The following is a 56,294-nucleotide window of genomic DNA, read 5'->3' as shown; positions in this document are numbered from 1 at the left end:
ACCGGCGGCTTGACGACGCCGCTGGCGAGCATCGGCTCGAGCGCCTTCCACTGCTGCTGCATGTAGCCGGGCCGGGTCATCGCGAACGCGCCCCAGCCGACGCCGCGCACGTCGACGTTGTTGAGCAGCAGCCGGTTGACCTTGACCTCGGGGATGCCCTGGCCCGCGGCGAAGCCGACGACCAGGAGGCGGCCCTGGGGCGCCAGCAGCCGCAGGGAGTCGGTGAAGGCGTCACCGCCGACCACGTCGAGCACCACGTCGACTCCGCGACCCCCGGTCAGCTCGGTCACTGCCGCGCGGAACCCGTCGAGCAGCACCGCGTCGTCCGCACCGGCCGCCAGCGCGACCTTGGACTTCTCGTCGGTGGAGACCACGGCGATCACCCGGGCGCCCATGCCCTTGGCGACCTGCACGGTGGCGGTGCCCACCCCTCCGGCGGCGCCGTGCACCAGCACGGTCTCGCCGGCCTGGAGGCCCGCGCGCTCGTCGAGGGCGAACTGGGCCGTCAGGTAGTTCATCGGCAGCGCCGCGCCCTCGTCGTACGACGTCTCCTCGGGCAGCGGGAAGACGAAGTCGGCCGGCACCACGGCCAGCTCGGCGGCCCCGCCGTGCGGCAGCACGCCGGCGACCCGCTGGCCCACGGCCAGCCCCTCGACGCCCTCACCGAGCGCGGCGACGGTGCCCGCCAGGTCGACGCCCAGGGTGAACGGCGGCTCCGGCTTGAGCTGGTACTCCCCCTTGGAGAGCAGCAGGTCGGGGAAGGAGACGCCCACGCTGTGCACCTCGACGAGGACCTGTCCGGGGCCGGCGGTGGGCTCGGCCACCTCCCGCACCTCGACGTCGGCGGGACCGGTGGGCGTGATGACCTGGAGTGCGCGCATGGACGTCACCCTAGGCGCGGGGAGCGCGGCGTGGGGACGGGCGACGCGCCACGGCACAATGTGCACAGCGCCCAGATCGGCCGCCCCGCAGCATCCCGCAGGAGAACCTCCGCACCGTGTCCGACCCCTTCATCGACCAGGTCCTCGACACCGTCGGCGACCAGGCGACCGGTCGGAGCCTGCCCCGGGCGCTGACGCCCTTCCGCACCCCCGCCTACCGGTGGCTCGCCGCGTCGGTCGCCTTCGGTGCCTTCGCCCAGGGCGTCTGGGTGATCGGCCTGGTCTGGGAGGTCTTCCGGCTGGGCGGCGGCGCGACCCAGCTGTCCCTGGTCACCGGGGCCAGCGCGGTCGGGGTGATGGTTCCGGCGCTGCTGGCCGGGGTGGTCGCCGACCGGCTGCCGCAGAAGCGGATCCTGCTCACGGTGGCCGGCGTCGAGGCGCTCGGCATGGCGCTGGTCGCCGGGCTCGCCTGGGCGGACGCCACCGGCGTCGTCCTGCTCAGCGTCGTCACCTTCGTGGTCGGGATGGCGATGGCGTTCTACTACCCGGCGTACTCGGCGATGCTCCCCTCGCTGGTCCCCGAGCAGGACCTGATGGCGGTCAACGGCTTCGAGGGCATGGTGCGCCCCACCATCGGCCAGGCGCTCGGTCCGGCCGTGGCCGGCGCGGTGATCGGGTGGATCGCCCCGTCGGCCGCCTTCACCGTGGCCGCGCTGGCGATGGTCGGCTCGCTGCTCGCATTGTCCCGGGTGCCCAGGGTCCCGGTGCGGCACGCCCTGGACGCCGAGCACGCCGGTCACCCCGTACGCAGCGCGCTCGCCGACATGGGCGAGGGGCTGCGCTACATGGTGCGCACCCCGTGGCTGCTCGCCTCGCTGCTCTTCGCCTCGCTGCTGATCCTCTCGGTGATGGGGCCGCTGGAGGTGCTGCTGCCGTTCGTGATCAAGTCCGAGCTGGGCGGGGACGCGGGCGACCACTCGCTGGTGCTCGCCTCCTTCGGGATCGGCGGCGCGGCCGGCTCGCTGGTGATGGCCTCGCGACGGATGCCCCGGCGCTACCTGACCGTGATGACCGCGCTGTGGGGGATGGCCGGGCTGCCGTTCCTGGTGGTCGCGCACGCCGACGCGGTCTGGCAGATGGTGGCGGCCGGCTTCGTGATGGGGATCTTCTTCTCCGCCCCGATGGTGATCTGGGGGACGCTGCTCCAGCGCCGGGTGCCGCCGCACCTGCTCGGCCGGGTCTCCTCGCTCGACTTCTTCGTCAGCATCTCGCTGATGCCCGTCTCGATGGCACTGGCCGGGCCCCTGGCCGAGGCGATCGGCACTCGCGCCACCTTCTACGCCGCGGCACTGAGCCCGGTGCTGATCGCGGTGGTCACGGTGCTGTGGGCGCGGCTGCCCGCCGACGAGGTGGCGCACCCGCTCGACTGAGTGCGTGCGGATCGGGTTCGTCGACGAAGAGATCGGGCACGTCGACAACAAAAGCGGGACCCTGCGCGTCACACCGGTGACAAGCCAGCAAAGCCGCGAGAGGAAACCCATGAACCCGTCACGCCCCCGCCCTGGCCCGCCCACCCGACTCGGGGTCGCACGTGCCCTGACTGCCACGACCGCGTTCGCGGCAGCCCTCTCGACCGCCGTGCTGGCCGGCCCGGCGCTCGCCGCACCCGCCGCCGGGAACGACCCCGCCTGGGAGTCCGCCTGGCCAGGCGGGGAGGTCGCCGGGGGCTCGACCTGGCTACGGGGCTCGGTGATCGACCCGGCCACCGGTGACGTGCTCACCCTCGGTCACCACAGCGTCCTGCCCGGTGAGAACCGCCTGCGCCGGGTCTCCGGGGCGACCGGCGCCACCCTCTGGGAGGTGGGGCTTCCGGGGGGCCCCGGTGAAGCGGCACTGGCCCAGGACCCGGCCGCCGGACGCACCGTCGTGGCGGGCCGGGATGCGTCCAGTGAGGCGGTGGTGGTGCACTCGGTGGCCTCCGACGGGACCCTCTCCTGGACGCGGGAGGTGGTGGGCAAGGGCTACCCGCTCGAGCTGGTCGTCGACCCGCGGACCGGCACCTCGTGCCTCTCCTCGAGGTACTGGACGGAGGGGCGGACCGCCACCTGGCACCTCACCTGCCTGGACCGATCCGGCACGACCACCCTGTCCGAGTCGTACACGCACCGTGGCCCGGGCACGCTGCCCGTGCTGGCGGTCGACCCCGACCGCCAGCGCTGGTACGTCGCGGGGATGCACCACACGAAGGGCGGTGAGCGCCTGGTCCTGCTCGCCTACGACGCGGCCGGGGGACGCGAGTGGAAGCGAGTACGCGACCGTCGCGGCGCCTACGAGTCACGTGTCTCGGCAATCACCGTCGACCCTCGGAGCCACCGGGTGCACGTCGGTGCGGCGGTGTTCCGTCCCAACCAGGGCACGAAGAACCAGGCGAAGAAGAACCTGGGCACCCTGACCACCTGGAACGCCGCCGGCAGGCTGGCGTCCGACCGCCGCTGGAGCTCCAGGCACAGCCAGGGCGTCCTGGACCTCGAGGTCGATCCGGGGAGCCACCGTCTCTTCGCCGCCACGGCCACCGCCCGCCTCGGAACCAGCCTGCGGTTGATGTCGAGCGACGGCCGGTTGAAGAAGGTGGTCCGGCACGACCGCGTCCCCGGGATTGGCACCGCCCGGCTGGCGGTCGACGCCGAACGCCGGCAGGTGCTGGTCGGGGCGCAGTCGGTGGGCGCCTACACGTGGGGAGGCAAGCGGGTCTGGCGTGACACCAGCCAGAACCGCCAGGTGAGCGACGTCGACCACGACGTCGACCGCGGTCGTCTGGTCGTCGGCTGGAAGAGCATGGACGACCTAGGCAGCCAGCGCGCGTGGGTCACGGCCTGGGAGTCCTGAGCACGGTCGGGCCTGGTGGAAGAGGTGCGCTGAGCCCGGCTCAGCGCACCTCGACCAGCCGGTCCAGCTCGAAGTGCATCGGATCGGTCCAGGACCACAGGCCGCCCCAGGCGAAGCCCCACTTCTGGAAGATCGCCACCACCCGCCGGTCGATCTTCCCGACCGTGCCCCGCTGGTTGTCCGGGACGTTGAGGTCGATCGCGATCCCGAAGGCGTGCAGCGACAGGCTCCCGGTGTCGGCGATGAACCGCGGCTGGTAGCAGCCGCCGTACTGCTCGGGGCGGATCTCGGCGGCCAACCCGCTGCGCTCGATCTCGGTCAGCGCCGCCCTCAGCTGGGGCAGCACCACCTCGTGGCAGGTGACCTCGCCCAGGATCGGCACCTCCTCGGTGCGCACGTGCTGCAGCACCCAGTCGGGGTCGGGCTCGATCGCTCCCCCCTTCAGGACCCGGTAGGTGAACGAGCCGACCGCCGCGGCCACCGAGCCGCCGGTCAGCAGCGCGGTCTGCACCCCGCTGAGGTCGGGATCGGGGCCCAGCACCGAGATGCCCACGTCGGTCGTCCCCGAGCCGGACGTGGACCCACCCAGGACCCCGGCGATCCGGGGCCGCACCACCCGGGGGGCGACCGACCCGGTGGAGACGACCAGGGCGTTGCGCTGGGGCAGCCCCAGCTCGTCGGCCCACACGTGGTCGACCACCACGTCGACCTGCGGCACCTGGTCGACGACCGCGACCACGGGCAGCTCGGTGGCGTCGGCGTCGTTGCCCAGCTGCAGCGTCGACCGGTCCGCGACCAGGTCGCGCAGGCTCCGGTCCACCGCGAGGCCGCCGTCGAAGACCGCCCGCCACACGCGGGCGTCGTACGCCGTGGTGCGCGGGGTCAGCCGGCGGTAGGAGGCGGGGTCGACCGCGGCCACGGTCAGCACCCTGTTCTCCACGCTCACCTGGGCCAGTCGCATCGGCTCGACGTGCTCGACTCCGGGCAGCGCCCGGACCGCGCGCAGCTGCTCGCGGGTGAGTGGCCGGGTGCGCTGCACCAGCAGGTCGGCGGGGAGCAGCGGGGCGGTCAGCGGCCCCGGTGCCCGGCCGTGCCCGGTTGCCGTGGCGGTCGGGGTGGCGGTCGGCTGCGGGGACGGCGCCAGGCTCGCGGTGGGCAGGGTGGACGGCTCGTCGGCCGACGTCGTCGGGGACGGTGCCGGGTCCTCGCCCCCGACCGGGGAGGCGACGGAGCAGCCGGCGGCCACCAGCACGAGCGCGACCAGCACCGGGACCAGCCACGCAGGAAGCTCCGCCCACGCCCCGGGCTCGCGGCCTCCGGCGCCCCGTCGGGGAGAGGGGGCGTCGACGTCGGAGACCGGGCTGCGGCGCACCCTTGGCACGGTACCGCCGTCCGAGCGGACTCGCTCCTCTCGCGTTAGCATCAGCTGTAACCCACATCACCTCGGGAGGGCAGATGGCAGCGGAGCCACAGCAGGTCGTCGGCGCGGAGGCCAAGCGGGGAGCCTTCTCCTCGCGCAAGGTCTTCATCCTCGCCGCCATCGGATCGGCCGTCGGACTCGGCAACATCTGGCGCTTCCCCTACGTCGCCTACGAGAACGGCGGCGGCGCGTTCGTCATCCCCTACCTGATCGCGCTGCTCACCGCGGGCATCCCGTTCCTCTTCCTCGACTACGCGATCGGGCACCGCTACCGCGGCTCCGCCCCGCTCTCCTTCGCGCGCCTGCGCCGGGGTGCGGAGGGCCTCGGCTGGTGGCAGGTCGGCATCTGCTTCATGATCGCCGTCTACTACGCCGCGGTGATCGCCTGGGCGCTGCGCTACACGGTCTTCTCGGTCGACGAGGCCTGGGGCAGCGACCCCGAGGGCTTCTTCCTGGGCGACTTCCTCCAGGTCAGCGAGCCCGGCGTGACCCTGGAGATCGTGCCCGGCGTGCTGGTGCCGATGCTGCTGGTCTGGCTGGCGGTGATCGCGATCATGGTCGCCGGCGTGCAGAAGGGGATCGGCGCCACCTCGGTGGTCTTCATCCCGGTGCTCGTGCTCGCCTTCATCGCGCTCGTCGCCCGGGCGCTCTTCCTGCCCGGTGCCACCGAGGGCCTCAACGCCTTCTTCACCCCGGACTGGGGCGCGCTCACGGAGCCGTCGGTGTGGGGCGCGGCCTTCGGCCAGATCTTCTTCTCGCTCTCCATCGGCTTCGGCATCATGATCACCTACGCCTCCTACGTGCACCGCGACACCGACATGACCGGTTCCGGCCTGGTGGTCGGCTTCGCCAACTCCAGCTTCGAGCTGCTCGCCGGCATCGGCGTCTTCGCCGCGCTCGGCTTCATGGCCCAGGCCCAGGGGGTCGAGGTCGGCGAGGTCGCGGGCGGCGGGATCGGACTCGCGTTCATCGGCTTCCCGGCGATCATCAGCGAGGCGCCGTGGGGGGCGTTCATCGGCGTCTGCTTCTTCGGCTCCCTGGTGCTGGCCGGGCTCACCTCGCTGGTCTCGGTGATCGAGGTGGTGATCTCCGCGGTCCGCGACAAGTTCGAGATGGGCCGGGTGACCGCCGCCGCGGTCGTGAGCATCCCGTGCGCCGCGCTCAGCATCGCCCTGTTCTCCAGCACCAGCGGCCTGCACGTGCTCGACATCCTCGACCACTTCATCAACCAGTTCGGGATCCTGCTGGTCGCGGTGGTCTCCATGCTGGTGGTGGCCTGGGCGCTCCGGGCGCTGCCGCTGCTGCAGAACCACCTCAACCGCAACGGCTCGTTCAAGCTCGGCACCACCTGGCGGGTGCTGATCTCGGTGGTCACCCCGATCGCTCTGGCCTACGTGCTGATCGACGGCCTGGTCACCGACATCGAGACGCCGTACGGCGGGTTCCCCGGCTGGATGCTCGGAGTCTTCGGCTGGGGGGCCGCGGGCCTGGTGCTGGTGTTCGGGTTCGTGGCCACCCTGCTGCCCTGGCGCAAGGACACGCCGATGGACGTGACGGCCGACGAGGAGGTCCAGGAGTGAACGGCGACGCGATCGTGATGATGGTGGTGGCCATGCTGATCCTGTGGGGAGGGCTGCTGGTGGCGATCATCCGCCTCACCCGGAGCCCGGACGTCCCCCGGACCGACGAGCTGCACCGGGACCTCTGACCGGCCGGACGGCCAGCCAGGAGACCGCGCCGCCGGCGACCAGCAGGCCCGCGCAGATCCAGAGCGCCTCGACGTACGCGGTGTCGAACGCGACCGGGTCGGCGTACTGGTCGCCGTGCAGCCCGACCGCGAGGGGCAGCGCGGCGACCGCGAGCAGGGAGCCGGCGCGGGCCACCGCGTTGTTGATCCCGCTGGCCACGCCGGCCTTGTCGTCGGAAGCCGCAGCGAGCACGGTGGCGGTCAGCGGGGCCACCATCAGCGCCAGCCCGAGGCCGAAGACGGTGAGGCCGGGCAGCACGTCGCGCCACCACCTGCCCTCGCCCGCACTACCGAGCATCAGGGTGCCGACGGCCATGACCAGCGGCCCGACGGTCATCGGGATCCGCGGGCCGATCCGGGCAGCCAGCGCGCCGCCCCGCGCGGCCAGCAGCAGCATGCAGACCGTGACCGGGAGGGTCGCGGCCCCGGCGGCCAGCGCGGAGTAGCCGCCGACCGTCTGCAGCTGGATCACCAGGAAGAACAGGACCGCCCCCAGGGCGGCGTACACCAGCAGCGTCATCGCGTTGGCGGCGCTGAAGTCGCGGTCGGCGAAGAGCCGCAGCGGCACCATCGGCTGCCGGGCGCGGTGCTCGAGCGCGAGGAACGCCACGCCGGTGAGCACCCCGATCCCGGAGGCCCACACCGCGTCCGCGCCGCCCACTCGATGAGCGCGTAGGTCAGGCCGCCCAGCGCCACCGAGGCGAGCACGGCGCCGGCCACGTCGAACCGCCCCGAGGCGTCCGGGTCCCGGGTCTCGGGCACCCAGCGCTGCGCCGCGAGCACGGTGAGCACAGCGAGCGGCAGGTTGACCAGGAAGATCCACCGCCAGGAGAGCTGGTCGACCAGCACCCCGCCCAGCAGCGGACCGACCGCGGTGGCGACCCCGCCGAGCCCGGACCAGGCGCCGATCGCCCGGGCCCGGTCCTCGGCGACGAACGCCCCCTGGATCATCGCCAGACTGCCGGGGGTCAGCAGCGCGCCGCCCACCCCCTGGAGCAGCCGGGCGGCGATCAGCACCTCGATCGAGGGGGCGGCCCCGCAGAGCAGCGAGGCGGCGGCGAACCAGACGGTGCCGACCACGAAGACGCGTCGCCGGCCGAACCGGTCCCCCAGCGAGCCGCCGAGCAGGACCAGCCCGGCCAGGGTGAGCAGGTAGCCGTTGGTCACCCACTGCAGCTGGGCCAGGCTGGCCCCCAGGTCGCGGCCGATGGCCGGCAGCGCCACGTTGACCACGGTGCCGTCGAGCAGGGTCAGCCCCGAGCCCAGGACCGCGGCCGCGAGCACGCCGCGTCCGCCGGGGGTCGCCTAGCGGACGGCGGCGGCCTCGGGCACGAGCCCCTCAGGCGTTCTCGCGCCGGAAGGTCGCGGTGCCCCACCACATGGCCAGCGCGCAGAGCACGACCGACCAGCCGACACCCCAGGCCAGGCCCGAGGAGGCGAGGTCCCCGGCGAAGGTGTCCCGCACCCCGGTGACGACCCACTTGAACGGCATGAAGTCGCTCAGTCGCTGGAGCCAGGCGGCGCCGAGGGTCATCGGCAGCAGGATCCCGCTGAGCAGCAGCACCGGCATCATCACCATGTTGATCAGCGGGGCCATCACGTCCTCGCTCTTGGTGGCCAGCGCCAGCGCGTTGGACGCCGCCGCGCAGGCGGCCCCGATCATCAGGGTCAGCGCGATGCCGAGCACCACGCCGCCGACCGGCGCGCGCATCCCCATGGCGTAGCCCAGCCCGACCAGGATCAGCGCCTGGACCAGGAACTGCAGCAGGTCGCGCATCAGCCGTCCGACCAGCAGCGCCGACCGGTTGGCCGGGGTGACCCGCTCGGCCTCGATCACCCCTTCCCGCCACTCCGCGATCAGGCCGAAGCCGGCGAAGAACGCCCCGAACATCCCCAGCTGCACGAGCAGGCCGGGCACCAGGAAGGTGTACGCGTTGTCCGGGGCGCCGGGGAACTGCCCGACGATCGGCTTGAGCAGCGGCCCGAAGAGCACCAGGTAGAGGATCGGCTGCATCACCCCGATCACCACCCAGGCCGGGTTGCGCAGGTTCATCCGCAGCTGGCGGCGGAAGACGATGGTGGAGTCGCGGAAGAAGGAGGTCATCGGTCTGCTCCCTGCAGGCTGGTGGCGGCCCCCACGACCGGGGCGGTCTCGAGCGGCTCCGGCTCCCCGACGCCGTCCGGCTCCTGCGGACGGGCCTCGGCGTCGCGCAGCGAACGCCCGGTGAGGCTGAGGAAGACGTCGTCCAGCGTCGGCCGCTGCACCTCGATCGAGTCCAGCAGGACGCCGGCTCCGTCCAGGTCGCGCAGCAGCCCGGGGACCGCACGCCCCGCGCGGCCCACCCGGCCGCTCACCCGGCGACCGTCCACCTGGACCGACGCGGCGACCGAGGCGAGCTTGTCGCGCGCGACGGCCACGTGCTCGTCGGCGGCCAGCTCGAGGTCGACCAGGTCGCCCGCGACCTGGGCCTTGAGGTTGTCGGCGGTGTCGCTGGCCACGATCCGCCCCTGGTCGATGATCACGATCCGGTCCGAGAGGGCGTCCGCCTCGTCCAGGTAGTGGGTGGTGAGGAAGACCGTCGCCCCGCGCCGCTCGCGCAGGCCGGCGATGTGCTCCCACAGGTTGGCCCGGGCCTGCGGGTCGAGCCCGGTGGTGGGCTCGTCCAGGAAGACCAGGGTCGGGTCGTGGACCAGCCCCATGGCGATGTCGAGCCGGCGCTTCTGCCCGCCGGACATGTTCCGCGGCCGGCGCTTCCACAGGCCGGGCAGGTCGAGCTGCTCGAAGAGCTCCTGGCCCCGGGCGGTCGCGTCCCGGCGCGACATCCCGTAGAGCATCCCGTGGTCGACCACCTCGTCGCCGGCCTGCGCGCCGGAGAAGGTGGAGCCGACCTGGGAGACGTAGCCGATACTGCGGCGCACCTGCTCGGACTGGGTGACCACGTCGTACCCCGCCACCCGGGCCGAGCCGGCCGTGGGTCGCAGCAGCGTGGTGAGCATCCGCAGCGTGGTGGTCTTGCCGGCGCCGTTGGGGCCGAGGAACCCGACCACCTCGCCCTCGGCGACGTCCAGGTCGACGCCGTCGACTGCGCGCACCTCGGTCTTCTTCTTCCCCTGTCCGGTGTGAAAAGTCTGCACGAGTCCCCGGGCCTCGATCATCTGTCCTCCCTCGTCCCTGTCTGTTCAAACTTGAACAGACGATCTATCGTCCTCCTCGGCCCACCGCCCGTCAACCGGTTTCCGCAGGAGTCGGCTAGCCCCAGGTGACGGCGGCCGGCGCCCAGGACCAGTCGGCCGGGTCCGGCTGCGCCTCGGTGCCGCGGTTCCACAGGGTGAGGTAGACCGCCACCGCCGACCCGCGCACCCGGACGTCGGCACCGGCGACCTCGGCGGACCCCGCCGGCACCCGGGTGGTGACCGGCTGCCCGGGCCCCAGCTCGACCAGCCAGGCGCCGGGAAGGTCGAGCGACTCCACCCCCACGGTCACCGGCTCGGCCGGCCGCAGCCCGGTCCGGGGCCGCGGGAGGTAGCCGGCGAGCATCTCGTCGATCCCGTCGAGCGCCACTGCCGGCTCGATCCACGTCTCGGCCGCGGTGGGCGCGCGACCCAGGCAGGCCGCCAGCGCGTCGACCGCGTGGATGGTGGTCTCGTGGCACTGCCGGCGGGCCCAGAAGTCGCGGGGCCGGCCGGCGTCGGCGAGGAAGATCCGGGCCCGCGCCGCCTCGTCGTCGCGCTCCCCTGCAGCGGCGACCGCGGCGGCCACCTCGATCGCGCCGTCGCGCAGCCACTCCAGCGGGTCCGGGGCGTCGATGCCCTCCTGCTCCCAGCGGGCCACCTCGTCGCCGTCGTCGTCCGGAGCACCCCCCGGCGGCCGGGTCAGCTGGGCCGAGGCCCACCGGTGCACCATCCCCTGGTGGGCCACCAGTCGGCGCACCGTCCAGTCGGGAGCGGTGGGCACCGGGGCACGCATCCCGGCGCGGTCGCCGTACCGGACGAACGCGAGCATCGCCTGCCGCAGCCCCTCGAGGTGGTCCCGCCAGTCCAGGACCTCCCGGGCGCCCTCGTGAGTGCTCATGGCGCCCACGATGGCAGGTCAGCGGCCCAGGAGCGCGCGATATTTCTCCCGGTCGGCCTGCATCTGCCAGCCCTCATCGTCCGCGGGCGGAGCCCAGTCCCACTGGTCCGGCGCGATCCGCAGGGCACCCGACTCCAGGTCTGCGAGCACGCCGCGCAGCCACAGCAGCTCGGCGATCGCCAGCTCGCGCCACAGCACCAGCCCGCGGCGCGCGTGCGGCGGCCCGGCGTACGGGGAGTGCTGGTCGCCCGCGAGCGCCTCGACCTGGCCCTCCAGCCCGGCCGCCCGGGTACGCAGGGCCCCGACCGCCGTGGCGGTGCCGAGGTTGGAGAGCATCCCGAAGGCCGCCTGGAAAGCCACCCGGTCGTGCAGGTCGACCCGCTCCAGCGCCTCGACCTGGAGCCGTTGCAGCTCGGCGCGACCCGCGTCGGTGATCTCGTAGACGGCGACCTCGCGGGCCCCGTCGAGCAGGTCGGTGCGGACCAGCAGCTCCTGGCGGGTCAGCGTGGCGAGGCCGTGGTAGATCGAGCCGGGGTTGACGTGGGCCCACTCGTCCACGTGCCAGGAGAGCAGCTCGCGGCGGATCTGGTAGCCGTTGACTGGCGCGAACATCGAGACCGCTCCCAGGAGCAGCATCCGCGTCTCGTGCCCGGCCATGGCGTCATCGTAGGTGCGGGGTGGCGCGCTGTGGTGTCATGGCTCGCATGGACCACCCCCTCGGCATCGACTTCGGCGGCACCGGCATCAAGGGCGCGCCCGTGGACCTGGCGGCGGGCGACTTCGCCCAGAAGAAGGTGAAGATCGACACCCCGCGCCCGGCCACCCCGACCGCGGTGGCCGGGGTCTTCCGCGAGCTCGTGGCCGACTTCCCGCGCTCCGCGGCGGCGGTCGGGATCACCGTGCCTGGCGTGATGAAGCGCGGGGTGGTGCACTCCGCGCCCAACATCGACCCGGCGTGGATCGGCACCGACGCCGACGCGCTCTTCACCGAGGCGCTCGGTCGCGAGGTGCACCTGATCAACGACGCGGACGCCGCCGGCCTGGCCGAGGTGGAGTACGGGGCCGCCCGCGGCCGCCGCGGCCTGGTCATCGTCACCACCCTGGGCACCGGCATCGGGTCGGCCCTGGTGCACGACGGCGTGCTGGTGCCCAACTCCGAGCTGGGCCACGTGCAGATCGACGGCCGGGTCGCCGAGCAGCACGCGGCCAACAGCATCCGCGAGCGCGACGACCTCTCCTGGCCGGAGTGGGCCGAGCGGCTGACCGTCTACTACCGGACCCTGGAGCGGCTCTTCACCCCCGAGCTGTTCGTGGTGGGCGGCGGGGTCAGCCAGCAGAGCGAGGAGTTCCTGCCGCTGATCGAGATCGAGACCGAGATCGTGCCGGCGACCCTGCGCAACCGCGCCGGGATCATCGGCGCGGCGCTGGCGGCCAGCCGGGCCGCCTCCTAGCCAGTGGGCACCTCAGCGGGCGCCTCCGTGGCGGCGAGGTCTCGCTTCCAGACCCGGAACTCCTCCTCGGAGCCGCCGCGTCGCCAGTAGCCGGAGATCGACACCTGGTCGCGGGTCAGGCCGCGCTCGCCGAGCAGCCACGGGCGCAGGCCGCGCATCACCGTCTCGGCCTCCCCGTGCACGAACGCCTGGACCCGGCCGGGCAGCCACTCCAGCCGACGTACGGCGTCCAGCAACGAGCCGTCGCCACGGTGGACGAAGCTCACCTGCGTCCCGGCCGTCCCGCGCAGGGCCGGCTCGCCGTCCGGGCCGTCGACCTCCAGCAGCACCCGCACGACCGCGTCCGGCGACCGCTCGGCGAGGTCGGCCAGCGCGGCGGTGATCGCCGGCAGCGCCGACTCGTCGCCGACCAGCAGGTGCCAGTCGGCCGTCGGGTCGGGGCGGTACCCGCCGCCCGGGCCACGCGCCTCCAGCTCGTCGCCCGGCTGCGCCGCCGCGGCCCACGGACCGGCGACGCCCTGGTCGCCGTGCAGGACGAAGTCGATGGCCAGCGTCCCGGCCTCGACGTCGGGGAAGAGCGCGGTGTAGGTGCGCACGCTCTCGCCCAGCACGAGCTTGACGTAGCGGTCGGTGTGGTCGCTGCCGAGGAACGCCGACAGGTCGTCGCTGCGGAACCAGACCCGGCGCACGGTCGGGGTGAGGTCCTCGGTCCCGGTGACCAGCAGCCGGGTCGCGGCGGGCCGGTCCCGGGTCGGTCGCGCTCTGCCGGGTCGGTCGGGGGCGGCAGAGGTGGGTCCAGGCGGCACGGTGCTCCTTCGACGGGCGATCGGGGACCCCCGGTGTGACCCGGGACTCGGGCAAATATTAACTTAGCCTTACCTAACTCAATCTCTCGGAACGAACGGAACCACCACACCATGCTGCTGAACCACCGCCGCCTCGCCACCCTCGCGACCCTCCCGCTGCTGGGGCTGGCCCTCACCGCCTGCGGGGACGACGCGGAGGCGGACGACGCCGCCGCCGCGGGCGAGACCATCACCGTGACCGACGCGCTGGGCGAGGAGGAGGTGCCGCTGAACCCCGAGAGCGTCGTGGTCTTCGACATGGGCGTCCTCGACACCCTCGACACCCTGGGCGTCGACGCCGTCACCGGCGTGGCCAAGGGCGGCGCGATCCCGTCGTACCTGACGAAGTACGAGAGCGACGAGTACGTCACGGTCGGCGACCTGTTCGAGCCCGACCTCGAGGCGATCCCGCAGACCGAGCCCGACCTGATCATCGTCGGCGGCCGCTCGGCCCCCATGCACGACACGCTCGAGGACACCTTCGACGGCGTCCCGGTGCTCGACCTCTCCGTCGACTCCGGCGACTACCTGGACAGCACCCGGGAGAACGTCGAGACCCTGGCCAGCATCTTCGAGAAGACCGACGAGGCCGCCGACATCCTCGCGGGGTACGACGAGCGGATCGCCGCGGTGGCCGAGCAGGCCGACGGGGCCGGCAAGGCGCTGGTCCTGCTGACCAGCGGCGGCGAGGTCACCGCCTACAGCGTGAACTCGCGCTTCGGGTTCCTGCACGACGTCTTCGGCGTCGAGGCCGCCACCGGCGAGCTCGGCGACGAGGAGTCGCGTCACGGCGAGGCGGTCTCCTTCGAGTTCGTCCGCGAGGCGAACCCCGACCTGCTCTACGTGGTCGACCGCGACGCCGCGATCGGCGAGGAGGGCAAGTCGGCCGAGGAGATCCTCGACAACCAGCTGGTCCGCGCCACGTCGGCCTGGAAGAACGACAAGGTCACCTACGTCGACGCCGAGGCCTGGTACATCGTCACCGGCGGCCTGACCTCGCTCGGCACCCTGATCGACGACGTCGAGGCCGGCCTCTCCTGAGCGGGACCGCCACCTCGACGCGCGCGGAGCGCACGCGTCGCCCCACCCCGCCGGCCGCCCTGGCCGGCGGGGTGGTCGTGCTCCTGCTGCTCGCCGCGGTGAGCATGTCGGTGGGCGTCGCCGACGCCTCCTGGGAGGTCGTCCTGGTCTCCCGGCTGCCGCGGACCGTCTCCCTGGTGCTGGCCGGGGCCGCGCTCGCGGTCTGCGGGCTGCTCATGCAGCTGCTGGTGCGCAACCGGTTCGTCGAGCCCTCCACGGTCGGCACCACCGAGGCCGCCGGCCTGGGTCTGGTGGCGATCACGCTGCTGGCGCCGGGAGCCCCGCTGATGGCCAAGATGGGCACGGCCGCGCTCTTCGCGCTGGTCGGCACCTGGCTCTTCCTGCGGGTGGTGCGGCTGATGCCGGTGCGCGAGACGATCCTGGTGCCGCTGATCGGGCTGATGCTCGGCGGCGTGATCGGGGCGTTCACCACCTTCCTGGCCTTCCACAACGACCTGCTCCAGACCCTCAACAGCTGGATGACCGGCGACTTCTCCGGGGTGCTCCGGGGCCGCTACGAGCTCCTCTGGCTGGTCGCGGCGCTCGTCGTGGTCGCCTTCCTGGCCGCCGACCGGTTCACCGTCGCCGGGATGGGCGAGACCTTCTCCACCAACGCCGGGATCAACCACCGCGCCGTCCTGGCGATCGGGCTGAGCATCGTCTCCCTGGTCAGCGCAGTCGTCGTGGTCACGGTCGGGGTGATCCCCTTCCTCGGCCTGGTGGTGCCCAACGTGGTGAGCGCGATGGTCGGCGACAACGCCCGCCGCGGGCTGCCCTGGGTCGCCGTCCTGGGCTCCGGGCTGGTGCTCGCCTGCGACATCCTGGGCCGGCTGATCCGCTACCCCTACGAGATCCCGGTCGGGACCGTGATGGGCGTGCTGGGCGCCGCGTTCTTCCTGTTCCTGCTGCTGCGGAAGGCCCCTCGTGTCGACTGACGTCCAGCCCCTGCCCGGCGCGCCGGTCGCCCGCCCTCGGCGCGCCCTCCCCCCGTGGACCCGGGTCGGTCTGGCCGCCGTGGTCGCGGTAGCGGTCGTCGCCGGCTTCCTGCTCGCCGACACCGGTGGGTACGCCGAGATCGTGGTGCCGCTGCGGATCCGGCGGCTGGTCGCGCTGGTCCTGGTCGGCTGGGCGATCGCCCTGTCCACCGTGCTCTTCCAGACCGTCACCGGCAACCGCATCCTCACCCCGGCGCTGATGGGCTTCGACGCGCTCTACGTGCTGGTGCAGACCGTGGTGGTCTTCTTCTTCTCCGCCCAGCTCTTCCGCGACACCGATCCGCGCCTGCAGTTCGCGCTGGAGACGCTGCTGATGCTCGTCTTCGCGCTGACGCTCTTCCGCTGGCTCTTCACCTCGGGCCGCTACCCGCTGCACGTGCTGATCCTGGTCGGGATGGTCTTCGCCACCCTGTTCCGCAGCATCGCGGGCTTCCTGCAGCGGCTGATCGACCCCAGCGAGTTCCAGGTCCTGCAGAACCTGATGTTCGCCTCGTTCACCACCGTCGACGAGGACCTGGTGTGGGTGACCGCGGCGGTGGTCGCGGTGGCGACCCTGATCGTCGTCCGCCGGCTGCGGGTCTACGACGTGCTGGCCCTGGGCGCCCCAACCGCCACCAGCCTCGGGGTCGACCACCGCCGGGAGACCACCCGGGTGCTCGCCCTGGTCGCCGTCCTGGTCTCGGTCTCCACCGCCCTGGTCGGGCCGATCACCTTCTTCGGGCTGCTGGTCGCCCACCTCGCCTACCTGCTCGCCGGCACCCACCGGCACGCCGTCGTGCTCCCGCTGGCTGGCCTCTCCGCGGTCATCTGCCTGGTCGGCGGGCAGTTCGTGCTGGAGCGGCTGCTCGACGTCACCACCACCCTGTCGGTCGTCATCGAGCTCGTCGGCGGCCTCACCTTCATCGCCCTGCTGATCCACCGCGCCCGGAGGAACCTCGCATGACCACCACCCACCCGGCCACCGGCACCCACGACCCCGCCGGCAGCGGCATCGGCACGGACGCCTGCACCGGCCTGCCCCGCCCCGGGATCCGGGCCGAGGGCGTGACCAAGCGCTACGGCCGCCAGGTGGTCGTCGACGACGTCGAGCTCGACCTCCCGCTGGGTGGTGTCACCGCACTGATCGGCCCGAACGGCGCCGGCAAGTCGACCCTGCTCTCCATCGCCGGGCGACTGCAGAGCGCGGACGCCGGCCGGGTCACCGTCACCGGTCTCGACGTGGCCACCGCGCCCGGCGAGGAGCTGGCCCGGCGGATGGCGGTGCTGCGCCAGGAGAACCACCTCGACATCCGGCTGACCGTGCGCGACCTGGTCACCTTCGGGCGCTACCCGCACTCCAAGGGGCGGCCCGGCCCCGACGACCTGGCCCACGTCGAGAAGGCGCTGGAGTACCTCGACCTCACCCAGTACGCCGACCGGTTCCTCGACCAGCTCTCCGGCGGCCAGCGGCAGCGGGCGTTCGTGGCGATGGTGCTGTGCCAGGACACCGACGTGGTGCTGCTCGACGAGCCGCTCAACAACCTCGACCTGCGGCACGCGGTGGCGATGATGGGCCGGCTGCGCGACGCCGCCCGCGAGCTGGACCGGACGATCGTGGTCGTCGTCCACGACCTCAACGTCGCCTCCTGCTACGCCGACACCATCGTGGCGATGCGCGACGGCAAGGTGGTGGCCTGCGGCCCGCCGGCCGAGATCATGCGGCCCGACTTGCTGGAGGAGATCTACGGGCTGCCGGTCGCGGTGCACGAGATCGACGGCCAGCTGATCGCGACGTACTACCGCTAGACACCGCTAGACAGCACCAGAGACCGCCAGGCCCGGCCGCTCCCGGCCGGAGAGGCCGAGCTACCGGAGGTCGCCCTCCGCGGCGGCGGTGTCCGGCTCCGGCTCCTGCTCGATCACGGCGTCGAGCGCGGCGAGCACGCCGCGCAGGTAGCGCTCGACCACCTCGCGCTCCTGCGCGGAGAAGCCCCGGTCCAGCTCGTCCAGGGCGGTGAACATCGGCCGCAGGTGGCCGGAGGCCTCCCGACGCCCCGACTCGGTGACGTGCACCTCGGTGCGCCGGCGGTCCCCGGCGTGGGGCCGCCGCTCCGCGTGACCGCGGGCGACCAGCCGGTCCACGATCCCGGTGGAGGCGGCGGTGGAGACGTCGAGACGGCGGGCCACCTCGGCGGGCCCCAGGGGCTCGCGGCTCAGGTGCGCCATCGCCTCCAGCTCGCGGTCGCTCAGGCCCGCGCGGTTGGCCACGGCGTGGTGCAGTCGCAGGGTCCGGTCCAGGACTGCGCGCAGGGCCAGCAGGCTGCCGGTCTGGTCCCACCCGGGAGCGCGTTCCGATGCTCTCGTGTCGCTGGCGTCGCTCACCAAGAACCTCCCTCCACCTTCCCCGGCCGAGCCTCGGGCGGCCCGGTTTGTCCCCCGGTCATGCTGGGTATTGCAGCATTGCTAACCTAGTTAGCAATACACTTCTCTAGCCATCTTACCCGCTTCTGGAGCCTCTCATGTCCTCGTCACAGTCCGCCGGTGCCAGCCGGATCGCGACGTTCCTCACCGGCAAGAAGGTCGCCTGGCTGGTGGCCCTCCTGCCCCTGCTGATGGCCGGGGCGGTGCTCGGTCTCGTCGGCGAGGGCGAGCGCACCACCGGCCCGACCGAGGGCCTGCCCGTCGGCTACGACAGCACCGAGGCGGTCGCACTCCAGGCCGAGCTGCCCGAGGACGAGGCGTCGGTGGCGATCGTCCTCTGGACCGCCGAGGACGGCAAGCTGAGCGAGCAGCAGCTCGGGACGATCCGCGGGCAGATCGGCCCGCTGATCGCGGAGATGACGGGGGCCGAGGGCCAGGGCTCCGGCCAGGGCTCCGGCCAGGGCTCCGGCCAGCCGGGCGGTGGCCGGCCTGGTCCGGACGAAGGCCCGTCGGGCGGTCCGGGCGGCGAGGAGTCGGGCCTCCAGGTCGCCGAGGACGGGACGGCGGCGTACGCCATCGTCCCGGTCGTCGCCGACACCTCCTCGGAGAACGCCGACCGGGTCGGCGAGCTGCGTGACCAGCTGGCCGAGGAGGTCCCCGACGGGGTCGAGGTCCAGGTGACCGGTCCGGCCGGCATCCAGGCCGACGTCGCCGCGGTCTTCGAGGGCGCCAACCTCCGGCTGCTGCTCGCCACCGCCGGGGTCGTGGCCCTGCTGCTGATCATCACCTACCGCAGCCCGGTGCTCTGGCTGATCCCGCTCACCGTGGTCGCTCTGGCCGACCGGTTCGCCGCGATCGTGGCGACCCAGGTGATGGAACGGATCAGCTACCTCACCTGGGACGAGTCGACGGTGGGCATCCTCAGCGTGCTGGTCTTCGGCGCCGGCACCAACTACGCCCTCCTGCTGATCTCCCGCTACCGCGAGGAGCTCAAGCGGCACGAGTCCCGGCACGCCGCCATGGCCCGCGCGCTGACCCGCACCGCGGAGCCGGTCTTCGCCAGCGCCACCACGGTCGTCCTGGGTCTGCTCACCCTGCTGCTCTCGGTCTTTCCCGCCACCCGCGGCCTGGGCGTTGCCTGCGCGATCGGCATCCTGATCGCGATGACCTTCGTGCTCCTGGTGCTGCCGGCCGCCCTGGTGGTCTTCGGCCGGTGGATCTTCTGGCCCAAGGTGCCGCACGTGGGCGACCGGGCCCTGGTCGACACCAAGTCGGTGTGGCGCCGGGTCGGCAACACCGTGGCCAAGCGCCCGCCGGCGTTCGTGGCCGGCACCCTGGTCGCGCTGGGCCTGATGATGGTCGGGCTCTTCCAGATCGACACGGGGCTGCGCCCGGCCGACCAGTTCCTCGACACCCCGGAGGCGATCACCGCCTCCGAGCGGCTGGGCGAGTCCTTCGCCGCCGGCCTCACCGACCCGGTCCAGGTGATCACCCGCGCCGACCCCGACGAGGTGGTGTCGACCGTCGAGGACGTCGACGGCATCACCTCGGCCCGGGTCACCACCCAGGCCGACGGGATCGCCCAGGTCGACGCCGTCCTGGACGCAGCGCCGGGCAGCGACGAGGCCCGGGAGACCGTGGGCGCTGTGCGGGAGGCGGTCGCGGACCTCGAGACGACGTACGTCGGCGGCGGCGACGCGGAGTCGGTGGACGAGAACGACGCGTCCGTGCGTGACCGGGTCCTGATCCTGCCGCTGATCCTGCTGCTGGTGCTCGGTGCGCTGATCATCCTGCTCCGCTCGCTGGTCGCGCCGGTGCTGCTGGTGCTCGCCGTGGTCGCGACCTACTCGGCGGCGATGGGCGCCTCGTGGTGGATCTTCACCGGCGTCTTCGGGTTCGACACGATGGACGTCGGGGTGCCGCTGCTGGCGTTCCTGTTCCTGGTGGCGCTCGGCGTCGACTACAGCATCTTCCTGGTCACCCGGGCCAAGGAGGAGGCGCGCGAGCACGGCACCGGCGAGGGGATGCTCCGGGCGCTGGCGGCCACCGGCGGCGTCATCACCAGCGCGGGCATCCTGCTGGCGGCGGTCTTCGCGGTGCTCGGGGTGCTGCCCCTGGTGGTGCTCGCCCAGCTCGGCGCGATCATCTGCCTCGGCGTCCTGCTCGACACCCTGGTGGTGCGGACCGTGCTGGTGCCGTCGCTCGCGCTCACCCTGGGTGACACGTTCTGGTGGCCGCGCAAGGTGCGCGACCCGCAGTCCCCGGTCGACGCCCAGCCGAAGGCTACGGTCAAGGCATGAGCGAGGAGACGCAGCAGGCCCAGGTCCGCGACAACCCCGACGAGAGCCGGTACGAGGTGCACCTCGACGGCGAGCTGGCGGGCTTCGCGGAGTACGAGTTCGACGACAAGCTGGTCGACTTCACCCACACCGAGGTCTTCGAGCAGTTCAGCGGCAAGGGGCTGGCCCAGCAGCTGGCCGCCGAGTCCCTGGACGACGTCCGCAGCCGCGGGCTGCAGGCGCTGCCGCACTGCGCGTTCTACGCCAAGTACCTGGCCAAGAACCCGGAGTACGTCGACCTGGTGCCGGCCGACCGCCGGGCCGAGTTCGACCTGGCCTGAGCGTGGGGGACGGCAGGCTCAGGCGTTCCTGAGCTTGCCGTCCAGCCAGATCCTGGCCGAGCCGACGAACCCCGCGGCCTCGTGCACCAGACGACCCAGGGCGTCCTGGCTGCGGCGGAAGGTCTCGCTGTAGCTGGCGGCGGCCGCCTTGGCGGCGTCGCTGACCTTGGCCTGGTCGTCCTCGCTGCGCAGCGGGAACCGGCCCGCGAGGATCTCGGTGTAGGCCCCGGACTCGGTCCACCGACGAAGCTCGGAGGCCCTGACCACCGCGAACGGGTGGGACTGCTGCTCGACCAGGAAGACCTTGAGCACGGAGTCGCGCAGGTCCTCGGTCTCGGTGTACTCGTGGGCCTGGGCGAAGAACGACGTGGGGTCGAGGTGCTCCAGGTCGCCGCCGGAGGCGAGCTTCATGTGCACCCGGGTCGCCGCCGCGGGGTTCTGCGCGGCCAGCAGCCCGGCCCGGTCGGCGGAGAGCTCGGCCTTGCGCGACCACTCCATCAGCGCCGCGACGATCCCGCGCAGGCCCAGAGACCCGCCCGGCACGGCGGCGAAGACGCCGGTGAGTCCGAGCAGCCGCTGCAGCAGGGTCTGGTAGACGGCGTGCCCGCTCAGGACGTGCCCGAGCTCGTGCCCCAGGACGAACCGCATCTCCTCCTCGTCGAGCAGCTGGACCAGACCGGAGTCGACGACGATCACCGGCTTCTCCATCCCCACCGCCACCGCCCCGAAGGTCGGCGCGGCGCGCACGTAGAGCTCGGGAATCGTGTCGGCGTCCAGCACCACCCCGACGTCGTGCAGCAGCCGGTGCAGCACCGGGAACTGGCGCTCGTCGGCCCGCACGGAGGAGCCGAGCAGCATCAGCCGCACGGTGCGCTCGCTGATCAGCCCGGACATCGCCTTGAGCACCGAGTCGAAGCCCTTGAGCTTGCGCAGGGCGACCAGGGCACCGGCGTCCGCCGGGTGCTCCCAGGCGCGCGAGCTGATGCCCGGAAGCGGGGTGCGGCTACGGACCGGGGTCTGCGTCATGCGCGGCATCCTTGCGCACCCCACCACGCCTGTCCCGAGTTCCGTCCAGATTCATCAGGACCGGCTGGCGCGTGCCACGATCCGGTCGTAGCGCGCGGCCATCTCGTCGGCCAGCGCCTTGGCCGCCGAGAGCGGCCGGACCATCACCATGAAGTCGTCGATCAGCCCGTCGGAGTCGAGGTGGAGGAAGTCGCACCCGGTCAGCTGCTTGTCGCCGACCCGCGCCTCGAAGACCAGGGCGTGGTCGCTCGCGTCGGCTCCCCCGATCTCGGTGACGTAGCGGAAGTCTGCGAAGACGTCGATCACCTCAGTGAGGATCGAGGCGGTGATCGCCTTGCCCGGGTACGGCGAGTGCGCCACCGGGCTGCGGAAGACCACGTCGTCGGCGAGCAGCGCGATCATCGCGTCGGCGTCGCGCGCCTCGACGGCGGCGCGGAACGCCCGTGCCGTCCCGGGGGCGGTGTCAGGAGCGGGCGGGGTCTGGGTCTGCGCATCGGCCATGGACGCAGCGTACGGCGACCCACGCGAGTGCGGTGGAGGTCACGGCCGCGGGATTCCCGGTTCCCTCCCGACGCGAACTAAGGTGACCCTTAGTTGCTAGGAAAGGCTGTTCGTCCCGATGTCCCCTGCCGTGCCGTCCACCGCCGTGCTGGAGTCGCTCGCCGACCGCACCGCCTCGACCGCCCGGCGGTTGCTGGCCGGGGCCGGCTCGGCCTCCCTCACCGCCTACCGGGACCACCCGGACGGCGCGTTGCCGGTGCTCGCGCACGGGGTGAGCGGTGACGGGGAGCTGGTCGTGGCGCTGGCCTCGGCCGGGATCTCGCTCTCGGCGACCGGCACCGACGTCCGGCTCGACGTACGGGTCGAGGCCCCGCAGGCGCTCGTGCGGATCGTGGCCGCCTCGATCCACCTGCTGGGCCGGGTCTCCTGGCTCGACGGCGCCGCGCTCGACCCGCAGACCCTCCCCGAGCCCGTCGCCCTGGTGGCCGCCGACCCGGCGGTGCGCGTCGGCCTCGTGCACAGCGACCGGGTGCTGGTGCACGACGCGGCGGGCGTGACGCCGTACGCGCTCGACGCCGTGGCCCTGCCCGCGCCGTCCTTCCCGTCACCCGGCGAGCGGCTCGAGGCCGCCGAGGCCATCGCCGGCCTCCCGGCCGAGCAGCTGGCCGCGCTGTGCGACGCGGTGGCCGAGCGACGCCTGCCGGGCCGCGTGCTCAGCGACCGGCCGACACCGGTGACCTCGCGGCACGCCCTGGGCGGCACCTTCTGCGTCGACGTCGACGCCCTGGGGGTCAACCTGATGCGGGTACGGCCGGGCGGCACCAGCGTGGTCTTCCTCCCGTTCCCCGAGCCGGTGGCCGACGTCGCGGGAGTACGCCGTCAGCTGACGATGCTGTCGGCTGGTGCGGCTCAGGAAGCCTCGTAGGTCTCGCAGAGCGCCGAGTCCCCGCCGACGGTGATCCCCTCGGCGTAGCACATCAGATCGCGGTTGTGGGTGCACTCGAGCCGCTGGCACGCTCCGACCGCGCCGTGCGCGGTGGGGATCCCGCCCCGCGCGTCGAGCGCCACGAAGGTCTCGCAGGCGGCGCTGCCGTCGGACCCGCCGACGCTGATCGCGCCGGCATGGCAGCCGTCGTGGTTGAACGAGCAAGCCGTGACCGTGCAGGTGGACACGGGAGCGAGGGACATGGGCATGGCGGCCTCCGAGGGGTGCGGTGCCAGAAGGTCCGACGCTACGAGCCCCCGCTGGGTGACACCAGGGTCCTGCGACCGTGGCGGAGTTCCTGCGCCCGGCGTAGCGTGCGGCTCAGCCGCCGAACTCCAGGCGCGCGGCCAGCACGGGGACGCCCTCGCCCTCCAGGTCGGCGAGCGCGGCGGACCGCCCCGCCATCGCCATCGCGATCGCCTCGCTCGGCCCGGCGACTCTCGAGCCCATCCCGTGCGACCACGGCTCGTCGGTGGTCTCCAGCTCCAGACCGGCGAGCCGGGCCTCGGGGACCACCCGCCGGGCGGGCTTGGTGACCAGGAAGTCGAGGGTCAGGTGCCACGCCGGCAGCTCGGGCATCACGTCCAGCCCCAGCGGCCGTGCGGCATCGCGCAGGTGCAGACAGGTGTCGGACATCGGACCGAGGGCCCCGACGATCGGCGCGCTGACCCGCTGGTGCGCCCGCTCCCGCAGCAGCCGGACGATCTCCTCGGTGGGACGCTGCGCAGCCTTGCGCGTGGTCGTGTCGATCATCCGGTCCAGGTCCCCCCGAGAGCTGACGAGCCCCTTGACCAGGTACCAGGCCGAGAACCCGCGCTCAGGCGGCACCAGGTGGGCGGCCACCTCGCGCACCGTCCAGCCCGCGCACAGGCTCGGCGTACGCCACTGCTCGGGCGTCAGCCCGGCGAACATCTCCGCGGCCAGGAGGCGGTTCCTCGTGGCGGCCGCGTAGACCTCTTCCTCGTCCTCCTGCGGCACCTTCATGCTTGGCAACGTACGGCGACCCCCGGCGGCGCACCAGGGACCATCGACCCGGCGCAGACCCGGTTCGGACGTGGCGCGGACCGCCGGCCGGATGGCAGGCTGCAACGCACCATCGGCCCTCGGGAGGTAGTTGCCATGTCCGTCGAAGGTCCCACCGGCGCCCAGGTCGCAGCCGCAGAGCCGAGCCCGCCGAAGTGGCGGGTGATCGGCCCCGGACTGGTGGTCGCCGCCACCGGCGTGGGCGCCGCCGACCTGGTCGCCACCCTGGTGGCCGGCAGCAAGTACGGCTACGCCCTGCTGTGGTGCGCCGTCCTGGGCTGCCTGATGAAGATCGTGCTGGTCGAGGGTGCGGGCCGGTACTCGCTCGCGACCGGACGGACGATCTTCGAGGGCTGGCAGTCGTTGGGCCGCTGGACGACCTGGTACTTCGGGATCTACGTCGTGATCTGGGGGTTCGTCTACGGCTCGGCGGCGATGGCCGGGACCGGGCTGCCCCTGCACTCGCTCCTCCCGGTGCTGGACGTGAAGTGGTGGGGGATCCTCAGCGGGCTCCTCGGCCTGCTGCTGGTGTGGTTCGGGCGCTACTCGGTGGTCGAGAAGGTGTGCGCGGTCCTGGTCGGGCTGATGTTCGTGGCGATGGTCGGGGCCGCGGCCCTCACCGTGCCGAACCTGCCGGACATGGCCGGCGGCCTGGTCCCGACGATCCCCGGGGACGGCGGCATCATCTACGTGCTCAGCCTCGCCGGCGGGGTGGGCGGCACCATCACCCTCGCCGCCTACGGCTACTGGCTGCGGGAGAAGGGCTGGGTCACGCCCCGGCACATGCGGGTGATGCGGATCGACAACGCCGTCGCCTACACGGTCACCGGCATCTTCGTGGTCGCCACGCTGATCGTGGGCGCCGAGCTGCTCTACTCGGCCAACGTCGCGATCTCGACCGGCGAGAAGGGGCTGCTCGACCTGGGTGAGGTGCTCGAGGACCGGTACGGCCGGTGGGCGGGCACGGTCTTCCTGGTCGGGTTCTGGGCGGCGGCGATGTCGTCGCTGATCGGTGTCTGGAACGGCGTCAGCCTGATGTTCGCCGACTTCGTGGCCAGGGCCCGGCACCTGCCCCCCGACGACCCGGACGGCCTGCACGGCGGCCGCTACTACCGCGGCTACATCCTGTGGCTCACCTTTCCGCCGATGGCGATGATGTTCCTCGGCCAGCCCGTGGGGCTGATCCTGGCCTACGGCGTGCTCGGGGCGTTCTTCATGCCGTTCCTCGCGGTCACCCTGCTCTGGCTGCTCAACACCGACCGGACGCCGACCGAGTGGCACAACAAGCTGTGGTCGAACGTCGCGATGACGCTCTGTGCCCTGACCTTCGTGGCCCTGGCCGCCAACGAGCTGTGGAACCAGCTCGCCAAGCTCGGGTGACGGGGCGACCCGACCGCGCCCTCCCGACCGCCCGGATGCCTCAGGACGGCAACCACGGGGTTGGATGACCGCATGCGAAGCGTCCACGTCGGGATCGGCCCCGTCACCCTGTCCGACGTCGTGGCCGTGGGCCGCGACGGTGCCGCCGTCGAGCTCACCGAGGAGGCGCTCGTCGGGATCGCCCGGGCCCGCCGGGTGATCGAGGACCTCGCCGCGGCGCCCACCCCGTCGTACGGCGTCTCCACCGGCTTCGGTGCGCTGGCGACCCGGCACATCCCGCCGGAGCGACGCCGTGACCTGCAGCGCTCGCTGGTCCGCTCCCACGCCGCGGGCTCCGGTCCGGAGGTGGAGCGCGAGGTGGTCCGGGCGATGATGCTGCTCCGGCTCTCCACCCTCGCCACCGGGCGGACCGGGGTCCGGCCGGAAACCGCGCAGCTGCTCGCCGACCTGCTCACCCACGGGATCACTCCGGTGGTGCACGAGTACGGCTCGCTGGGCTGCTCCGGCGACCTGTCGCCGCTCGCCCACTGCGCGCTGGCGCTGCTCGGGGAAGGGGAGGTGCGCGACTCCGCGGGCGTGCTGCGCCCGGCCGCCGACGCCCTGGCCGCCGCGGGACTGGCTCCGGTGGAGCTGGCGGAGAAGGAGGGGCTGGCGCTGATCAACGGCACCGACGGGATGCTGGGCATGCTGCTGCTGGCCCTGCACGACCTGCGGATGCTGCTGCGCACCGCCGACGTGACCACCGCGATGAGCGTCGAGGCCCAGCTGGGCACCGACCGGGTCTTCGCCGAGGAGCTGCAGGCACTCCGGCCGCACCCCGGCCAGGCCGCCTCCGCCGCCAACCTGCGGGTGCTGCTCGCGGACTCCGGCGTGGTCGCCTCGCACCGCGGCCCGGACTGCAACCGGGTCCAGGACGCCTACTCGCTGCGCTGCGCCCCGCAGGTCCACGGCGCGGCGCGCGACACCGTCGAGCACGCGGCCGGGGTGGCCGGCCGCGAGCTGGCCAGTGCGATCGACAACCCGGTCGTGCTGCTGGCCGCGGACGGCAGCGGCCGGGTGGAGTCCAACGGCAACTTCCACGGCGCGCCGGTGGGCTACGTGCTGGACTTCCTCGCGATCGCCGTCGCCGACGTCGCCTCGATGGCGGAGCGTCGCACCGACCGCTTCCTCGACCGAACCCGCAGCCACGGGCTGCCGCCGTTCCTCGCCGACGACCCCGGCGTCGACTCGGGCCTGATGATCGCCCAGTACACCCAGGCCGGCATCGTCTCGGAGCTCAAGCGCCTGGCCGTGCCGGCCAGCGTCGACTCCATCCCCTCCAGCGCGATGCAGGAGGACCACGTCTCGATGGGCTGGGCGGCGGGACGCAAGCTCCGTCGGGCGGTCGACGGGCTCACCCGGGTGCTGGCGATCGAGGCGATGGCCGCCGCTCGGGCGGTGGAGCTGCGAGGCACCCTGGGGTCGACCCGCGGGGTGTCCCCGTCGCCGGCGGCCGGCGCCGTCGTACGCCTGCTCCACGAGGCCGGAGTCGCCGGGCCGGGACCGGACCGCCGCCTCTCGCCGGAGATCGAGGCCTGCGTCGAGCTGGTCCGCACCGGTGCGGTGCTGGCGGCCGCCGAGTCCGTGGTGGGCGAGCTCGGCTGACGTGCTCGAGACGGGGCTCCGTCAGCCGAGAGCCGCCTTCAGCCTCACCTTGCCCGCCGGTCAGTCCCCGAGCTCGGCGGCCAGGAGCTCGCGGAAGGCCTCCACCTCGGTCGCCGGGCTCCGCTCCCGGCCCTCGAGCAACCGGTCGACCCCGCGCGACCACCGCGAGACCGACGCGGCGAGGTCGAGAGCGGCGGGCAGTCGCAGGAACCACTGGCGCCCAGCGGGGCGGGGCGGCAGCCCGGCGTCGACGAGCAGCTCGTCGACGTCCTGGTCGACCTCCGCCTGCTCTCGCGCGCTGCGCGGCCTGCTCCAGCTCCGGCTCATCCCACCCACCTCCTCGGTGACCTGCGTGACCGGTGACTCGCCGAGCGGCGCGGACGCCGCCCGGGCGCGCAGGCACCAGAGCACCAGGACCCCCGGCCCGTACTCGTCCACCGGCTGCCAGCGCTCTCCGGGCGGTGCCTCGGTCGGCGGTCCGTCGAGCAGCGGGACGTCGTCCCAGGAGTCAGTCATCTGCTCCCCCTCGTGCCCCGAGGTCCGACCTTCCCACAGACGACTCGAGGCCGGGACCCCATCTCTGGAGTCCCGGCCTCGGGTTCCGGGTCGAACCCGGATCTGCTGGTGCGCGAGGGGGGAGTTGAACCCCCACGTCCTTTCGGACACACGGACCTGAACCGTGCGCGTCTGCCTATTCCGCCACTCGCGCCAGAAGCGGGATCACCGTATCCCACCCCAACCCCGGCACCCAAACCGACGGCTCACGGACCCGTCGCGGACGTCGTGGCACCCGGGCTGCGACCATGCATCCCGATACGATCACGGGAAGTCCGACACCCGAGGACGGCTCGGACGGCAACGACGACGGAACAGGAGCGGGCGTGAGTGGCTTGCAGCGCTTCGAGCAGAAGCTCGAGCAGCTGATCTCCGGTGCCTTCGCGCGCGCCTTCCGCAGCGCCGTCCAGCCGGTGGAGATCTCCGCCGCGCTGCAGCGCGAGATCGACAACAACACCCAGATCCTCAGCCGCGACCGGCGCCTGGTGCCCAACGACTTCTCCGTCGAGCTCTCCGACACCGACCTGGAGCGGCTCTCGCCGTACGACAACGCGATGGCCCGCGACCTCGCCGACCAGCTGCAGGACCACGCCGACGCCCAGGGCTACGTGTTCCCCGGCCCGGTGCACATCGCCTTCGAGTCGGCCGAGGACCTGACCACCGGCAGGTTCCGGATCCGCAGCCGGGCCCAGGCCTCGGTCACCGGCGACGACCACCGCACCCGGCACCGCACCCCGCAGGTGCAGCTGGAGGTCAACGGCACCTCCCACCCGCTGCTGCCGCCGGGCGTGGTGATCGGCCGCGGCAGCGAGTCCGACATCCGGATCAGTGACCCCGGGATCAGCCGGCGGCACGTCGAGTTCGTGGTCGCCGACCGCCCCGGCGGTGCGCTGGACGTCTCGGTTCGCGACCTGGGGTCGACCAACGGGATGCTGGTCGACGGCCGCAAGATCGACCGGGCCCCGGTGACCGACGGCACGGTGGTGCGGATCGGCAACACCGAGCTCGTCGTCCGCGTCGTCCCCGACCCGACGGACAGGAGCTGACCCGGTGTCCGAGCTGACCCTGTTCCTGATCCGCTTCGCCTACCTGGCGGTGCTCTGGATCTTCGTGCTCTCCGCGGTCTCGGTGATCCGCTCGGACATGTTCGGCGCCCGGGTCCCCGAGGCTCGGGGGGCCAAGAAGAAGGGCGGCAAGCAGGCCAAGCCGGTCCGCCGCCGCGGCGCCCCCACCCACCTGGCTGTGGTCGAGGGGGCCAATGCCGGTGAGCGGGCCGACCTGGCTGCCGCCCCGCTGCTGATCGGCCGGGGCTCGGACGCGGCGATCCGCCTCGACGACGACTACGTCTCCACCCGGCACGCGCGGGTCGCCGCCTCGGGCGACCAGTGGTACGTCGAGGACCTGGGCTCGACCAACGGCACCTACGTCGGCGCCGCCCGGATCACCCAGCCCACCACCATCACCCTCGGTACCCAGGTGCGGATCGGCAAGACGATCCTCGAGCTCCGGAAGTAGGCCGCGTCGTGACCGACCCCGAGAACGACACCGTGGCGCGAGACCCGTCTCTGGCGCGCGGTCTGCCCCCGATCGAGGAGCAGGCCGACACCGCGGAGCGCGCCCGCGTGGCAGCGGGTCACACGGCGAAGAAGCTCAACTACGCGGCGATCTCCGACGTCGGCCGGGTGCGCAAGGACAACCAGGACAGCGGGTACGCCGGACCCTGGCTGCTCGCGGTCTGCGACGGGGTGGGGGGCGCCGCCCGCGGCGACCTCGCCTCCAGCACCGCCGTCTCCGTGCTGCGTCGGCTCGACGAGCCGCCCTCGCAGGCCGACGGGGAGGCGCTGCTCACCCGGGTCGCCGGTGCCCTGCACCGGGCGCACGACCGGATCGCGGAGCTGGTCGAGGAGGACCCCTCGATCTCCGGCACCAGCACCACCGCCACCCTGGCCGCCTTCGACGGCCACGTGCTGGGCCTGGGCCACGTCGGCGACAGCCGCGCCTACCTGTGGCGCCAGGGCGAGATCTCCCAGCTCACCCACGACCACACCTTCGTGCAGGGGCTGATCGACGAGGGCCGGATCACCGAGGCCGAGTCGCGAGTGCACCCGCACCGCAACCTGATCCTCAAGGCGCTCGACGGGGTGCACGACCCGGCCCCCGACCTGTTCACCGTCGAGCTGGTCGAGGGCGACCGGATCCTGCTGTGCAGCGACGGCGCCTCCGGGGTCCTCGAGGACGACCGGCTGGGCACCATCCTGGCCACCGGCACCCCGGACTACGCAGCGGTCGAGCTGGTGCGCGCCAGCCTGGAGGCAGGCAGCTCCGACAACGTGACCTGCATCGTCGCCGACGTGGTGGCCTCCACCGACCCGGCACCCGACGAGCTGACCCCGCTGCTGGTGGGCGCCGCCGCCGAGCTGCCCCGCCGCAGCACCGGCGGCGTCAACCCGACCGGTGGCCCCGTGCCCGGCGCCGGCCACGGCGGGCAGCAGCCGGATCCCTCCGGCGGACGGGCGGCGACCGCGGTGGCCGACCGACCCTCGGCTCTGGACCCGCAGGAGCCGTTCGACCCCGAGGCCGTGCGCTACGCCCCCCGTCCCCCGCAGCGGTTCATCTGGCTGCGTCGGCTCCTGGTCACCCTGGTGGTGGCCGGCATCGCCTGGGTGGGCCTGGCCGTGGCCTGGCACTGGAGCCAGCAGCAGTTCTACGTCGGCGAGCAGGACGGCGTGGTGACGATTTTCCGCGGGATCAACGCCGAGGTGCCGGGCATCGAGCTCTCCAGCCCCTACGAGACCACCGACATCTCCCTGGACAACCTCTCGGAGTACGACGCCAACCAGGTCCGCGAGGGCATCGAGGCAGACGACCTGGCGAAGGCGGAGCAGGTGGTCGACAACCTGGCCGCCCAGCAGCTCCCCGACTGAGCCGGGTCCACCCGAGGCCCGCACCCATGCACCCAGACCACACGCCGAGAACACGACGAGGAGCCGAGCCGCACCCGTGAGCCAGACCGGAGCCCTGATGGGATTCGTGCACCGCCGTCGGCGGGGCGCGGAGCTCTTCCTGCTCGTGCTCGCCCTCGCGGTGGGCATCGGGGCGTACGCGGCCGTCGGCCTGGGGGTCGACGGCGAGGTGCCGGTCAACCTGATCGGCTACGGCGGCTGGCTGACCGCCCTGGTGCTGGCCGCCCACTTCACGCTCCGCTTCTTCGCCCCGTACGCCGACCCCGTGCTGCTCCCGGTGGTCGCCGCGCTCAACGGCCTCGGCCTGGCGATCATCTACCGGCTCGACCTGGCCAAGGAGGCCGCGGGTCGCCCCCACGACTTCGCCCAGCAGCAGCTGATCTGGATGACCCTCGGGGTGGGGCTCTTCATCGGCACGATGGTGCTGGTCCGCGACCACCGGGTGCTCCAGCGGTTCACCTACACCAGCGCGCTGGCCGCGGTGGTGCTGCTGCTGCTGCCGCTGGTCCCGGGCCTGGGCTACAGCAACTTCGGCGCCCAGATCTGGATCCGGGTCGGCCCGTTCAGCTTCCAGCCCGGCGAGCTGGCCAAGGTGCTGCTGGTGATCGCGATCGCCGGCTACCTGGTGCTGCACCGCGACGCGCTGGCCCTGGCCGGGCGTCGGTTCCTCTTCCTCGACCTGCCGCGCGGTCGCGACCTCGGTCCGATCCTGGCGATGTGGGTGGTCAGCCTCGGCATCCTGGTCTTCCAGCGCGACCTCGGCTCCAGCCTGCTCTTCTTCGGCCTCTTCCTGGTGATGCTCTACGTGGCCACCGAACGGGCCGGCTGGCCGGTGGTCGGGCTGGTCCTCTTCTCCGGCGGCGCCTTCCTGGGCTACCAGCTCTTCGGCCACGTACGGAACCGCTTCAACATCTGGCTCGACCCGATGGCCTACTACGACGCGACCCCCGGCTCGTTCCAGCTGGTCGAGGGCCTCTTCGGGATGGCCTGGGGCGGGCTGATCGGCCGCGGCTTCGGCGAGGGCCGCCCGGACCGGGTGCCGGTGGCGGAGTCGGACTTCATCATCGCCTCGATCGGCGAGGAGCTGGGCCTGACCGGGGTGATGGCGGTGCTGCTGCTCTACGCCCTCATCGTGGAGCGGGCGCTGCGCACCGCGCTGATCTGCCGCGACGGGTTCGGCAAGCTGGTCGCGACCGGTCTGGCCGCAGTCATCGCGCTCCAGGTCTTCGTGGTCGTCGGCGGCGTCACCGGCCTGATCCCGCTGACCGGCCTGACCACGCCGTTCCTCTCCTACGGCGGCTCGTCGCTGGTCGCCAACTGGGTGATCGTCGCGCTGATCGCGCGGATCTCCGACCAGGCCCGGCGCCCACCGCCGGACCTCTCCCCCGACTCCGGCCCGACCGACGACGACGCGACCCAGGTGGTGAGGCTGCGATGAACAAGCCCATCCGCACCGTGGCGACCTTCTGCCTGCTCCTCTTCCTGGCCCTGCTCGCCAACTCCACCTACCTGCAGTACTGGAAGGCCGGAGAGCTCGGCGACGACCCGCTCAACCGGCGCGTGATCGAGGCGGCGTTCTCCCGCGAGCGCGGCCCGATCCTGGTCGGCCGGCAGGCGATCGCGGAGTCGGTGCCCAGCGACGACAAGTACGAGTACCAGCGCGTGTACCCGCGCCCCTTCCTCTACGCACCGGTGACCGGGGCGTTCACCTACTTCGACCAGACCGGGCTGGAGCGCAGCCAGAACGCGGTCCTCTCCGGCGAGGACTCGCGCCTGTTCGTCACCCGGCTGGTCGACATGCTCAGCAACACCGAGCCGCAGGGCGGCAGCGTGCAGGTGACCATCAACCCCGCGGCCCAGCAGGCGGCGTACGACGGGCTGGAGGCGCTGCCCGGCGACGTCGAGGGTGCGGTGGTCGCCCTGGAGCCGAGCACCGGCAAGATCCTGGCGATGGTCTCGGTGCCCAGCTACGACCCCAACCGGCTGGCCAGCCACCGCCTCGGCGAGGTGACCACCGCGCAGACCGAGCTCGACAAGGCTCCCGGCGACCCGCTGCTCAACCGCGGTACCTCCACCCGGCTGCCGCCCGGGTCGGTCTTCAAGATCGTCACCGCCGCCGCGGCGATCGAGTCCGGCAAGTACGACGCGTCCTCGCTGGTGCCCGGCGGCGCCAGCTACCAGCTGCCGCTGACCACCGGCGAGACCGGCCTGCTCGACAACGAGGGCCGGGCCTGCGGCACCGACCGGATCCCCTTCGCCCAGGCGATGGAGAACTCCTGCAACACCACCTTCGCCCAGCTGGCCGTCGAGCTCGGCGTCGACGCGATGCGCGACCAGGCCGACAAGTTCGGCTTCAACCGGCAGTACTTCGAGGAGCTGCGGCAGGCCACCTCGATCTACCCCGAGGAGATGGACGAGGCCCAGCTGGGCCAGTCGGGCATCGGCCAGTTCGAGGTCGCCGCCACTCCGCTGCAGATGGCGATGGTGGCCGCCGGCGTGGCCAACGGCGGGTCGGTGATGAAGCCCTACCTGGTCGACAAGGTCAGCTCGCCCAGCCTGCAGGTGCTCGACCAGACCGAGCCCGAGGAGCTGAGCCGGGCGGTCTCCTCGGCGACCGCACGCGGCCTGACCGACCTGCTGGTCTCGACCGTCGAGAGCGGCACCGCCTCCCCCGCGGCGATCCCCGGGGTCTCGGTGGCGGGCAAGACCGGGACCGCGCAGAGCGGGCTCGACGACGTCCCGCCGTACGCCTGGTTCACCTCGTTCGCGCCGGCCGACGACCCGCAGGTCGCCGTCGCGGTGATGATCCAGAAGGCCGACATCCCCCGGGGCGAGATCGCCGGAGGACGCCTCGGCGGACCGATCGCGAAGGCTGTCATGGAAGCGGTGATCACCCAGTGAACGAGCACCCGGGTACCCACAACGGCGGCCAGGACGGCCCCGAGCGGTGGGTCGACGACGCCCAGCGCTACCGGCTGGACTCGCGGATCGCCACCGGCGGCATGGGCGAGGTCTGGCGCGCCACCGACACGGTCCTGGGCCGCACGGTCGCGGTCAAGCTGCTCAAGGCCGAGTACGCCGACGACGCGACCTTCCGCTCGCGGTTCGAGACCGAGGCACGGCACGCCGCGGCACTCTCCCACCCGGGCATCGCCGCGGTCTACGACTTCAGCCAGGCGCACCCCGACGACGGGTCGGGGGCGCCGCGGCCCTACCTGGTGATGGAGCTGGTCGAGGGCCAGCCCCTCTCCCAGCTGCTGCGTCCCGGCCAGCCGCTGGACCCCGACGTCACCCGCGACCTGCTGGCCCAGGTCGGCGACGCCCTCGGCGCCGCGCACCGGGCCGGGATCGTGCACCGCGACGTCAAGCCGGCCAACCTGCTCGTGACCCCCGACCGCCGGGTCAAGGTCACCGACTTCGGCATCGCCCGGGCGGCCGAGGGGATGGCGCTCACCCAGACCGGCCAGGTGATGGGCACCCCGCAGTACCTCTCCCCCGAGCAGGCCGAGGGCGGCCGGGCGACCGCCGCCTCCGACGTCTACTCCCTCGGCGTGGTGGCCTACGAGTGCCTGACCGGGCGCCGCCCGTTCGTGGGCGAGACGCCGGTGACCACCGCGCTGGCCCACCTGCGTCAGCCCGTGCCCGAGCTCCCCGCCTCGGTCCCGCCCGCCCTCGCGGCGGTGGTGAGCCGGGCGCTGGCCAAGGACCCGGCGGCCCGGTTCGCCGACGGCACCGCGTTCGCCGCCGCCCTGCGCGACCCCGCCTCGGCGGCTGCCACCGGCGCGGTCGGCGTCACCGAGCAGGCCACCACCGTGCTGGCCCCGCCCGACCCGGGCGCGACGGCGATGCTGCCGACCACCTCGGCGCAGCCGGTGACCGGGCAGACGGGCCAGATCCCCCAGACGGGGCAGACCGGCGCGATCCCGACCGACGAGGACCCCGACGAGGAGCGGCGCCGCCGGCGGCGCGCCTGGATCATCGCCGTCGTCGCCGTGGTGGTGCTGGCCCTGCTCGCCGCCGGCCTGTGGGCCTGGTCCCAGAACCAGGGCGACGAGGACCCCGGTCGTCCGGAGCCCACCCGCTCCCAGCGGCCTTCGCCGACCGAGGAGTCGAGCCCGGCCACGGTGGAGGTGCGCGAGTCCGACTACGTGGGGCGCGACCTGCGCGAGGTGGTGCGTGAGCTGACCCGGCTGGGCCTCCAGGTGGTCCGAGACGAGCGGACCAACCCCGGCGACGAGCGGTTCCGTGAGGTGCTCTCGGTCAATCCGACCGGCACGCTGAACCGCGGGGACCGGGTCACGGTCTCCTACTGGGGCGAGCAGCCGGAGCCCACCGAGGAGCCCACCCCGACCCCGACCCCGACGCCGACGCCCACCCCGACGCCGACTCCCACCCCGGAGCCGACGCCCACCCCGACTCCCACGCCGACGCCGACCCCGACGCCCGAGCCCACCCCGGCCGAGGAGACGACGCCGGCCGCACCGCAGAGCCCGGCCGGCGACCGCACGCCGGGACGCGAGCGCGAGACCACCGACAGCACCGACGACAACATCAGCCAGAGCCCGAGGAACCAGTGATGAGCAACGCAGGGTCGACGACGGTCGGCGGTCGCTACGAGCTGGGCGAGCTGCTCGGCCGCGGCGGGATGGCCGAGGTCCGCAAGGGCATCGACACCCGACTGGGCCGCACCGTGGCGGTCAAGCGGCTGCGCACCGACCTGGCCAGCGACGCCACCTTCCAGGCCCGGTTCCGCCGCGAGGCGCAGTCCTCGGCCTCCCTCAACCACCCCTCCATCGTCTCGGTCTACGACACCGGCGAGGAGTGGTCGGACGACGGCAGCCCCGAAGGCGGCGTCTCCCAGCCCTACATCGTGATGGAGTACGTCGCCGGCCGCACGCTGCGCGACATCCTGCGGGAGGGGCGCAAGATCCTGCCGGAGCGGGCGCTGGAGATCACCAGCGACGTGCTGGCCGCGCTCGACTACAGCCACCGCGCCGGGATCATCCACCGCGACATCAAGCCGGGCAACGTGATGCTCACCCCCAGCGGCGACGTCAAGGTGATGGACTTCGGGATCGCCCGCGCGGTCTCCGACGCTTCCAACACGATGACCCAGACCGCGGCGGTCGTGGGCACCGCGCAGTACCTCTCCCCCGAGCAGGCCCGCGGCGAGACCGTCGACTCCCGCTCGGACGTCTACTCCACCGGCTGCCTGCTCTACGAGCTGCTCACCGGCCGCCCGCCGTTCATCGGCGACAGCCCGGTCGCGGTGGCCTACCAGCACGTCCGCGAGCCCGCGGCTCCGCCGTCCGACCACGACGCCGACCTGCCGCCGGAGATCGACGCGATCGTGCTCAAGGCGCTGGCCAAGCGGGTCGAGGACCGCTACCAGAGCGCCTCGGCCATGCGCGCCGACATCGAGCGCTACCTGGCCGGCCAGCAGGTGACGGTGGCCCAGCCGCCCGCATCGCCGCCCCCGGCCGCGCCGACCGCCCCAGTGAGCCTGCCGCAGACTCCCCCGCCCGGCGACGACGACGGTCCCGACCGGCACCGCACCGCCGTCCTGGTCGGGATCGCGCTGGCCGCGATCGCCGTGATCGCGCTCGCCGCCTGGGGCATCCCCAAGCTCTTCTTCGCCCCGGCCGAGCAGGTGCGGGTGCCGGACCTGATCGGCATGACCGAGGCCGAGGCCCGGGCGGCGATCCGCGACGAGGGACTGGTCGTCGGGGAGCCGCAGTACGAGGCCTCCGCCGACGCGGCCGCCGACGAGGTGATCCGGCAGCAGCCCAACGACACCTACGTCGACCCTGGCACGGTCATCAGCATCACCGTCTCCACCGGAGCACCGATGGTGGAGGTGCCGTTCCTGGTGGGCCAGGACCGCGAGGCCGCCAAGGAGGTGCTGAGCAAGCGCAACCTCAAGGTCAAGATGGAGGAGCGCGAGTCCGACGAGCCGCGCGGCCAGGTGGTGGAGATCAGCCCCGAGGCCGGGCAGCAGGTGCCGGAGGGCACCGTCGTGACGCTCTTCTTCTCCGACGGCCCCGAGCAGATCCCCCAGGTGGTGGGGATGCGGCGCCAGGAGGCGGTCAAGGCGCTCGAGGCCCTCAACTTCGTGCCCGAGGTGGTGGAGACCGCCGAGACGACCGAGCCGCGGGGACAGGTGGTCGGCCAGACCCCGGAGGCGGGCCGCGAGGCGCCCGAGGGCAGCACGGTGGTCATCTACGTCTCCAGTTACGAGGAGCCGACCGAGACCCCCGAGCCGACGCCGACAGCTCCGACGGAGACGCCGACGGCGACCGAGACGCCGGTCGTGCCGCCGCCCGAGGCGCCGACCCCCGGCGGGTAGCGGCGCTCAGCCGTCGATCGGCTGGGCGTAGCGGATGTCGAGCAGGCCGTCGTACGGCGGCGCGGTCTTGAAGTCCTCGACCGCGACGTCCCAGCCGACCGCGATCTGCGGGTCGAAGGCCGCGTCGCGGTAGGCGTCGAGGTAGGTGTCGCCCTCCAGCGCGCGCAGGATGTCGCCCTGGTCCCCGATCGCGGTGATCACGTACGGCGGGGAGTACGGCACACCCTGGAGCTGGACCGTGTTGCCGGAGCACTTGATCCCGGTGGTCGAGATCAGCCGCTGACCCTGCAGGGTGACCGCGGTGGCCCCGCCGGACCACATCGCGTTGACCACCGCCTGCAGGTCCTGCTGGTGGACCACCAGGTCGTTGATGGTGTCGCCGTCCGCCTCGGCGATCAGCTCGGCCGGGGCGTCGTCGAGGGTCACGGTGACCGCGGGGCCGGAGCGCGGGGTCAGCCCCGCGGGGTCCTGGAGCACGTCGATCTCGGCGTTGAACCGGTTGACCGCACGGTCGCCCAGGTTCTGGGAGAGCTGCTCGTTCTGCCGGGTGAGCTCGCCGACCCGGGCGGTGAGCGCGGTCGCCTCGTCGGACTCCGCCTCGACGTAGGAGGCCAGGTCGGTGTAGCGGGTGGGGCGCAGGTCGCCGCCGTCGCTGTTGGCGGCGCTGACCGCGAGCAGCACGCCGCACAGCACGAAGACCGCCGGAGTCGCGAGACGCCACCGCCGGCGCGCGGGGGACTCGTGGGTCGACGGCTCCATGACGACTACGCTAGCCCTCGCCCACCAACGATCCACGAGGAGCACCCAGGTGTCCAAGAGCAAGTCCAACCGGGAGACCACCGTCGAGACGACAGGACGCTCGTTCCCCTGGCGGTTCGCCCTCGCGATCCTGCTGGTCGTGGCCGGCATCGCGTGGATCGCCTACTACTACGCCGTCGTGCGCGTCGACCCGACCGCGGTCCCCGTGCCCGAGGCCGGCAAGCCCGCCTTCATGGCCGACCTCGGCATGTGGAACTACCTGATCGGCTTCGGCGCCGTGATGCTCGGCCTGGCCGTCTCGGCCCACCCCTCCACCCCGCTGGGTCGGGGCAACGGCGTGGTCGTCGGGATGGTCGGGTGCTTCATCCTCGGCCTGATCTGGATCTGCACGTTCTACATCTTCAGCGGCGACAAGCTCGACAACGTCTGGGTGCTCAACGACCTGGGCAACTACAACCTGCTGGTCGGGATCGGCTTCATGGCCGTGGGCTTCACCTTCGCCACCCGCTGGGAGTGAGCCGATCCCCGGCTCTGCACCGGGCCTTTACCCACAGCTGGGGATAACCCTGGGGAGAATTACACACGTGTAGTTATCCACAGGTTCTCCCCAGCTGTGGAGGAATTTCCCCCAGGCACCGCGCGTCGGATCCCCAGGGGAGTCCCGCGTCCACAGGGCCGCGACACCGCTCAGGAGAGCATCGCCGCGCGGGTCGCGAAGGCCACCGCGAGCAGCACCGCGGTCGCCGCGAACCCGGCCGCCTGCCACCAGCCGCGGTGCTTGCCGCGCGGGGACCAGACGATCATCGCCGCCCCCAGCGCGCCGCCCAGCAGTCCGCCGAGGTGGCCCTGCCAGGAGATCCCCGGGAAGGTCACGGTGAAGACCAGGTTGATCCCGAGCAGCCAGAGCAGGCCGCGCAGGTCGCCCCCGACCTTGAGCGCGAGCACGGCCAGGGCGCCCATCAGCCCGAACACCCCGCCGGAGGCGCCCAGCGTGCTGCCCCCGGGGTCGGCGAGCCAGAAGATCGTGGCACCCGCGGTCAGGGTGGAGAGCAGGTAGACGGCGAGGAAGCGCACGCGACCGAGCGCGGCCTCGACCGGCGGACCGAGCACCCACAGGCCCAGGCAGTTCAGGGCGATGTGCCACACGTCGACGTGGACGAAGCCGTGGGTCACCGCCATCCACCAGGAGCCGTCGGCGAGGCCGTCGACCCAGGTGGTGTCCGGGATGGTCGCGCAGCTCGCCTGGTCGACCCCGGGGTAGTAGCCGCCGCCGGTCTCGCAGCGGCCCTGGGGCAGCAGCATCAGCCGGTCGGCGAGCCAGGAGCTGCGGGCCCCGGTGAGCAGGACCCCCACCCAGACCGCGAGGTTGATCGCGATCAGCGCGATGGTCGTCTGGCGCGGGTCGTGCGAGCGGCGACCGCCGTACGTCGCCTGGCCGGCCCGAGTGGTGCGGGCGCCCTCGGCCACGCACTCGGGGCACTGGAACCCGACGGCGGCGTCGCGCATGCAGTCGGGGCAGATCGGGCGCTCACAGCGCTGGCAGCGGATCCAGGTCTCGCGGTCGGGGTGCCGATAGCACGTCGGCACCCCGACCCCGGACTGTGCGGGCTCGCTCACGAGCTCACGTCACGCAGGTGGGTCAACGCGTGATCTCGACGGACTCGATCACGACGTCGTCCTTGGGGCGGTCCATCGCGCCCGTGGGGACCTTGGCGATCGCGTCGACCACGTCGCGCGAGGCCTGGTCGGCGACCTCGCCGAAGATCGTGTGCTTCATGTTCAGGTGCGGGGTCGGGGTCACGGTGATGAAGAACTGCGACCCGTTGGTGCCCGGTCCGGCGTTGGCCATCGCCAGCAGGTAGGGCTTGTCGAAGACGAGCTCGGGGTGCACCTCGTCCTTGAAGGTGTAGCCCGGGCCGCCCATCCCGCGGCCCAGCGGGCAGCCGCCCTGGATCATGAAGCCGTCGATCACCCGGTGGAAGATCAGGCCGTCGTAGAAGCGCTCGCCGGAGCGACCGGCGTCGTCCCGGTACTCCTTGGTGCCCTCCGCCAGCCCGACGAAGTTGTCGACGGTCTCCGGCGCGTGGTTCGGGAACAGATTGATGACGATGTCACCCTTGTTGGTCTTCAGGGTGGCCTTCGGCTCAGCCATGAGTGCCTCTCAGTCAAGTGGGTACACGAGCAGTTGCTGTCCGATCTTTCCACGGCCGCCAAGGCGTCCGAGGCGCGACCGTACCCCTGGCCGCCGCCCGGGCAGCGTGGTGAGATGGGGAACCCCCACCGAGAGAGGTTGACGAGATGCGAATCCGCAGGCAGAAGAAGACTCTGCTGGAGAAGGCCCAGATCAAGGCTCAGGACGTTGCCGAGCAGGTCCGACCGCAGGTCGAGTCCGCTCTGGAGACGGCCCGGACCTCGGCCCAGGAGGCGCGCACGCAGGCCGCCCCCTACCTGGCGCAGGGCAAGATCGCAGCGGCCGACAAGGCCGTCGTCGCCGCCGAGAAGACCCAGGCTGCCGCTGGCAAGGCCTCGATCGTGGCGGGCGCCGCCGCGGCCAAGGCCGCGCAGGTGACCGCGGAGAAGGCCGGCCTGGCCAAGGAGGTCGCTGCTTCCAAGGCGGCCGAGCTGCGTGGCCAGGAGACGGCCGAGCAGAAGAAGGGCGGCAAGCTCAAGAAGCTGCTGCTGATCGGCGGGGCGACCGCCCTGGGCGGTCTGGTCTTCAGCAAGGTCCGGGGCGGCAAGGACGACAAGTGGCAGAGCTCCTACGTGCCGCAGGCGCCGCCGACCGGTGCGCCGACCACCGGGACGACGCCCGCCACGGGTGCCGCGGTCGGGGGTGCCGGCGTTGCTGGCGGGACTACTGCCGGGACTGCTGCCGGCGGGACGGACGACGTCGCCGGCGCCGACCCGAGCGAGGCGCTCGCCGACGCGACCGACACGCCGCACCGCGCGACCGACCCGGACGCTCCGGCCGACATCATCGACCTGGACGACGTCCCGGGCGACAGCTCGCGCCCCTGACCCGCTCCCGAGCAGGTCGTACGACCTCCGACGCCCCGTTGAGCCCGGCTCAGCGGGGCGCCGGCGTCAGGTCGGTGGGACGGTTCTCGTCCACCCAGGTGTCGATCCGCGCCCACCAGTCGTAGAGCCACTCGATCTGCGCGTCCCGATCGGCCGGGATCTCCGCGCGGGGCACCTGCCACCAGCGCATCACCAGCTCCTTGTCCATCGGGAGCTCGCGCCACACGTCACCGACGGTGAGCATGTGGTCCAGGCCGGTGTGGGCGACCATCAGCACGTCGGCCTCGGGGGCGGCCTCCAGCGCCGCCAGGAACCCGCCGGGCCGGGGCGCGAGCACGTGGATCATCCGGCTGGCCCGGTCCGCCATCCCCCGCATTCCCAGGCGCTGGAGCCGGTCGATCGCCTTCTCCCGGCGGGCGGGGGTGAAGTTGCCGCCCTCGGGGAAGATCACGAACGCGTCGTCGGTGTCGAGCTCGCGGGCCAGGCCGGCGATCTGCGCCTCCAGGTCCTCACCCCGCTCCGGGTTCGGCGAGATGAACCTGGCCGGCAGCCGGTGCAGCAGGACCGAGATCGCCGGGTCCCAGGCGAGGGTGTCCTTGAGCACCACCCGAGGCTCCCGGCCGTACCAGTGCATCAGCGCGTACATCAGGGTGAACGAGTCGCCCGGTCCCGCGTGCCGGCAGCAGACCAGCACCGGGTGGTCGGGGAACCGTGCCGGGGTGGGCCCGTCGGTGGTGATCCGCAGCCGGAGCACCCGCCGGGCCTCGCGGAAGAGCACCACGAGCAGCCCCTCGACCAGCTCGTAGTGCAGGCCGGCGAAGTACGGCGAGCGGATCCGCCGGCCGAACCCGCTGGCCAGCCACCAGGCAAGGAGCACCACCAGGAGCAGCGCCTCCGCGGTCAGGTAGACCAGGGCGAGCCAGGCGATCCGCGGCAGCCGCCACCGGCCGGGCAGCAGCGGGGAGAGCGCTGCGGCCACGATCAGCCACAGCGGCAGCGTCACCCACGCGAGCAGCGCCAGCCCGACCACGGCGGGCGCGACCAGGAAGCGCTGGAGCAGCCATGCGAGCCGACTGCTCATGGCAGGTGGGTGCGCAGGTGGTCGCGGGCCGCGGCGTACGTCTGCTCGATCCGCCGCTCCACGCTGGCGAAGTCCCGGTGGGCCAGGAGCGAGTCGTCCTTGGACGAGGTGCCGGCCGCGGGCAGCACGTGCGCGGTCACCCCGTCGGGCAGGGCGGCGAGCTCGCGGACGAACCGGTGCCGCCGGGCGATCTCGAAGGAGACCCGGGCGACCTCCCACGGCTTGGTGGGCGGGGTCAGCGGTCGGTCCACCCGGCCCACCTGGAGCACGAAGACCCGGGTGGCACCCAGCTCGACCGCGCGGCCCAGGGGGATGGAGTTGACGATGCCCCCGTCCAGGTAGTGCTCGTCGCCGACCCGGGCGGGCGGGAGCAGTCCGGGGACGGCGGCGCTCGCCACCACCGCCTCGACCACCGGCCCGGAGTCGAACCAGTGCTCGGCGGAGCGCTCGATGCTGGCCGCGCACACCTGGAACCGGACCGGGAGCTCCTCGAACCGCACGTCGCCGAGCTCCTCGCGGAGCAGCCGGGTGAGCGGGGCGGAGGAGTAGACGTGCGTGCGCGACGAGAGCGCTCGGCGCACCGTGCGCAGCGGGCGGTCGCCGTACACCTCACGCCCGGTGGCGGCGGTGGCCCAGAGCCTGGTCAGCCGCTCCACCACCGCGGGGGTGGGGTCCTGGGCGACCAGGGCGCCGTTGAGCGCCCCGATGCTGGTGCCGACCACGAGGTCGGGGGTGATGCCGTGCTCCAGCAGGGCGCGGAGCATGCCCACCTCGACCGCCCCCAGCACCCCGCCGCCGCCGAGGACGAACGCGGTGGTGGTCACCGGGGAACTATCGCACGGGGGTGGCGGCGCCGGAGGCCAGCTCGTCGGCGAACTCCGCCCGGACCCGCTTCGTGGCTCGGTGCTCGGACCAGAAGGAGAGGACCGGGACGGTGCCCATCAGCAGGGTGACGAGCATGAAGGGCATGTCCCAGCGCGCCTTGCGGGCCAGCGAGAAGGCGAAGATCAGGAACAGCATGTAGAGCCAGCCGTGCAGGGTGCCGAGCCAGCCGGTGATGAACTCGCCCAGCTCGTCGGCCCGGCTGCCCTCGTCGAACCAGTTCGGCGTGCTGGGGATGAAGCCCCACATCTCGGAGCCGTCGAAGTTGGAGAGCGGGACGCCGACGAGGCACAGGACGATGAGCAGGACCCCGACCGTCCAGGCCATCACGCGGTAGCGGGTCAGTGCGGACTTCACGCTTCGAGGTTACCCGCGGGTTGCAACCGCTCCTCACGCGCCCGGGCCACCTCGTCGGCGCACCAGCGCAGCCAGATGAAGGCCGCGAACGCGGCGAAGATGAACCACTCCACCCCGTAGAGCAGGTTCTTCAGGCCGGTGCTGGCCGCGACGTCGGGCAGCTGCTCCAGGTCGACCGGGGCCAGGCCGTCGGCGGCCTCGGTCACCTCGGCCGCCGCGGCGCGCTCGGGGTCGAGGACCAGGTACCCGCCGTACAGGTCCTGGTCGACGTGCTGGATCGCGTCGGCCATCCGCATCTGGGGGATCACCGCGTCGCTCGAGTCGTCGTCGACGACGCCGCTGGTCCCCTCCGGCGGCTGCAGCCAGCCGACCAGCTCGACCGGTCCCTGCGGGGCGATGGTGTCCTCGGCGGGGTCGCTCACCCAGCCGCGCACCACCAGCAGCGCCGGGGCGGTCGCGGGATCAGTACCGGGGCCGCTGCCGACCGCGACCGGCGTGACGGCCCAGTAGCCGTCGTCCTCCCCGTGCGGGCGGTCGGACACGTAGAGGGTGGAGTCGGGCAGCCAGGTCCCGCTCACCTCGACCGAGCGGCCGACCTCGGCCTTGGGGAACGGCTGGTCGGGGCCCAGTGCGTCAGCCAACGGCACCGGCTCGAGCGCCTGGCGGTTGGTGGCCTCGTCCTCGCGCTGCTCCTGCCAGGAGCCGAGCTGCCAGAAGCCGAGGAGGACGGCGATCGACACGAGGACGAGCGCCAGCAGGTGGGCCCCCAGAGCCACCGGGCGGAACAAGGGGGAGAGTGACACGACCAGAGTCTAGGTCGGGCGACCCAGCGCTCTCCCATCGCCAGGAGCTGCCGGGGCAGTGCCACCGGGGCAGTGCCACCGGAGCAGTGCCACCGGGGCCGTGCCGCTCGGGAAATGAAGAGAAGCCCGGAGTGGAGCCTCCAGGCTTCTCAGTGGAGCCTAGGGGACTCGAACCCCTAACCCCCTGCTTGCAAAGCAGGTGCGCTACCAATTGCGCCAAGGCCCCGTGGCGACGTCCGATGCTCCGGACGGCCGACGAGCGTGCAGGTCAGGCCTTCTCGACGGAGTCCGTGGCCTCTGCCCACAGGGCCTGCTCGGTCCGGCCCTCGTCGATCTTCTTCTTGGCGAGGGCGACACCGGCCGCCGCGAGCAGGACCAGCACGAGCTTCTTCACGGTGTTCTCCTCGTCTTCGCCCCGACGCGCCCGCGGCGTCCGTCGCGGGGTCTCGACCAGGGGGTGGTGGGCCTAACAGGACTTGAACCTGTGACCTCTTCCTTATCAGGGAAGCGCTCTAACCGTCTGAGCTATAGGCCCGTCTCCGGCAGAGCCGGAAGACACCACCGCACGAGGCGGTGACCGCGGGGAACACTACCTGATCGGGTTCGGGAGGGACAAAAGCGGCCCTCTCCCGACGCCCTCCCGCGCGCCCCGGCTGCAGGGCGCGGGAGGCGATCAGCGCTGGTCCTCCGCGAGGGTGACCTCGATGCCGCCGAGCAGCGCCGCGGACATGTTGTAGAGGAACGCCGCCAGCGTGGCGATCGCGGTGATCAGGATGACGTCGATCGCCGCCACCAGGGCGGTGAAGCCGAGCACCCGGGACATCCCGACGTACTCGGTGATGTCGAAGGCGCTGGGGGAGTCCTTCGGGTCGGCGACGCTGGCCACCGTCTCGTTGATCGACTCCCACACCCCCGCCGCGCCCAGCACCGACCAGATGATGGTGACGGCCACGAAGGTGACGATGCCGAAGGCCACCGAGAGCAGGAACGAGGTCTTCATCACCGACCACGGGTCCAGCCGGGTCAGCCGCAGCCGCGCCCGCCGCGGCTGCTTGGCCCCGGCCGTCGAGGGCCGCATGGTGGCGGTGTTGCGATGCTCCTCCGCCGCCTTGCTCAACGTGGCGCCGATCCGGCCCGGCAGGGCCGAGCGCATCACCGTGTCCTCAGGTCCGCGCTTGCGCGCCTGGGCTCCCTCCGCCATCAGGAACCATCCTCAGGGGTCTCGGGTGTCTCGGTCTCGGGCTCTGCTGCGTCGACCTGCGCTGCGTCGACCTGGTCTGCATCGGTCTGGCTCTGCTCGAGGTCGCCCCCGTCCGGAGCCGCACCCTCGTCCTCGATTGTTGCATCCTCGCGGGCTTCCATCGAGCGGGCAACCACGACGACCGAGTCGCCGGCCTTGGGGGAGACGAACTTGACCCCCATGGTCGAGCGCCCGGTGGGCCGGAAGTTCTCGTTGATCGGGCTGCGCACGACCTGGCCACCGGCGGTGATCGAGAGGATCTCGTCACCCTCCTCGACGATGAACGCGCCGACCAGCTGGCCGCGCTCGGCGTTGGCCAGGGACATCGCCCGGATGCCGATGCCGCCGCGCGACTGCACGCGGTACTCCGGGATCGGGGTGCGCTTGGCGAAGCCGCCGTCGGTGATGGTGAAGACGTACTGCGGGTGCAGGCCGAACCAGGGACCCTGCTCGCCGACCGGCTGCTCGCCGCCGCCGGCGGTCGTGGCGGCCGCCTCCTCGACCGAGACGCCGGCCTCGCCGGCAGCATCCTCCGCCTCGACCTGGGCGGCCCGGATGATCGACATCGACAGCAGCGAGTCGCCGTCCCGGAACTTCATCCCGGTCACGCCGCCCGTGGCCCGGCCCATCGGCCGCAGCTGGGAGTCGTCGGCGCGGAACCGCACCGCCTGGCCCTTGCGGGAGACCAGCAGGATGTGGTCCTCGGAGTTGACCAGCTCGGCGCCGATCAGCTCGTCGTCGTCGTGGCGGAAGTTGATCGCGATCACGCCGGCCTGGCGGGGGGAGTTGTAGTCGCCCAGCCGGGTCTTCTTCACCAGGCCCTGCTTGGTGGCCAGCACCAGGTACGGCGCCTGCTCGTAGTCGCGGATCGCCAGCACCTGGGCGATCGACTCGTCGGGCTGGAAGGAGAGCAGTCCGGCGACGTGCCCGCCCTTGGCGTCGCGCGAGGCCTCGGGCAGGTTGTAGGCCTTGGTCCGGTAGACCCGGCCGGCGGTGGTGAAGAAGAGCAGCCAGTGGTGGTTGGTGGTGGCGATGAAGTGCTCCACCACGTCGTCACCGCGCAGGGTCGCGCCGCGCACGCCCTTGCCGCCGCGCTTCTGGATCCGGTACTGGTCGCGCCGGGTGCGCTTGGCGTAGCCGCCCCGGGTGATGGAGACGACCAGCTCCTCGTCGGGGATCAGGTCCTCCATCGAGAGGTCGCCGTCGGCGGCGATGATCTGGGTACGCCGGTCGTCGCCGTACCTCTCCGACACCTCGGTCAGCTCGTCGATCACGATCTGCCGCTGGCGGGGCTCGTTGGCCAGGATGTCCTTGAGGTCGGCGATCTCGCGCTCGAGCTCGGCGAGCTTGTCGATGATCTTCTGCCGCTCCAGGGCCGCGAGACGACGCAGCTGCATCGCCAGGATCGCGTCCGCCTGGATCTCGTCGACGTCGAGCAGGGCGATCAGCCCCGTCCGCGCCTCGTCCACGTCGGGGGAGCGGCGGATGAGCGCGATCACCTCGTCGAGCATGTCCAGGGCCTTGACCAGGCCGCGCCAGATGTGGGCGTCCTCCTCGGCCTTGGCGAGCAGGAAGCGCGTCCGGCGCTGGATGACCTCGATCTGGTGGGTCACCCAGTGGCTGATGAACTGGTCGATGGTCAGGGTGCGCGGCACGCCGTCGACCAGGGCCAGCATGTTGGCGCTGAAGTTGGACTGCAGCTCGGTGTGCTTGAACAGGTTGTTGAGCACCACCCGGGCGACCGCGTCGCGCTTGAGCACGACGACGAGCCGCTGGCCGGTGCGCGAGGAGGTGTCGTCGCGGACGTCGGCGATGCCCTGGATCCGGCCGTTGTCGACCAGCTCGGCGATCTTGAGCGCCAGGTTGTCCGGGTTCACCATGTAGGGCAGCTCGGAGATCATCAGGCAGGTGCGGCCCTTGGCGTCCTCGTCGATCTCCACCACGGCCCGCTGGGTGATCGACCCCCGGCCGGTGCGGTAGGTCTGCTCGATCCCCTGGCGGCCGACGATCAGCGCGCCCATCGGGAAGTCGGGGCCCTTGATCCGCTCGATCATCGCCTCCTGCAGCTCCTCGCGCGAGGCGTCGGGGTGCTCCAGCGCCCAGATCGCGCCGTCGGCGACCTCGCGGAGGTTGTGCGGCGGGATGCTGGTGGCCATGCCGACCGCGATGCCGGCCGATCCGTTGACCAGCAGGTTGGGGAACCGGCTGGGCAGGATGGTGGGCTCGGAGGAGCGGCCGTCGTAGTTGGGCTGGAAGTCGACCGTGTCCTTCTCGATGTCACGGACCATCTCCAGGGCCAGCGGAGCCATCCGGCACTCGGTGTACCGCATGGCGGCCGCGGGGTCGTTGCCCGGCGAGCCGAAGTTGCCCTGCCCGTTGATCAGGGGGTTGCGCATCACCCACGGCTGGGCGAGCCGGACCATGGTGTCGTAGATCGCGGAGTCGCCGTGCGGGTGGTACTGACCCATCACGTCGCCGACGACGCGGGAGCACTTGGAGAAGCCGCGGTCGGGGCGGTAGCCGCCGTCGTACATCGCGTAGAGGATCCGGCGGTGCACGGGCTTGAGGCCGTCGCGCACGTCGGGCAGCGCCCGGCCGACGATGACGGCCATCGCGTAGTCGATGTAGGAGCGCTTCATCGACGTCTGCAGCTCGATCGGCTGGATCCGGCCGTCGTCGTCGCCGCCGCCGTGGATCGTGGTGCCGCCCGTGGGAGTGTCAGTCACGTGTTCGTCTCTCTTGATCGGTTGATCTACTCGAATCTAAGGTTTTCGCTAGAACCCTAGATATCGAGGAATCGGACGTCCTTGGCGTTGCGCTGGATGAAGGAACGGCGCTGCTCCACGTCCTCGCCCATGAGGATCGAGAAGATCTCGTCGGCCTGGGCCGCGTCGTCGAGGGTGACCTGCAGCATCAGCCGCTGGGTCGGGTCCATCGTGGTCTCCCACAGCTCGTCGGCGTTCATCTCGCCCAGACCCTTGTACCGCTGCACCGGGTTCTCCTTGGGCAGCTTCTTGCCCTGCTCCAGGCCGTCGCGCATCAGGGTGTCGCGCTCGGTGTCGGAGTAGACGAACTCGTGCTCGTGCGGCTTGTTCCAGCGCAGCCGGTAGAGCGGGGGCTGCGCCATGTAGACGTAGCCGTGCTCGATCAGCGGCTTCATGAACCGGAAGAGCAGCGTCAGCAGCAGGGTGTTGATGTGGTGGCCGTCGACGTCGGCGTCGGCCATCAGCACGACCTTGTGGTAGCGCAGCTTGTCGAGGTCGAACTCCTCGTGGATGCCGGTGCCCAGCGCCGAGATGATCGCCTGGACCTCGGCGTTGCCGAGCACCTTGTCGATCCGCGCCTTCTCGACGTTGAGGATCTTGCCGCGGATCGGGAGGATCGCCTGGATCCGCGGGTCCCGGCCCTGCTTGGCCGAGCCGCCGGCGGAGTCACCCTCGACGATGAAGACCTCGCACTCGCGGGGGTTGGTCGACTGGCAGTCGGCCAGCTTGCCCGGCAGGCCGCCGCCGCCGAGCAGTCCCTTCCGGTTGCGGGCCAGGTCGCGCGCCTTGCGCGCGGCCATCCGGGCCGAGGCCGCGGCCTGCGCCTTGCGGATGATCTCCTTGCCCTCGTTCGGGTTCTGCTCCAGCCAGGCGCCCAGCTGGTCGTTGACCACCCGCTGGGTGAAGCCCTTGGCCTCGGTGTTGCCGAGCTTGGTCTTGGTCTGGCCCTCGAACTGGGGCTCGCCCAGCTTGATCGAGATGATCGCCGTCAGGCCCTCGCGGATGTCGTCGCCCGAGACCCGGTCGTCCTTCTTCTTGACCAGGCCCCACTCCTCGCCCCAGTGGTTGACCAGGGAGGTCAGCGCGGCGCGGAAGCCCTCCTCGTGGGTGCCGCCCTCGTGGGTGTTGATGTTGTTGGCGAAGGTGTGCACCGACTCGTTGAAGCTGGTGTTCCACTGCATCGCCACCTCGAGGCTCATGTGGCTCTGCGCGCCGGCCGGCGTCTGGGCCTCGAAGGAGATCACCGAGGCGTTGGCCGCCTCCTTGCGCCGGTTGAGGTGCTCGACGTAGTCGACGATGCCGCGGTCGAACTTGAACCGGCGCTCGACCCCGCCGCCGGCGGCCCGGCGCAGGGCGTTGTCGCCCGGCTCGTCGACCTCGTCGGGGACGGTCGCGTCCTCGACGGCGTCGGCCACCGCCTCCGCGGCCGGGCGCTCGTCACGGATGACGATCTCCAGGCCCTTGTTGAGGAAGGCCATCTCGCGGAGCCGGTTGGTGATCGTCTCCAGGTCGAACTCGACCGTCTCGAAGATGTCGGGGGAGGGGTAGAAGATGATCGTGGTGCCGGTGCGCTCGCCCTCCTCCATCGGCCGGACCTCCGCGAGGTCGGCCTCGGGGACGCCGATGTGGAACGACTGGCGCCACAGGTGGCCCCGGTTCTTCACCTCGGCGATCACCCGGGTCGAGAGCGCGTTGACCACCGAGATGCCGACACCGTGCAGGCCGCCGGAGACCTTGTAGCCGCCACCGCCGAACTTGCCGCCGGCGTGCAGCATGGTCAGCGCCATGGTGAGGGCGGAGATGCCCTCGGTCGGGTGGATGCCGGTGGGGATGCCTCGGCCGTTGTCCTCGACCCGGACTCCGCCGTCGTCCTGCAGGGTCAGCACGATGCGGTCGCAGTGGCCGGCCAGGGCCTCGTCGACGGAGTTGTCGACGACCTCCCAGATCAGGTGGTGCAGACCACGGGCACCGGTCGAGCCGATGTACATGCCGGGGCGCTTGCGGACCGCCTCGAGGCCCTCGAGCACCTGGATCGCGGAGGCGTCGTACTCGCCGTCGCTCGCCGTGCTCGACTGGCCGGTGTTCAGGTCTTCGACTGGCGACTCAGCACTCACGCGGTCCCTCTTCCACTCGCCCGCTGCGGGGCATCTCGACACACAGAAAGCCGCGACTACCAGAGTCCGCGACCCAGCGTCCAGTTTAGCGGTTCTCGACCCCGGAACCACGCATCAACGTCTCAGTTGGGGAGGAAGCGGAGAGAATTTCGGCCCTGAGGGGCTCGGGAAGGCCCCTTCCGGCCCCGATCAGGGGTCCGGACGACTCCCTGTACGTCCGAGGGGCTCTCAGATCGGCATTTCAGCGGTTCGGCGTCCCAGCAGCCCCGGCCTCACCCGTAGGTGTCGCGTGGCCCCCGGCCCCGGGTCGAGCGCAGGCCCTTCTTCCACGACGGCAGGTGCGGGCCGAGCACCTCGATCAGCACCACGGTGCCGTCCCCGAGCTCGCCGTTGAGCCGGCGCACGACCGCCGGCGCGAGCAGTCTCAGCTGGGTGGCCCAGGCGGTGGAGTCGGTGCGGACCACGAGCTTGCCGTCGACCAGGGTCTCCGGGGTGGAGTGGTCGCCGATCTCGCCGCCGACCAGCTCGGCCCACCGGGCGAAGACGCTCTGCACCTGCAGGTCGGTCTCCCAGGCGCGGGAGCGGACCAGCCGCTCCAGCGCGCTGCCCAGCAGCTGGGGGTCGCGGTCGTCGGGGTAGGCGCCCGAGCTGAGGCTGCGGCCGCGGGACCTGGGGGCGAAGGCGCTGCCGCTGCCGCTGCCCGGACGCTTCCGCCGGGCGGGGGCGGCACCGGGGAGCCGGGAGGTGGCGCGGGCCTGCGCCCGGGCCAGGTCCAGTCCTTCGGGACGCGGCTCGTCCGGTCGGTCGGGGAGCCCGCCCGGCTCAGCGGGCCCGGGCTTGCCTGCCTGCCCGGTCCCGCCCTGCTCAGGATGCCGGCCCTGCTCGGGCTCCTCGGGCCGCTGGGGGGAGTCAGGCACGCCGCACCTCCCCGTCGCCGACGTGGAACCTGGCACCCGCGAGGGCCTCGGGCACGTCCTCGGGCACCGCCGCGGTGACCAGCACCTGCTCTGCGCCCGCGACCAGCTCGGCCAGCTGCTGGCGCCGGCCCGTGTCGAGCTCGGCGAAGACGTCGTCCAGGATCAGGATCGGGTCGTCGCCCTCGCTGCGCAGCAGGTCGTAGGAGGCCAGCTTGAGGGCCAGCGCGAACGACCAGGACTCCCCGTGCGAGGCGTAGCCCTTGACCGGGAGCCGGAGGTCGCCGTTGCCCAGGGTCAGCAACAGGTCGTCGCGGTGCGGTCCCACCAGCGAGACCCCGCGGTCGAGCTCGTCGCGGCGCCGGACCTCGAGCTCGGCGAGGATCCGCTCCTCCAGCGCCGCCGGGTCGCGGGTGGCGGGGTCCAGCTCGAACGAGCAGCGGTAGTCGATCTCGGCGTCGTCGCGCGAGGCCCCGCGGGCGACCGCCTCGTAGGCCTTGCCGACGTACGGGCGCAGCGCCTCGACCAGGGCGAGCCGCTCGCCGAGCAGCTCCGCGCCGACGCGGGCCAGGTGGGCGTCCCAGACCACCAGGGTGGAGAGCGCCGACTCGGCCGACGAGCCGCCTCGGCGCGCGGCGCCGGCGGTCTTCAGCAGCGAGTTGCGCTGGCGCAGGATCCGGTCGTAGTCGGCCCGGGCGCCCGCCAGCCGGGGGGTACGCAGCACCAGCAGGTCGTCGAGGAACCGCCGCCGGTCGCTCGGGTCACCCTTGACCAGGGTGAGGTCCTCGGGGGAGAAGACCACCGTGCGGACCAGCCCGAGCAGCTCGCGGGGGCGGGGGAGCGGGGACCGGTTGATCCGGGCACGGTTGGCCCGCCCCGGGTTGAGCTCGACCTCGAGGGTCGCCGGCCGCCCGTCCTTGACCACGACCGCGCGGACCAGCGCCTGGTCGGCGCCGGAGCGGACCAGGGGGGCGTCGGTGGCGACCCGGTGCGAGCCGAGCCGGGAGAGGTAGTCGATCGCCTCGACCAGGTTGGTCTTGCCCTGGCCGTTGCGGCCCACGAACGCGGTCGCCCCCGGCTCCAGCGCGACGTCGAGGTCGGCGTAGGAGCGGAAGTCGTGGAGCTGGAGGTGCGAGACGTGCACGCAGGCCTAGCTCTCCGCCGGCTCCGAGTCGGAGCCGGCACCGGCCGCCCGGGCCTCGGGGGCCTCGTCGGGTCCGGTCTGGCCGGCCACGTCGCCGCCCTCGGGCGCCGGGGTGTGCATCGCGTGCCCGCCGAACTGGTTGCGCATCGCCGCGATCGCCTTCATCGCGGGGCTGTCGTCCTGCCGGGAGACGAACCGGGCGAAGAGCGCGGCGGTGATCGCCGGGACGGCCACCGAGTTCTCGATCGCCGCCTCGACGGTCCACCGGCCCTCCCCGGAGTCCTCGGCGTAGCCGCGGATCCCCGCCAGGCCGGGCTCCTGGTCCAGCGCCGCGACCAGCAGGTCGAGCAGCCAGGACCGGATGACCGTGCCCTCGCGCCACGAGCGGAGCACCTCGGTGGTGTTGTCGACGAGGTCTGCGGCCTCGAGCAGCTCCCAGCCCTCGGCGTAGCTCTGCATGATCGCGTACTCGATGCCGTTGTGGACCATCTTGGAGAAGTGCCCGGCACCCACCTTGCCCGCGTGCACGGCACCGAACTCGCCCTCGGGCTTGAGCGTGTCGAAGGCCGGTTGCACCTTCGCGACGTCCTCGGGGGCACCGCCGTACATCAGGGCGTAGCCGTTCTCCAGGCCCCAGACGCCGCCGGAGACGCCGCAGTCGACGTAGCCGATCCCCTTCTCGGCGAGCTGGGCGGCGTGCTCCAGGTCGTCGGTCCAGCGCGAGTTGCCGCCGTCGACGACCACGTCGCCGGCCTCGAGCAGGTCACCGAGCGCGGTGACTGTCTGCGCGGTGGCCTCGCCTGCCGGCACCATGACCCAGACCACGCGCGGGGCGTCGAGCCGGTCGACCATCTGCTCCAGCGAGTCGACGTCGCGGCGCTCCGGGTCGTGGTCGAAGCCGACCACGGTGTGCCCGCCGCGCCGCAACCGCTCGCGCATGTTGCCGCCCATCTTGCCGAGGCCGACGAGTCCGATCTCCATGCGTGGGTCCTCCGAGTGGGGTCGCGACCCGGCGCCGTTCGGCGCCGGGGGATGCCTAGGAGAGAAGTCTCCTCGGCATCAGCAGGTAGCGGAAGGAGTGCTGGCTCCCGTCGCCGTCGGTCGAGGAGATGACCACCGGCTTGGAGGCCTGGGTGAACGCCAGGTCGACCTTCTCGCCGTCCAGGGCGCTCAGGCCGTCGAGCAGGTACGCCGGGTTGAAGCCGGTGACGATCTCGTCGCCCTTGATCTCGGCCTCGATCGCCTCGGTGGCCTGGGCCTCGTCGCCGGACTGGGAGTCGAGCACGACCTCGCCGTCGGCGAACTTCATCTGGACCGCGGTGTTGCGCTCGGCGACCAGGGCGACGCGCTTGACCGTGTCGATCAGGTCCTGCTTGCCGACGGTGGCCACGGTCAGGTGCTCGGCCGGGAACAGGCTGCGCACCTTGGGGAACTCCCCGTCGAGCAGCCGCGTCGTGGTGCGGCGTACGCCGTCGGCGCTGGAGCCCTCGAAGCCGATGATGCCCTCGCCGCCGGCACCGGCGATCGAGATGGTGACGTCGCCCTGCAGGGTCTTGGCGGTGTCGCTGAGCACCTTGGCCGGGACCAGCGCGGCGAGCGAGGCGTCGGTCTGGTGCGGGGTCCAGGTGAGCTCCCGGTGGGAGAGCCGGAACCGGTCGGTGGCCAGCAGCGACATCCGGTCGCCCTCGATCTCGATCCGGACGCCGGTCAGCACCGGCAGCATGTCGTCACGACCGGCGGCGGTGACCGCCTGGGAGACGGCGCGGGCGAACTCCTCGCCCTTCACCACGCCGCTGGGCGCGGGGACGGTCGGCAGCGCGGGGTAGTCCTCGACCGGCATGGTCTGGAGGCTGAACCGGCCGGAGCCGCACTTGATCTCCAGCTTGGCGCCGACCAGCTCGCAGTCGACCGGCTTGTGCGGGAGGCTGCGGCAGATGTCGGCCAGCAGGCGTCCGCTGACCAGCACCCGCCCGTCGTCGGCGACGTCGGCGCGCAGCTCTGCGCGCGCCGAGGTCTCGTAGTCGAAGGAGGACAGGACGAGGCCCTCAGGCGTCGCCTCGATCAGGAGGCCGGCGAGCACGGGTGCACTGGGGCGCACGGGAAGGCTGCGGGCAGCCCAGGCGACGGCGTCGGCGAAGACGTCGCGGTCGACGCGGAACTTCACTTCGTTCCTCCGGATCTTGTGGTTCGAGCGTGGGTGAATCCTGCCATGCTGCCGGGTCTTCTGTCCCCGCGGTGTCGGAGCCCCTCGATGCGTTCGTCCCCAGGAAGCGGGCCGGATGGTTGTTGAGGAGATTCCGTCCATGGATAGGTGAGTGGTTGTCATAGGGGTTGGGGATTCTGTGGAGAACTCCCGTCGTGGCTGGTCAGCGGCTCGCGAGCCTGTGCGTCCAGCCTGTGCAGTCGCTGTGGACCCCTGCAGCCGGGTGTGGGCGGGCCGAGGTCGTTCGTCCGGCGGTGCGCAGGTGTGCACAGGGGTGTGCAGGAGACCGGGGGTCGAACCACAGGAATTTCACAGGCCCGACGAGCCCGATCTCGCACCACAGGAGTCCTGTAGTACGCCGGCCGGGCTCAGCCCTGGCGCGCCTGCATCTTGATCCGGTTGGTGAGCTCGCTGACCTGGTTGAAGACCGCGCGGCGTTCGGCGAGCAGCTGGTTGATCTTCCGGTCGGCGTACATCACCGTCGTGTGGTCGCGGCCGAACTCCTTGCCGATGCGCGGCAACGACATGCTGGTCAGCTCACGGCACAGGTACATGGAGATCTGCCGGGCCAGCACCAGGTGCCGTCCGCGGCTGGGACCGGTGAGGTCCTCGATGCTGACCCCGAAGTACGCCGCGGTCTGGGCGATGATCAGCGGCGAGGTGATCTCGGGCTCGCCGCCTTCGGGGATCAGGTCCTTGAGCACGATCTCGGCCAGGGTCATGTCGACCTCCTGGCGGTTGAGGTTCGCGAACGCCGTGACCCGGATCAGCGCGCCCTCGAGCTCGCGGATGTTGGTCTGGATCTTGGAGGCGATGAACTCGAGCACGTCCGGTGGCGCGGTGAGCCGGTCCATCGCGGCCTTCTTGCGCAGGATCGCGATGCGGGTCTCCAGGTCGGGCGCCTGGACGTCGGTGATCAGGCCCCACTCGAACCGGTTGCGCAGCCGGTCCTCCAGCGCCTCGAGCAGCTTGGGCGGACGGTCGGAGGTCAGCACGATCTGCTTGTTGGCGTTGTGCAGCGTGTTGAAGGTGTGGAAGAACTCCTCCTGGGTCTGGGTCTTCCCCTCCAGGAACTGGATGTCGTCGATCAGCAGCACGTCGACGTCGCGGTACCGGCGCTTGAACCGGTCCTGCCGGTCGTCGCGGATCGCGTTGATGAACTCGTTGGTGAACTCCTCCGAGGAGACGTAGCGCACCTTGGCCCCGGAGTAGAGCGAGCGCACGTAGTGACCGATCGCGTGCAGCAGGTGCGTCTTGCCCAGGCCGGACTCGCCGTAGACGAGCAACGGGTTGTACGCCTTCCCCGGCGCCTCGGCCACGGCGACCGCGGCGGCGTGCGGGAACCGGTTGGACGAGCCGATGACGAAGGTCTCGAAGGTGTACTTCGGGTTGAGGCGGGTCTCCAGCGCACTGGGGGCGCTCGGGTGCGAGCTGACGTGCGAGCCGTGGAAGCCGGGCTGGATCTGCTGGGGAGCGCCGCCGAGGGGGGTGCCCCGTGAGTCGCCGTGCTCGGGCAGGTCGCCGAGGCGGCGGTCGGGGAACTCCGAGCCGTGCGTCATCGGCACGACGTTGGACTCCCAGGGGTTTGTCGACATGTCGTCTTGATGACTTGTCGCCTCGTCCGGCATGGCGGGCGCCCGGTCCTCCAGTGCCGGGTTGACCGTGACGGCGATCCGGATCTCCCGCTGGAAACGCACGCTCAGCGCGTCCTCGAGCTGGGCCCGGAGCCGGCCCTCGAGCTGGCCGCGGGTGAAGTCGTTGGGGACGGCGACGATGGCGGTGCTCTCGTGCAGCGTGACCGGCTCACTGGCGCGGAGCCAGGCGCGCTGGTTGGGCTGGAGCTGCTCGACGACGCTGCGCCACACGGTGTTCAGGTCCACCGGTTCGTTCTCCACGTCTCTCCCTCAACGGTCGTCCTGGTCACGGGACCGTCCTGCGACGGTCATGAGGGTGTCAGGCCCGGACGGGTCGCTGGCCGCTCATCGCTCCACAACTTTATCCACAGGTGTGCATCTTGCCCCATTCGTCCCGGGACCGTTGGGCCGTCCGTCCCGGCGCGGCTCCGGCTGTCACGCATCCCTGCAGGTCAGAGCAGGTTTTTTGGGGACAAGTGACGCAGGTCACTTCGCCTGGGCAGGCACCTGACGGGGTCCTCGTTCCGGGGCGCCGGCGGTCGGGGACTTCCGGCATGTGG

The 56,294-nt window shown here is 72.2% G+C and carries 54 protein-coding genes and 3 tRNA genes (1 of these 57 running past the window's edge); 23 read left to right on the top strand and 34 right to left on the bottom strand.

The genetic code is table 11. The annotated features are described in order from the left end of the window. On the bottom strand, positions 1–881 hold the 5' portion of the coding sequence (locus H8838_RS00275) for an NADPH:quinone oxidoreductase family protein (RefSeq protein ID WP_181310059.1). It extends 94 nt beyond the left edge of the window; only the first 881 of its 975 coding nucleotides appear in the window; it begins with the start codon at positions 879–881; its stop codon lies beyond the left edge, outside the window. Positions 882–997: 116 nt separating this feature from the next. On the opposite strand from H8838_RS00275, the gene H8838_RS00270 reads away from it, so the two are divergent. Further along, on the top strand, positions 998–2,311 hold the full coding sequence (locus H8838_RS00270) for an MFS transporter (RefSeq protein ID WP_224766288.1): 1,314 nt from the start codon (positions 998–1,000) through the stop codon (positions 2,309–2,311). A 109-nt stretch (positions 2,312–2,420) separates the two neighbouring features. Next, positions 2,421–3,767 carry a hypothetical protein gene (locus tag H8838_RS00265; RefSeq protein WP_185995526.1) on the top strand — a complete coding sequence of 449 codons (1,347 nt, stop codon included), beginning with the start codon at positions 2,421–2,423 and terminating at the stop codon, positions 3,765–3,767. A 40-nt stretch (positions 3,768–3,807) separates the two neighbouring features. Here the strand turns inward: H8838_RS00265 and H8838_RS00260 are convergent, their stop codons facing one another. Further along, positions 3,808–5,139 carry a M15 family metallopeptidase gene (locus H8838_RS00260; protein ID WP_185995527.1) on the bottom strand — a complete coding sequence of 444 codons (1,332 nt, stop codon included), beginning with the start codon at positions 5,137–5,139 and terminating at the stop codon, positions 3,808–3,810. Between the two features lie 83 nt (positions 5,140–5,222). Between H8838_RS00260 and H8838_RS00255 the strand changes: the two genes are divergently transcribed. Further along, positions 5,223–6,767, top strand: a complete 1,545-nt coding sequence (locus H8838_RS00255; RefSeq protein WP_185995528.1) for a sodium-dependent transporter — start codon at positions 5,223–5,225, stop codon at positions 6,765–6,767. Next, a complete protein-coding gene (locus tag H8838_RS00250; protein ID WP_181310063.1) occupies positions 6,764–6,895 on the top strand; it encodes a methionine/alanine import family NSS transporter small subunit in 132 nt (43 codons plus the stop codon). The genes H8838_RS00255 and H8838_RS00250 overlap by 4 nt, the downstream gene beginning before the upstream one ends. Here the strand turns inward: H8838_RS00250 and H8838_RS20150 are convergent. From H8838_RS20150 to H8838_RS00225, 6 genes are all read right to left on the bottom strand, one after another. Further along, positions 6,843–7,544 (bottom strand): MFS transporter, encoded by a 702-nt coding sequence (locus H8838_RS20150; RefSeq protein WP_263458199.1) that lies wholly within the window; start codon positions 7,542–7,544, stop codon positions 6,843–6,845. The two genes, H8838_RS00250 and H8838_RS20150, sit on opposite strands and share 53 nt — an antisense overlap. Next, positions 7,451–8,218: an MFS transporter gene (locus tag H8838_RS20145; protein WP_263458198.1), complete on the bottom strand. Its 768-nt coding sequence runs from the start codon at positions 8,216–8,218 to the stop codon at positions 7,451–7,453. The genes H8838_RS20150 and H8838_RS20145 overlap by 94 nt, the downstream gene beginning before the upstream one ends. A gap of 55 nt (positions 8,219–8,273) precedes the next feature. Continuing rightward, positions 8,274–9,038, bottom strand: a complete 765-nt coding sequence (locus H8838_RS00240; RefSeq protein ID WP_185995529.1) for an ABC transporter permease — start codon at positions 9,036–9,038, stop codon at positions 8,274–8,276. Continuing rightward, positions 9,035–10,090 carry an ATP-binding cassette domain-containing protein gene (locus H8838_RS00235; RefSeq protein WP_185995530.1) on the bottom strand — a complete coding sequence of 352 codons (1,056 nt, stop codon included), beginning with the start codon at positions 10,088–10,090 and terminating at the stop codon, positions 9,035–9,037. Before H8838_RS00235 ends, H8838_RS00240 begins: the two co-directional genes overlap by 4 nt. A 94-nt stretch (positions 10,091–10,184) precedes the next feature. Further along, positions 10,185–11,006, bottom strand: coding sequence for a maleylpyruvate isomerase N-terminal domain-containing protein (locus tag H8838_RS00230; protein WP_185995531.1), 822 nt, complete (start codon positions 11,004–11,006; stop codon positions 10,185–10,187). Positions 11,007–11,024: 18 nt separating this feature from the next. Then, on the bottom strand, positions 11,025–11,663 hold the full coding sequence (locus tag H8838_RS00225) for a PadR family transcriptional regulator (RefSeq protein WP_181310068.1): 639 nt from the start codon (positions 11,661–11,663) through the stop codon (positions 11,025–11,027). 47 nt (positions 11,664–11,710) lie between these two features. On the opposite strand from H8838_RS00225, the gene ppgK reads away from it, so the two are divergent. Continuing rightward, positions 11,711–12,457, top strand: a complete 747-nt coding sequence (ppgK, locus tag H8838_RS00220; RefSeq protein WP_224766287.1) for a polyphosphate--glucose phosphotransferase — start codon at positions 11,711–11,713, stop codon at positions 12,455–12,457. Here ppgK and H8838_RS00215 read toward each other — a convergent pair. After that, the gene (locus tag H8838_RS00215) at positions 12,454–13,263 is read right to left on the bottom strand and encodes a siderophore-interacting protein (RefSeq protein WP_185995532.1); all 810 of its coding nucleotides are present in this window, start codon (positions 13,261–13,263) and stop codon (positions 12,454–12,456) included. The genes ppgK and H8838_RS00215 overlap by 4 nt on opposite strands. Positions 13,264–13,374: 111 nt before the next feature. Between H8838_RS00215 and H8838_RS00210 the strand changes: the two genes are divergently transcribed. The 4 genes from H8838_RS00210 (at position 13,375) to H8838_RS00195 (ending at position 17,162) form a co-directional block, all read left to right on the top strand. Further along, on the top strand, positions 13,375–14,343 hold the full coding sequence (locus H8838_RS00210) for a siderophore ABC transporter substrate-binding protein (protein ID WP_185995533.1): 969 nt from the start codon (positions 13,375–13,377) through the stop codon (positions 14,341–14,343). A 77-nt stretch (positions 14,344–14,420) separates the two neighbouring features. Then, the gene (locus H8838_RS00205) at positions 14,421–15,317 is read left to right on the top strand and encodes an ABC transporter permease (protein ID WP_224766286.1); all 897 of its coding nucleotides are present in this window, start codon (positions 14,421–14,423) and stop codon (positions 15,315–15,317) included. Further along, positions 15,307–16,320: an iron chelate uptake ABC transporter family permease subunit gene (locus tag H8838_RS00200; protein WP_224766285.1), complete on the top strand. Its 1,014-nt coding sequence runs from the start codon at positions 15,307–15,309 to the stop codon at positions 16,318–16,320. The genes H8838_RS00205 and H8838_RS00200 overlap by 11 nt, the downstream gene beginning before the upstream one ends. Further along, on the top strand, positions 16,317–17,162 hold the full coding sequence (locus H8838_RS00195) for an iron ABC transporter ATP-binding protein (protein WP_185995534.1): 846 nt from the start codon (positions 16,317–16,319) through the stop codon (positions 17,160–17,162). The genes H8838_RS00200 and H8838_RS00195 overlap by 4 nt, the downstream gene beginning before the upstream one ends. A 60-nt stretch (positions 17,163–17,222) precedes the next feature. Here H8838_RS00195 and H8838_RS00190 read toward each other — a convergent pair whose 3' ends face one another. Further along, positions 17,223–17,738 (bottom strand): MarR family winged helix-turn-helix transcriptional regulator, encoded by a 516-nt coding sequence (locus H8838_RS00190; protein ID WP_185995535.1) that lies wholly within the window; start codon positions 17,736–17,738, stop codon positions 17,223–17,225. Between the two features lie 137 nt (positions 17,739–17,875). Between H8838_RS00190 and H8838_RS00185 the strand changes: the two genes are divergently transcribed. Together H8838_RS00185 and H8838_RS00180 are read left to right on the top strand one after the other, a co-directional pair. After that, the gene (locus H8838_RS00185) at positions 17,876–20,077 is read left to right on the top strand and encodes an MMPL family transporter (protein ID WP_224766284.1); all 2,202 of its coding nucleotides are present in this window, start codon (positions 17,876–17,878) and stop codon (positions 20,075–20,077) included. Then, positions 20,074–20,397 (top strand): GNAT family N-acetyltransferase, encoded by a 324-nt coding sequence (locus H8838_RS00180; RefSeq protein WP_185995536.1) that lies wholly within the window; start codon positions 20,074–20,076, stop codon positions 20,395–20,397. The genes H8838_RS00185 and H8838_RS00180 overlap by 4 nt, the downstream gene beginning before the upstream one ends. Before the next feature lie 18 nt (positions 20,398–20,415). On the opposite strand, the gene H8838_RS00175 is transcribed toward H8838_RS00180, so the two are convergent. Then, a complete protein-coding gene (locus tag H8838_RS00175; RefSeq protein WP_185995537.1) occupies positions 20,416–21,423 on the bottom strand; it encodes a M48 family metallopeptidase in 1,008 nt (335 codons plus the stop codon). A 54-nt stretch (positions 21,424–21,477) separates the two neighbouring features. Then, positions 21,478–21,924, bottom strand: coding sequence for a nuclear transport factor 2 family protein (locus H8838_RS00170; RefSeq protein ID WP_181310076.1), 447 nt, complete (start codon positions 21,922–21,924; stop codon positions 21,478–21,480). A 118-nt stretch (positions 21,925–22,042) separates the two neighbouring features. Here H8838_RS00170 and H8838_RS00165 point away from each other — a divergent pair, with 118 nt between their 5' ends. Further along, positions 22,043–22,849 carry a hypothetical protein gene (locus H8838_RS00165; RefSeq protein WP_185995538.1) on the top strand — a complete coding sequence of 269 codons (807 nt, stop codon included), beginning with the start codon at positions 22,043–22,045 and terminating at the stop codon, positions 22,847–22,849. On the opposite strand, the gene H8838_RS00160 is transcribed toward H8838_RS00165, so the two are convergent. Beyond that, positions 22,834–23,118, bottom strand: coding sequence for a DUF1540 domain-containing protein (locus tag H8838_RS00160; RefSeq protein ID WP_224766283.1), 285 nt, complete (start codon positions 23,116–23,118; stop codon positions 22,834–22,836). The genes H8838_RS00165 and H8838_RS00160 overlap by 16 nt on opposite strands. Before the next feature lie 112 nt (positions 23,119–23,230). Continuing rightward, positions 23,231–23,893 (bottom strand): maleylpyruvate isomerase family mycothiol-dependent enzyme, encoded by a 663-nt coding sequence (locus tag H8838_RS00155; RefSeq protein WP_185995539.1) that lies wholly within the window; start codon positions 23,891–23,893, stop codon positions 23,231–23,233. 135 nt (positions 23,894–24,028) lie between these two features. Here H8838_RS00155 and H8838_RS00150 point away from each other — a divergent pair, with 135 nt between their 5' ends. Together H8838_RS00150 and hutH are read left to right on the top strand one after the other, a co-directional pair. Then, the gene (locus H8838_RS00150; protein WP_185995540.1) at positions 24,029–25,312 is read left to right on the top strand and encodes an Nramp family divalent metal transporter; all 1,284 of its coding nucleotides are present in this window, start codon (positions 24,029–24,031) and stop codon (positions 25,310–25,312) included. A 72-nt stretch (positions 25,313–25,384) separates the two neighbouring features. Continuing rightward, a complete protein-coding gene (gene hutH / locus H8838_RS00145) occupies positions 25,385–26,956 on the top strand; it encodes a histidine ammonia-lyase (RefSeq protein WP_185995541.1) in 1,572 nt (523 codons plus the stop codon). 60 nt (positions 26,957–27,016) lie between these two features. On the opposite strand, the gene H8838_RS00140 is transcribed toward hutH, so the two are convergent. Together H8838_RS00140 and H8838_RS00135 are read right to left on the bottom strand one after the other, a co-directional pair. Next, on the bottom strand, positions 27,017–27,472 hold the full coding sequence (locus H8838_RS00140; protein WP_185995542.1) for a DUF5956 family protein: 456 nt from the start codon (positions 27,470–27,472) through the stop codon (positions 27,017–27,019). Positions 27,473–27,578: 106 nt separating this feature from the next. Further along, positions 27,579–27,665 (bottom strand) — tRNA-Leu (locus H8838_RS00135). Positions 27,666–27,837: 172 nt separating this feature from the next. On the opposite strand from H8838_RS00135, the gene H8838_RS00130 reads away from it, so the two are divergent. From H8838_RS00130 to pknB, 7 genes are all read left to right on the top strand, one after another. Continuing rightward, positions 27,838–28,557 carry an FhaA domain-containing protein gene (locus tag H8838_RS00130; RefSeq protein WP_185995543.1) on the top strand — a complete coding sequence of 240 codons (720 nt, stop codon included), beginning with the start codon at positions 27,838–27,840 and terminating at the stop codon, positions 28,555–28,557. A gap of 4 nt (positions 28,558–28,561) precedes the next feature. After that, positions 28,562–29,026 carry an FHA domain-containing protein FhaB/FipA gene (locus H8838_RS00125; RefSeq protein ID WP_181310083.1) on the top strand — a complete coding sequence of 155 codons (465 nt, stop codon included), beginning with the start codon at positions 28,562–28,564 and terminating at the stop codon, positions 29,024–29,026. Between the two features lie 8 nt (positions 29,027–29,034). Next, positions 29,035–30,435, top strand: a complete 1,401-nt coding sequence (locus tag H8838_RS00120; RefSeq protein ID WP_224766282.1) for a PP2C family protein-serine/threonine phosphatase — start codon at positions 29,035–29,037, stop codon at positions 30,433–30,435. A gap of 76 nt (positions 30,436–30,511) precedes the next feature. Continuing rightward, the gene (locus tag H8838_RS00115; protein WP_224766281.1) at positions 30,512–31,912 is read left to right on the top strand and encodes an FtsW/RodA/SpoVE family cell cycle protein; all 1,401 of its coding nucleotides are present in this window, start codon (positions 30,512–30,514) and stop codon (positions 31,910–31,912) included. Beyond that, the gene (locus tag H8838_RS00110) at positions 31,909–33,375 is read left to right on the top strand and encodes a peptidoglycan D,D-transpeptidase FtsI family protein (RefSeq protein WP_181310084.1); all 1,467 of its coding nucleotides are present in this window, start codon (positions 31,909–31,911) and stop codon (positions 33,373–33,375) included. Before H8838_RS00115 ends, H8838_RS00110 begins: the two co-directional genes overlap by 4 nt. Then, the gene (locus H8838_RS00105; RefSeq protein ID WP_224766280.1) at positions 33,372–35,051 is read left to right on the top strand and encodes a serine/threonine-protein kinase; all 1,680 of its coding nucleotides are present in this window, start codon (positions 33,372–33,374) and stop codon (positions 35,049–35,051) included. Before H8838_RS00110 ends, H8838_RS00105 begins: the two co-directional genes overlap by 4 nt. Further along, on the top strand, positions 35,051–36,820 hold the full coding sequence (pknB, locus tag H8838_RS00100; RefSeq protein WP_185995544.1) for a Stk1 family PASTA domain-containing Ser/Thr kinase: 1,770 nt from the start codon (positions 35,051–35,053) through the stop codon (positions 36,818–36,820). Before H8838_RS00105 ends, pknB begins: the two co-directional genes overlap by 1 nt. Positions 36,821–36,826: 6 nt before the next feature. Here the strand turns inward: pknB and H8838_RS00095 are convergent, their stop codons facing one another. Beyond that, positions 36,827–37,579: a DUF881 domain-containing protein gene (locus H8838_RS00095; RefSeq protein ID WP_181310087.1), complete on the bottom strand. Its 753-nt coding sequence runs from the start codon at positions 37,577–37,579 to the stop codon at positions 36,827–36,829. On the opposite strand from H8838_RS00095, the gene H8838_RS00090 reads away from it, so the two are divergent. Next, positions 37,578–38,096: a cell division protein CrgA gene (locus tag H8838_RS00090; protein WP_181310088.1), complete on the top strand. Its 519-nt coding sequence runs from the start codon at positions 37,578–37,580 to the stop codon at positions 38,094–38,096. The genes H8838_RS00095 and H8838_RS00090 overlap by 2 nt on opposite strands. 170 nt (positions 38,097–38,266) lie before the next feature. Here H8838_RS00090 and H8838_RS00085 read toward each other — a convergent pair whose 3' ends face one another. After that, the gene (locus tag H8838_RS00085) at positions 38,267–39,196 is read right to left on the bottom strand and encodes a rhomboid family intramembrane serine protease (protein WP_219923893.1); all 930 of its coding nucleotides are present in this window, start codon (positions 39,194–39,196) and stop codon (positions 38,267–38,269) included. Positions 39,197–39,218: 22 nt separating this feature from the next. After that, positions 39,219–39,731, bottom strand: a complete 513-nt coding sequence (locus H8838_RS00080; protein ID WP_181310089.1) for a peptidylprolyl isomerase — start codon at positions 39,729–39,731, stop codon at positions 39,219–39,221. Between the two features lie 146 nt (positions 39,732–39,877). Here H8838_RS00080 and H8838_RS00075 point away from each other — a divergent pair, with 146 nt between their 5' ends. Next, positions 39,878–40,597 carry a hypothetical protein gene (locus tag H8838_RS00075; protein WP_185995545.1) on the top strand — a complete coding sequence of 240 codons (720 nt, stop codon included), beginning with the start codon at positions 39,878–39,880 and terminating at the stop codon, positions 40,595–40,597. Positions 40,598–40,646: 49 nt separating this feature from the next. Here the strand turns inward: H8838_RS00075 and H8838_RS00070 are convergent, their stop codons facing one another. The 15 genes from H8838_RS00070 to dnaA all read right to left on the bottom strand — a co-directional run bounded on the left by H8838_RS00070 (position 40,647) and on the right by dnaA (position 55,995). Then, a complete protein-coding gene (locus H8838_RS00070) occupies positions 40,647–41,678 on the bottom strand; it encodes a 1-acyl-sn-glycerol-3-phosphate acyltransferase (protein WP_181310091.1) in 1,032 nt (343 codons plus the stop codon). Then, the gene (locus H8838_RS00065) at positions 41,675–42,502 is read right to left on the bottom strand and encodes a patatin-like phospholipase family protein (RefSeq protein ID WP_224766279.1); all 828 of its coding nucleotides are present in this window, start codon (positions 42,500–42,502) and stop codon (positions 41,675–41,677) included. Before H8838_RS00065 ends, H8838_RS00070 begins: the two co-directional genes overlap by 4 nt. A gap of 7 nt (positions 42,503–42,509) precedes the next feature. Beyond that, positions 42,510–42,917, bottom strand: coding sequence for a DUF3817 domain-containing protein (locus H8838_RS00060; protein WP_224766278.1), 408 nt, complete (start codon positions 42,915–42,917; stop codon positions 42,510–42,512). After that, complete coding sequence (locus H8838_RS00055; protein ID WP_181310093.1) at positions 42,914–43,720, bottom strand: SURF1 family protein; 807 nt, start codon at positions 43,718–43,720, stop codon at positions 42,914–42,916. Before H8838_RS00055 ends, H8838_RS00060 begins: the two co-directional genes overlap by 4 nt. A 153-nt stretch (positions 43,721–43,873) precedes the next feature. Next, positions 43,874–43,946: transfer RNA gene (locus H8838_RS00050), tRNA-Ala, on the bottom strand. A gap of 42 nt (positions 43,947–43,988) precedes the next feature. Then, the gene (locus H8838_RS19895; protein ID WP_219923894.1) at positions 43,989–44,114 is read right to left on the bottom strand and encodes a DLW-39 family protein; all 126 of its coding nucleotides are present in this window, start codon (positions 44,112–44,114) and stop codon (positions 43,989–43,991) included. Positions 44,115–44,178: 64 nt separating this feature from the next. Continuing rightward, a tRNA-Ile gene (locus H8838_RS00045) sits at positions 44,179–44,255 on the bottom strand. Positions 44,256–44,393: 138 nt separating this feature from the next. After that, positions 44,394–44,921 carry a DUF3566 domain-containing protein gene (locus H8838_RS00040; RefSeq protein ID WP_181310094.1) on the bottom strand — a complete coding sequence of 176 codons (528 nt, stop codon included), beginning with the start codon at positions 44,919–44,921 and terminating at the stop codon, positions 44,394–44,396. After that, positions 44,921–47,599: a DNA gyrase subunit A gene (gyrA, locus tag H8838_RS00035; RefSeq protein WP_219923964.1), complete on the bottom strand. Its 2,679-nt coding sequence runs from the start codon at positions 47,597–47,599 to the stop codon at positions 44,921–44,923. Before gyrA ends, H8838_RS00040 begins: the two co-directional genes overlap by 1 nt. 143 nt (positions 47,600–47,742) lie before the next feature. Beyond that, entirely contained in the window at positions 47,743–49,839 is a 2,097-nt protein-coding gene (gyrB, locus tag H8838_RS00030) for a DNA topoisomerase (ATP-hydrolyzing) subunit B (RefSeq protein ID WP_181310096.1), read from the bottom strand. Between the two features lie 272 nt (positions 49,840–50,111). Next, positions 50,112–50,756, bottom strand: a complete 645-nt coding sequence (locus H8838_RS00025; protein WP_181310097.1) for a DciA family protein — start codon at positions 50,754–50,756, stop codon at positions 50,112–50,114. Then, the gene (gene recF, locus H8838_RS00020; RefSeq protein WP_181310098.1) at positions 50,749–51,897 is read right to left on the bottom strand and encodes a DNA replication/repair protein RecF; all 1,149 of its coding nucleotides are present in this window, start codon (positions 51,895–51,897) and stop codon (positions 50,749–50,751) included. Before recF ends, H8838_RS00025 begins: the two co-directional genes overlap by 8 nt. Before the next feature lie 6 nt (positions 51,898–51,903). Then, entirely contained in the window at positions 51,904–52,878 is a 975-nt protein-coding gene (gene gnd / locus H8838_RS00015) for a phosphogluconate dehydrogenase (NAD(+)-dependent, decarboxylating) (RefSeq protein ID WP_185995546.1), read from the bottom strand. 55 nt (positions 52,879–52,933) lie between these two features. Next, entirely contained in the window at positions 52,934–54,061 is a 1,128-nt protein-coding gene (dnaN, locus tag H8838_RS00010) for a DNA polymerase III subunit beta (protein ID WP_181310100.1), read from the bottom strand. A 407-nt stretch (positions 54,062–54,468) separates the two neighbouring features. Beyond that, positions 54,469–55,995, bottom strand: coding sequence for a chromosomal replication initiator protein DnaA (gene dnaA / locus H8838_RS00005; protein WP_224766277.1), 1,527 nt, complete (start codon positions 55,993–55,995; stop codon positions 54,469–54,471). Positions 55,996–56,294 lie beyond the last annotated feature (299 nt).

The organism is Nocardioides campestrisoli (assembly GCF_013624435.2).
Taxonomy (GTDB): Bacteria; Actinomycetota; Actinomycetes; order Propionibacteriales; family Nocardioidaceae; genus Nocardioides; species Nocardioides campestrisoli.
This window is presented reverse-complemented; position numbering and strand designations above follow the sequence as displayed.

Excerpts from the sequence above, each read along its gene's own strand:
- H8838_RS00265 (WP_185995526.1), top strand. The coding sequence starts at position 2,421 with ATGAACCCGTCACGCCCCCGCCCTGGCCCGCCCACCCGACTCGGGGTC.
- H8838_RS00255 (WP_185995528.1), top strand. The coding sequence starts at position 5,223 with ATGGCAGCGGAGCCACAGCAGGTCGTCGGCGCGGAGGCCAAGCGGGGA.
- H8838_RS00240 (WP_185995529.1), bottom strand. The coding sequence starts at position 9,038 with ATGACCTCCTTCTTCCGCGACTCCACCATCGTCTTCCGCCGCCAGCTG.
- H8838_RS00235 (WP_185995530.1), bottom strand. The coding sequence starts at position 10,090 with ATGATCGAGGCCCGGGGACTCGTGCAGACTTTTCACACCGGACAGGGG.
- H8838_RS00230 (WP_185995531.1), bottom strand. The coding sequence starts at position 11,006 with ATGAGCACTCACGAGGGCGCCCGGGAGGTCCTGGACTGGCGGGACCAC.
- H8838_RS00225 (WP_181310068.1), bottom strand. The coding sequence starts at position 11,663 with ATGGCCGGGCACGAGACGCGGATGCTGCTCCTGGGAGCGGTCTCGATG.
- ppgK (WP_224766287.1), top strand. The coding sequence starts at position 11,711 with ATGGACCACCCCCTCGGCATCGACTTCGGCGGCACCGGCATCAAGGGC.
- H8838_RS00210 (WP_185995533.1), top strand. The coding sequence starts at position 13,375 with ATGCTGCTGAACCACCGCCGCCTCGCCACCCTCGCGACCCTCCCGCTG.
- H8838_RS00195 (WP_185995534.1), top strand. The coding sequence starts at position 16,317 with ATGACCACCACCCACCCGGCCACCGGCACCCACGACCCCGCCGGCAGC.
- H8838_RS00185 (WP_224766284.1), top strand. The coding sequence starts at position 17,876 with ATGTCCTCGTCACAGTCCGCCGGTGCCAGCCGGATCGCGACGTTCCTC.
- H8838_RS00180 (WP_185995536.1), top strand. The coding sequence starts at position 20,074 with ATGAGCGAGGAGACGCAGCAGGCCCAGGTCCGCGACAACCCCGACGAG.
- H8838_RS00175 (WP_185995537.1), bottom strand. The coding sequence starts at position 21,423 with ATGACGCAGACCCCGGTCCGTAGCCGCACCCCGCTTCCGGGCATCAGC.
- H8838_RS00170 (WP_181310076.1), bottom strand. The coding sequence starts at position 21,924 with ATGGCCGATGCGCAGACCCAGACCCCGCCCGCTCCTGACACCGCCCCC.
- H8838_RS00165 (WP_185995538.1), top strand. The coding sequence starts at position 22,043 with ATGTCCCCTGCCGTGCCGTCCACCGCCGTGCTGGAGTCGCTCGCCGAC.
- H8838_RS00160 (WP_224766283.1), bottom strand. The coding sequence starts at position 23,118 with ATGCCCATGTCCCTCGCTCCCGTGTCCACCTGCACGGTCACGGCTTGC.
- H8838_RS00155 (WP_185995539.1), bottom strand. The coding sequence starts at position 23,893 with ATGAAGGTGCCGCAGGAGGACGAGGAAGAGGTCTACGCGGCCGCCACG.
- H8838_RS00150 (WP_185995540.1), top strand. The coding sequence starts at position 24,029 with ATGTCCGTCGAAGGTCCCACCGGCGCCCAGGTCGCAGCCGCAGAGCCG.
- hutH (WP_185995541.1), top strand. The coding sequence starts at position 25,385 with ATGCGAAGCGTCCACGTCGGGATCGGCCCCGTCACCCTGTCCGACGTC.
- H8838_RS00140 (WP_185995542.1), bottom strand. The coding sequence starts at position 27,472 with ATGACTGACTCCTGGGACGACGTCCCGCTGCTCGACGGACCGCCGACC.
- H8838_RS00110 (WP_181310084.1), top strand. The coding sequence starts at position 31,909 with ATGAACAAGCCCATCCGCACCGTGGCGACCTTCTGCCTGCTCCTCTTC.
- pknB (WP_185995544.1), top strand. The coding sequence starts at position 35,051 with ATGAGCAACGCAGGGTCGACGACGGTCGGCGGTCGCTACGAGCTGGGC.
- H8838_RS00090 (WP_181310088.1), top strand. The coding sequence starts at position 37,578 with ATGACGACTACGCTAGCCCTCGCCCACCAACGATCCACGAGGAGCACC.
- H8838_RS00095 (WP_181310087.1), bottom strand. The coding sequence starts at position 37,579 with ATGGAGCCGTCGACCCACGAGTCCCCCGCGCGCCGGCGGTGGCGTCTC.
- H8838_RS00080 (WP_181310089.1), bottom strand. The coding sequence starts at position 39,731 with ATGGCTGAGCCGAAGGCCACCCTGAAGACCAACAAGGGTGACATCGTC.
- H8838_RS00075 (WP_185995545.1), top strand. The coding sequence starts at position 39,878 with ATGCGAATCCGCAGGCAGAAGAAGACTCTGCTGGAGAAGGCCCAGATC.
- H8838_RS00070 (WP_181310091.1), bottom strand. The coding sequence starts at position 41,678 with ATGAGCAGTCGGCTCGCATGGCTGCTCCAGCGCTTCCTGGTCGCGCCC.
- H8838_RS00040 (WP_181310094.1), bottom strand. The coding sequence starts at position 44,921 with ATGGCGGAGGGAGCCCAGGCGCGCAAGCGCGGACCTGAGGACACGGTG.
- gyrA (WP_219923964.1), bottom strand. The coding sequence starts at position 47,599 with ATGAAGCGCTCCTACATCGACTACGCGATGGCCGTCATCGTCGGCCGG.
- gnd (WP_185995546.1), bottom strand. The coding sequence starts at position 52,878 with ATGGAGATCGGACTCGTCGGCCTCGGCAAGATGGGCGGCAACATGCGC.